Source organism: Pseudoalteromonas piscicida (genome assembly GCF_002208135.1).
GTDB lineage: Bacteria > Pseudomonadota > Gammaproteobacteria > Enterobacterales > Alteromonadaceae > Pseudoalteromonas > Pseudoalteromonas piscicida_A.
This window is the reverse complement of the sequence record NZ_CP021646.1, coordinates 3,087,097-3,144,767: the sequence shown is the minus strand read 5'-3', so window position 1 is coordinate 3,144,767 and position 57,671 is coordinate 3,087,097. Positions and strand designations below refer to the sequence as shown.

51 protein-coding genes (2 of these 51 only partly in view) are annotated in these 57,671 nt (G+C 41.9%); 47 read left to right on the top strand and 4 right to left on the bottom strand.

What is annotated here, in order from left to right:
* From B1L02_RS14585 to B1L02_RS14410, 36 genes are all read left to right on the top strand, one after another.
* On the top strand, window positions 1-883 hold the 3' portion of the coding sequence (locus tag B1L02_RS14585; RefSeq protein ID WP_088531607.1) for a DegT/DnrJ/EryC1/StrS family aminotransferase. The gene continues 200 nt to the left of window position 1, outside the view; 883 of the gene's 1,083 nt are visible here — the last part of the coding sequence; the start codon falls outside the window, past its left edge; it ends in the stop codon at window positions 881-883.
* Between the two features lie 24 nt (window positions 884-907).
* Window positions 908-1,837 (top strand): glycosyltransferase family 2 protein, encoded by a 930-nt coding sequence (locus tag B1L02_RS14580; protein ID WP_088531606.1) that lies wholly within the window; start codon window positions 908-910, stop codon window positions 1,835-1,837.
* Window positions 1,838-1,839: 2 nt separating this feature from the next.
* A complete protein-coding gene (locus B1L02_RS14575) occupies window positions 1,840-2,991 on the top strand; it encodes a hypothetical protein (RefSeq protein WP_088531605.1) in 1,152 nt (383 codons plus the stop codon).
* Window positions 2,992-3,043: 52 nt separating this feature from the next.
* Complete coding sequence (locus B1L02_RS14570) at window positions 3,044-4,210, top strand: nucleotide sugar dehydrogenase (RefSeq protein ID WP_088531604.1); 1,167 nt, start codon at window positions 3,044-3,046, stop codon at window positions 4,208-4,210.
* A gap of 71 nt (window positions 4,211-4,281) precedes the next feature.
* Window positions 4,282-4,761, top strand: coding sequence for a transcription/translation regulatory transformer protein RfaH (gene rfaH / locus B1L02_RS14565; RefSeq protein ID WP_088531603.1), 480 nt, complete (start codon window positions 4,282-4,284; stop codon window positions 4,759-4,761).
* Window positions 4,762-5,893: 1,132 nt separating this feature from the next.
* Window positions 5,894-7,009, top strand: coding sequence for a polysaccharide export protein (locus tag B1L02_RS14560; protein ID WP_088531602.1), 1,116 nt, complete (start codon window positions 5,894-5,896; stop codon window positions 7,007-7,009).
* 11 nt (window positions 7,010-7,020) lie between these two features.
* Window positions 7,021-7,455: a low molecular weight protein-tyrosine-phosphatase gene (locus B1L02_RS14555; RefSeq protein WP_088531601.1), complete on the top strand. Its 435-nt coding sequence runs from the start codon at window positions 7,021-7,023 to the stop codon at window positions 7,453-7,455.
* 14 nt (window positions 7,456-7,469) lie between these two features.
* Window positions 7,470-9,704 carry a polysaccharide biosynthesis tyrosine autokinase gene (locus B1L02_RS14550; RefSeq protein WP_088531600.1) on the top strand — a complete coding sequence of 745 codons (2,235 nt, stop codon included), beginning with the start codon at window positions 7,470-7,472 and terminating at the stop codon, window positions 9,702-9,704.
* 642 nt (window positions 9,705-10,346) lie between these two features.
* Window positions 10,347-11,462 carry a non-hydrolyzing UDP-N-acetylglucosamine 2-epimerase gene (gene wecB, locus B1L02_RS14545; protein ID WP_088531599.1) on the top strand — a complete coding sequence of 372 codons (1,116 nt, stop codon included), beginning with the start codon at window positions 10,347-10,349 and terminating at the stop codon, window positions 11,460-11,462.
* A 44-nt stretch (window positions 11,463-11,506) separates the two neighbouring features.
* The gene (gene wecC / locus B1L02_RS14540; protein ID WP_088531598.1) at window positions 11,507-12,775 is read left to right on the top strand and encodes a UDP-N-acetyl-D-mannosamine dehydrogenase; all 1,269 of its coding nucleotides are present in this window, start codon (window positions 11,507-11,509) and stop codon (window positions 12,773-12,775) included.
* 4 nt (window positions 12,776-12,779) lie between these two features.
* On the top strand, window positions 12,780-13,664 hold the full coding sequence (gene rfbA, locus B1L02_RS14535; RefSeq protein WP_088531597.1) for a glucose-1-phosphate thymidylyltransferase RfbA: 885 nt from the start codon (window positions 12,780-12,782) through the stop codon (window positions 13,662-13,664).
* Window positions 13,661-14,206 carry a dTDP-4-dehydrorhamnose 3,5-epimerase gene (rfbC, locus tag B1L02_RS14530; protein ID WP_088531596.1) on the top strand — a complete coding sequence of 182 codons (546 nt, stop codon included), beginning with the start codon at window positions 13,661-13,663 and terminating at the stop codon, window positions 14,204-14,206. Before rfbA ends, rfbC begins: the two co-directional genes overlap by 4 nt.
* Before the next feature lie 13 nt (window positions 14,207-14,219).
* Complete coding sequence (gene rfbB / locus B1L02_RS14525) at window positions 14,220-15,284, top strand: dTDP-glucose 4,6-dehydratase (RefSeq protein WP_088531595.1); 1,065 nt, start codon at window positions 14,220-14,222, stop codon at window positions 15,282-15,284.
* Window positions 15,285-16,139 carry a dTDP-4-dehydrorhamnose reductase gene (rfbD, locus tag B1L02_RS14520; RefSeq protein ID WP_088531594.1) on the top strand — a complete coding sequence of 285 codons (855 nt, stop codon included), beginning with the start codon at window positions 15,285-15,287 and terminating at the stop codon, window positions 16,137-16,139.
* Window positions 16,140-16,205: 66 nt separating this feature from the next.
* Window positions 16,206-17,402, top strand: coding sequence for a lipopolysaccharide biosynthesis protein (locus B1L02_RS14515; RefSeq protein WP_157757247.1), 1,197 nt, complete (start codon window positions 16,206-16,208; stop codon window positions 17,400-17,402).
* 6 nt (window positions 17,403-17,408) lie between these two features.
* Window positions 17,409-18,119: a glycosyltransferase gene (locus B1L02_RS14510; RefSeq protein ID WP_088531592.1), complete on the top strand. Its 711-nt coding sequence runs from the start codon at window positions 17,409-17,411 to the stop codon at window positions 18,117-18,119.
* Window positions 18,086-19,084: a hypothetical protein gene (locus B1L02_RS14505; RefSeq protein WP_151208239.1), complete on the top strand. Its 999-nt coding sequence runs from the start codon at window positions 18,086-18,088 to the stop codon at window positions 19,082-19,084. The genes B1L02_RS14510 and B1L02_RS14505 overlap by 34 nt, the downstream gene beginning before the upstream one ends.
* Before the next feature lie 2 nt (window positions 19,085-19,086).
* Complete coding sequence (locus B1L02_RS14500; protein WP_088531590.1) at window positions 19,087-20,118, top strand: CapA family protein; 1,032 nt, start codon at window positions 19,087-19,089, stop codon at window positions 20,116-20,118.
* Between the two features lie 2 nt (window positions 20,119-20,120).
* Entirely contained in the window at window positions 20,121-20,510 is a 390-nt protein-coding gene (locus tag B1L02_RS14495; RefSeq protein ID WP_088531589.1) for a hypothetical protein, read from the top strand.
* A 65-nt stretch (window positions 20,511-20,575) separates the two neighbouring features.
* Complete coding sequence (locus tag B1L02_RS14490; protein WP_088531588.1) at window positions 20,576-21,487, top strand: hypothetical protein; 912 nt, start codon at window positions 20,576-20,578, stop codon at window positions 21,485-21,487.
* Between the two features lie 54 nt (window positions 21,488-21,541).
* The gene (locus B1L02_RS14485; RefSeq protein ID WP_232003094.1) at window positions 21,542-23,599 is read left to right on the top strand and encodes a bi-domain-containing oxidoreductase; all 2,058 of its coding nucleotides are present in this window, start codon (window positions 21,542-21,544) and stop codon (window positions 23,597-23,599) included.
* A complete protein-coding gene (locus tag B1L02_RS14480; RefSeq protein ID WP_088531587.1) occupies window positions 23,596-25,410 on the top strand; it encodes a heparinase II/III domain-containing protein in 1,815 nt (604 codons plus the stop codon). Before B1L02_RS14485 ends, B1L02_RS14480 begins: the two co-directional genes overlap by 4 nt.
* 1 nt (window position 25,411) lies before the next feature.
* On the top strand, window positions 25,412-26,626 hold the full coding sequence (locus B1L02_RS14475) for a glycosyltransferase family 4 protein (protein ID WP_088531586.1): 1,215 nt from the start codon (window positions 25,412-25,414) through the stop codon (window positions 26,624-26,626).
* Window positions 26,626-27,186: a sugar transferase gene (locus B1L02_RS14470; protein WP_088531585.1), complete on the top strand. Its 561-nt coding sequence runs from the start codon at window positions 26,626-26,628 to the stop codon at window positions 27,184-27,186. The genes B1L02_RS14475 and B1L02_RS14470 overlap by 1 nt, the downstream gene beginning before the upstream one ends.
* On the top strand, window positions 27,183-28,142 hold the full coding sequence (locus B1L02_RS14465; RefSeq protein ID WP_088531584.1) for a methionyl-tRNA formyltransferase: 960 nt from the start codon (window positions 27,183-27,185) through the stop codon (window positions 28,140-28,142). The genes B1L02_RS14470 and B1L02_RS14465 overlap by 4 nt, the downstream gene beginning before the upstream one ends.
* The gene (locus B1L02_RS14460; protein WP_088531583.1) at window positions 28,139-28,819 is read left to right on the top strand and encodes a PIG-L deacetylase family protein; all 681 of its coding nucleotides are present in this window, start codon (window positions 28,139-28,141) and stop codon (window positions 28,817-28,819) included. Before B1L02_RS14465 ends, B1L02_RS14460 begins: the two co-directional genes overlap by 4 nt.
* Window positions 28,820-29,057: 238 nt before the next feature.
* Window positions 29,058-29,681, top strand: a complete 624-nt coding sequence (locus B1L02_RS14455; protein WP_088531582.1) for a NeuD/PglB/VioB family sugar acetyltransferase — start codon at window positions 29,058-29,060, stop codon at window positions 29,679-29,681.
* 6 nt (window positions 29,682-29,687) lie between these two features.
* Window positions 29,688-30,764 (top strand): 3-oxoacyl-[acyl-carrier-protein] synthase III C-terminal domain-containing protein, encoded by a 1,077-nt coding sequence (locus tag B1L02_RS14450; RefSeq protein ID WP_088531581.1) that lies wholly within the window; start codon window positions 29,688-29,690, stop codon window positions 30,762-30,764.
* Window positions 30,761-30,991 carry a hypothetical protein gene (locus tag B1L02_RS14445; RefSeq protein ID WP_232003093.1) on the top strand — a complete coding sequence of 77 codons (231 nt, stop codon included), beginning with the start codon at window positions 30,761-30,763 and terminating at the stop codon, window positions 30,989-30,991. Before B1L02_RS14450 ends, B1L02_RS14445 begins: the two co-directional genes overlap by 4 nt.
* A gap of 6 nt (window positions 30,992-30,997) precedes the next feature.
* On the top strand, window positions 30,998-31,747 hold the full coding sequence (locus B1L02_RS14440) for an SDR family NAD(P)-dependent oxidoreductase (protein WP_088531579.1): 750 nt from the start codon (window positions 30,998-31,000) through the stop codon (window positions 31,745-31,747).
* A gap of 20 nt (window positions 31,748-31,767) precedes the next feature.
* Window positions 31,768-32,055, top strand: a complete 288-nt coding sequence (locus B1L02_RS14435) for a hypothetical protein (RefSeq protein WP_088531578.1) — start codon at window positions 31,768-31,770, stop codon at window positions 32,053-32,055.
* Between the two features lie 8 nt (window positions 32,056-32,063).
* Window positions 32,064-32,765, top strand: coding sequence for an SDR family NAD(P)-dependent oxidoreductase (locus tag B1L02_RS14430; RefSeq protein ID WP_088531577.1), 702 nt, complete (start codon window positions 32,064-32,066; stop codon window positions 32,763-32,765).
* Entirely contained in the window at window positions 32,765-34,111 is a 1,347-nt protein-coding gene (locus B1L02_RS14425; protein WP_223192069.1) for an ANL family adenylate-forming protein, read from the top strand. Before B1L02_RS14430 ends, B1L02_RS14425 begins: the two co-directional genes overlap by 1 nt.
* A gap of 190 nt (window positions 34,112-34,301) precedes the next feature.
* Complete coding sequence (locus B1L02_RS14420; RefSeq protein WP_088531575.1) at window positions 34,302-35,477, top strand: DegT/DnrJ/EryC1/StrS family aminotransferase; 1,176 nt, start codon at window positions 34,302-34,304, stop codon at window positions 35,475-35,477.
* A gap of 130 nt (window positions 35,478-35,607) precedes the next feature.
* Window positions 35,608-37,569 carry a polysaccharide biosynthesis protein gene (locus tag B1L02_RS14415; RefSeq protein WP_045963010.1) on the top strand — a complete coding sequence of 654 codons (1,962 nt, stop codon included), beginning with the start codon at window positions 35,608-35,610 and terminating at the stop codon, window positions 37,567-37,569.
* A gap of 267 nt (window positions 37,570-37,836) precedes the next feature.
* Window positions 37,837-39,957, top strand: coding sequence for a YjbH domain-containing protein (locus B1L02_RS14410; protein WP_174694560.1), 2,121 nt, complete (start codon window positions 37,837-37,839; stop codon window positions 39,955-39,957).
* 521 nt (window positions 39,958-40,478) lie between these two features.
* On the opposite strand, the gene B1L02_RS14405 is transcribed toward B1L02_RS14410, so the two are convergent.
* Window positions 40,479-40,718, bottom strand: a complete 240-nt coding sequence (locus tag B1L02_RS14405; protein ID WP_088531574.1) for a hypothetical protein — start codon at window positions 40,716-40,718, stop codon at window positions 40,479-40,481.
* A gap of 375 nt (window positions 40,719-41,093) precedes the next feature.
* Between B1L02_RS14405 and B1L02_RS14400 the strand changes: the two genes are divergently transcribed.
* The 4 genes from B1L02_RS14400 to B1L02_RS14390 all read left to right on the top strand — a co-directional run bounded on the left by B1L02_RS14400 (window position 41,094) and on the right by B1L02_RS14390 (window position 46,279).
* A complete protein-coding gene (locus B1L02_RS14400) occupies window positions 41,094-42,707 on the top strand; it encodes a hypothetical protein (RefSeq protein WP_088531573.1) in 1,614 nt (537 codons plus the stop codon).
* Window positions 42,708-43,005: 298 nt separating this feature from the next.
* Entirely contained in the window at window positions 43,006-44,622 is a 1,617-nt protein-coding gene (locus B1L02_RS14395; protein WP_088531572.1) for a hypothetical protein, read from the top strand.
* Between the two features lie 429 nt (window positions 44,623-45,051).
* Window positions 45,052-45,363 carry a hypothetical protein gene (locus B1L02_RS23795; protein WP_151208240.1) on the top strand — a complete coding sequence of 104 codons (312 nt, stop codon included), beginning with the start codon at window positions 45,052-45,054 and terminating at the stop codon, window positions 45,361-45,363.
* A gap of 238 nt (window positions 45,364-45,601) precedes the next feature.
* A complete protein-coding gene (locus B1L02_RS14390) occupies window positions 45,602-46,279 on the top strand; it encodes a hypothetical protein (RefSeq protein ID WP_174694559.1) in 678 nt (225 codons plus the stop codon).
* 10 nt (window positions 46,280-46,289) lie between these two features.
* Here the strand turns inward: B1L02_RS14390 and B1L02_RS14385 are convergent, their stop codons facing one another.
* Complete coding sequence (locus B1L02_RS14385) at window positions 46,290-46,580, bottom strand: ribbon-helix-helix domain-containing protein (RefSeq protein WP_017217090.1); 291 nt, start codon at window positions 46,578-46,580, stop codon at window positions 46,290-46,292.
* Window positions 46,581-46,601: 21 nt separating this feature from the next.
* Here B1L02_RS14385 and B1L02_RS14380 point away from each other — a divergent pair, with 21 nt between their 5' ends.
* Together B1L02_RS14380 and B1L02_RS14375 are read left to right on the top strand one after the other, a co-directional pair.
* The gene (locus B1L02_RS14380; protein WP_088531570.1) at window positions 46,602-46,997 is read left to right on the top strand and encodes a VOC family protein; all 396 of its coding nucleotides are present in this window, start codon (window positions 46,602-46,604) and stop codon (window positions 46,995-46,997) included.
* Between the two features lie 773 nt (window positions 46,998-47,770).
* On the top strand, window positions 47,771-48,217 hold the full coding sequence (locus tag B1L02_RS14375) for an REP-associated tyrosine transposase (RefSeq protein WP_088531569.1): 447 nt from the start codon (window positions 47,771-47,773) through the stop codon (window positions 48,215-48,217).
* Window positions 48,218-49,035: 818 nt separating this feature from the next.
* Here the strand turns inward: B1L02_RS14375 and galU are convergent.
* Window positions 49,036-49,932: a UTP--glucose-1-phosphate uridylyltransferase GalU gene (gene galU / locus B1L02_RS14370; RefSeq protein WP_088531568.1), complete on the bottom strand. Its 897-nt coding sequence runs from the start codon at window positions 49,930-49,932 to the stop codon at window positions 49,036-49,038.
* A gap of 588 nt (window positions 49,933-50,520) precedes the next feature.
* A complete protein-coding gene (locus B1L02_RS14365; RefSeq protein WP_316828969.1) occupies window positions 50,521-53,019 on the bottom strand; it encodes a S8 family serine peptidase in 2,499 nt (832 codons plus the stop codon).
* Window positions 53,020-53,646: 627 nt separating this feature from the next.
* Here B1L02_RS14365 and B1L02_RS14360 point away from each other — a divergent pair.
* The 5 genes from B1L02_RS14360 to mpl all read left to right on the top strand — a co-directional run.
* Entirely contained in the window at window positions 53,647-55,170 is a 1,524-nt protein-coding gene (locus B1L02_RS14360; protein ID WP_088531566.1) for a curlin, read from the top strand.
* A gap of 126 nt (window positions 55,171-55,296) precedes the next feature.
* On the top strand, window positions 55,297-55,686 hold the full coding sequence (locus B1L02_RS14355; protein WP_259772294.1) for a curli production assembly/transport protein CsgE: 390 nt from the start codon (window positions 55,297-55,299) through the stop codon (window positions 55,684-55,686).
* A gap of 1 nt (window position 55,687) precedes the next feature.
* A complete protein-coding gene (locus tag B1L02_RS14350; RefSeq protein WP_088531565.1) occupies window positions 55,688-56,137 on the top strand; it encodes a curli assembly protein CsgF in 450 nt (149 codons plus the stop codon).
* The gene (locus B1L02_RS14345) at window positions 56,138-56,911 is read left to right on the top strand and encodes a CsgG/HfaB family protein (protein ID WP_010368506.1); all 774 of its coding nucleotides are present in this window, start codon (window positions 56,138-56,140) and stop codon (window positions 56,909-56,911) included. It abuts the gene before it with no gap.
* A gap of 386 nt (window positions 56,912-57,297) precedes the next feature.
* Window positions 57,298-57,671, top strand: partial view of a UDP-N-acetylmuramate:L-alanyl-gamma-D-glutamyl-meso-diaminopimelate ligase gene (gene mpl, locus B1L02_RS14340; protein ID WP_088531564.1) — the 5' end (the start) only. It continues 970 nt past the right edge of the window; 374 of the gene's 1,344 nt are visible here — the first part of the coding sequence; it begins with the start codon at window positions 57,298-57,300; its stop codon lies off the right edge, out of view.

Below are 57,671 nucleotides of genomic sequence, written 5' to 3'. Positions count from 1 at the left end.
GGCATTAGATGTGAAAGCCGGAGACGCCGTCTTTTGTCCTACTTTTACATTTTTCGCTTCCGCTGAGACTATCGCTTTTGCGGGAGCGACTCCTGTGTTTGTCGATTCTGACACAAAAACATTCAATATTTGTCCAATCGATCTTGAAAACCGAATTAAGCAGGTAATAGACGCTGGTGAATTGACACCTAAAGTGATTATGGCTGTGGATTTATTTGGCTTACCTGCTGATTATCCAGCGATTAAAGAAATTGCGGATAAATATCAACTAAAGATTATTGAAGATGCAGCGCAAGGGTTTGGTGGTGAGATTGATGGCAAACGTGCAGGCTCTTTTGCCGATATAGCTACAACCAGCTTTTTCCCTGCTAAGCCATTAGGGTGCTATGGTGATGGTGGGGCGCTATTTACCGATAACGATGAATATGCTGCATTATTACAATCTCTACGAGTGCATGGTAAAGGCAAAGACAAGTACGATAATGTTCGCATCGGCATGAATAGCCGATTAGATACAATTCAAGCCGCTATTTTATTGGAGAAGCTTGCTGCTTTTCCGACCGAGTTGGAGAATCGTAACCGCGCTGCCAAGAACTATACCAATGATCTTCAGCCGCAGTTTGTTGCGCCTTTTGTGCCTGAGGGATATCTAAGTTCATGGGCGCAATACACTATCCAAGTAGATAATCGTGAACAGGTAATGCAATCATATAAAGAACAAGGTATTCCGACCATGATTTACTATGGCACCTGTATGCATCAGCAAAGTGCTTTTGAGCATTTAGGTCATAAGGAAGGTGATTTTCCGATTGCTGAAAAACTGGCTAAGTCAGTACTGAGTCTGCCTATGCATGGATATTTATGCACCGACAGTACCGAATAATTTTGCTTGTGAGTGCTTAAAAGAATGAATATTTCTGTGGTTATTCCGCTTTTTAATAAAGCCGAATATATTGAACGAGCTGTTCATTCTGTACTATCTCAAAAACATCCAGCGAGTGAGATCATTGTCGTGGACGATGGGTCCACTGATGCTGGCGCGAGTGTAGTTGAAAAAATAAACAGTAGTAAGGTGAGATTATTACAGCAGGCTAACAAAGGCGTTTCTGCTGCAAGAAATGTTGGTGTTCGTGCTGCTAACGCTGAGTTTGTCGCATTCTTGGATGCTGATGATGTTTGGCATGATGACTTTTTGTCTAATATTCAATCTCTTTATCAAACCTTTCCTGATGCACGTATTTTTTGTACTGGCTATGAGTTCAACACAGTGGAAGGGAAGCGAGCGGCCAAAAACCAACACTTACTAGAAAATAGAGGGTTGCTGCAAGATTATTTTTTAGCGTGTTGTAATGCTGATTTACCAATAACTTCGTCATCTGTTTGCATTGCAAAAGAGAGCTTGCTAAAAGTCGGTGGGTTTAAAGAAGGATTAAGCCTTGGTGAAGATCAGGCCGTATGGGGTAGCGTTGCTTGTCAGTGGCCAATTGCTTACGATAAGTCAGTGTCTGTGATGTATGATTTAACGGCTTCTAGTGTTGGGCAGTCGCCGTCGGATTTTGAGCAGCCATCTCCACATATTTTTGAATTTCAGCGTTTGCTGGATGATGGTATTGTGCCTACTGAGCTTATTGGAAGTGTTAAATACCTACAACATCTTACCGTGATGAGCAGTGTAAAAAGTAATTTACTCATTGGTAATCGCATGAAAGCATTAAAGCTTCTGCTAACCCACCCTTTATTACAATGGGATAGGTATCGCGTAGCGGCTTTTTTCTTACTAATAATGCCAAAGAGCTGGATCGCTCGTAGCTATATGGCTTTAAAGCATCGGAGATAAGCATGGTTAGAAAGCAGTTTCTGTTTTTCTTTCTAACATTAGCAATCATGAGTATTGGTATTATTGGTCAATACCATGTGCTGCCAACTAATGCTATTTTCGAATTGCTGGTTCTATGTACTTTTTTGTTTGTTGCTAAGCGCATGTGCCCAAGCGCATGGCTAGTGTTCAGCTGTAGTCTGCTGTATTTGATTATTACGTTAGCCTTAGCTAAGGTTCGCGGTATCCATCCTGTAGATTACTTTATTGCCTATAAAACTTTTTTTTATCTCGCTTTATTGTCATTTTTTTCTTCTAAAGTGTTATTCGAAGAAAAGCTACTGCGACGTTTTTGGCATATTCTTCTGCTACTATTTTTCATCAAATATGTCATTTGGATTGGCCTTGGGCAAGAAGGTCGGCCAGGTATTTTTACCGAAAATAACTATGAAATTATGTTTGTATTGCTATTAGGGTGTGCAATATGGGGCTTTAATCGCTCTTTGTCATTATTCGACTGGATGGCATTAGGTGTGGTTACTTTTCTTTCAGGTTCTCGTTCTGGTGTGATTTGCTTTCTTGCAATGTTCACCATTTTCTATATTAAAGACTTTGGCTGGAAGACCATAATTAAGTTGCTTGTTGTTGCTATAATCGCAGCTGGTGTCGCTGCAACCTTTATTAGTCGTTTGTCGGGCGGTGATATTGAAGCAATCGATAGGGTGGTTTTTTTCCAAGGCTTTTTGAAAGCGATTTCAGGTTGGGGATGGCAGGAATATTTGATTGGTTCGCAAACACTTACAGCAATGCCCGAAAGTGTGTGCACAAGGCTTCAGTATTACCAATCACTATTTAGTGCAGGCAAGCCAGGAGTGTGTTACTCGGTTATATTGCACACTTACCTCACTAGGGCAGTATTTGACCATGGCTTTTTAGGATTATTATTTATCTTTTTGGCAGTGAATCAGCTGCTCAAATTGAGCGATGTTTCACCGCGAGCAAGACTTGCCTGCATCAGTATTTTATTTTTAAATGGAGCATCAGTCAGCTCGATGAATAGTGTGTATGCTATTGTTGGACTGATTATTGTAATGACCGCGTTGTATCCACAGCGGTTGAAATATTATGGTTCTTCAAGTGCAAAGTCAGCTAGAGAGCTAAATGCGTCCACTTAACTGTCATCTTCTTTACTTATAGTAAGCTGAGAGTTGAAAAGAGGCTAAAACTATGAAGATAACAGTTGTTGGTGCAGGTTATGTTGGGCTTTCCAACGCAATTCTTCTCGCGCAGCATAATCAAGTTACATTGCTAGATGTTAACGAGTCCAAGGTTCGCTTGGTGAATGATAAAATTTCGCCTTTCTATGACCCTGAGATTTCAGAGTATCTGCTTTCGAAAAAGCTCGAATTAGTAGCCACAACATGTGCAAAGAGTGCTTTTGGTAACGCCGAGCTTGTTATAATTGCTACACCAACTGATTATGATCCTAAGACGAACTTTTTTAATACAAGTAGTGTAGAAAATGTAATTGGTGAATTGCTGTCTATCAATTCTCAGGCGAAGATCGTAATAAAGTCTACAGTTCCTGTGGGTTTCACTCGTAAAGCTAGGGAGCAGTTTAGCTATGAGAGCATTATATTTTCTCCTGAATTCTTAAGAGAAGGTAAAGCGCTCCACGATAATTTATATCCATCACGGATCATAATTGGTGCTAAATCAGAACATGCACAAATTATAGCTAACCTTTTTCAACAGGGGGCATTAAAAGCGGATATAGATGTGCTTTTTAGTGGGTCAACAGAAGCCGAAGCGATCAAGTTATTCTCGAATACTTATTTGGCGATGCGCGTAGCCTACTTTAATGAGTTAGACAGCTATGCTGAATCTCATGGTTTAAACGCTAAGCAGATAATTGAGGGGGTGTGTTTAGACCCTCGAATTGGCAGTCATTACAATAACCCCTCATTTGGCTATGGTGGCTATTGTTTACCAAAAGACACGAAGCAGCTTTTAGCCAACTATAAAGACGTCCCTAATAATATAATTCAAGCAATTGTTGATGCAAACACAACAAGAAAGGACTTTATTGCCGAGTCAATTTTGCAAAAAGAACCTAAGGTGGTGGGGATCTACCGATTAATAATGAAAGCGGGATCAGACAACTTTAGAGCTTCTGCTATTCAAGGTGTGATGAAAAGAATAAAAGCAAAGGGAGTCGAGGTAGTGGTTTATGAGCCAGTACTGAAAGAGGCAGCTTTCTTTAATTCGAGAGTAGAAAACAACCTAGATGTATTCAAACGTAGTTGTGATGTAATCATCTCTAATCGTATGGTTGAAGAGTTACAAGACGTTACCGAAAAAGTCTACACAAGAGACCTTTTTGGCAGTGACTAGGCTAGACCTAATTGAGAATATGCGTATAATAGAAGGCTTAATTCGTTAGGCTTTTTTAGGGAACGCAACGCATGGAATGCTGGTATTTGCTCTACTGTAAACCAAAACAAGAACACAGAGCACAGTCAAATCTTCAAAATCAAGGGATAGAGTCTTGTTTCCCAACTTTCGTAAAAAGAAAAACCTCTGGCTCAAAAGCGGTGGAGCAACCGCTGTTTCCACGATATTTATTTGTTAAGCTAGATCCACATTCTTCACACTTTTCTGCTGTAAAAAACACTCGCGGTGTTTCTGACTTTATTCGTTATGGTACCGATCTACAAATGGTGCCAGATGAACTCGTTGCTCAACTAATGAATAAAAATGAAATAGCAGACGAGCTCGACCTTCAAGAAGGCGACTTGGTTCAGTTAACAGACGGCTGTTACAAAGACATTCACGCCATATATCAACAACCTGATGGAGAGCTACGTAGCATTTTATTAATTAAACTGCTTAATCATTATGCACAAATCGTTGTTGATAACAGTACAATAAAAAAGGTACAATAAAAACTTCATCCTTTATTCTTATTTATTTGTTATAAAAAGGGTGTACTCTGGTTTGACTGTAAACTTCTTCACGTTGTTAGAAAGATTACATTCTCATAGCGGAACGTTTGCAATTTTGTAGCTGTAATTTAAAAGCCCAAACCATTTTGTAGCAGCGACTTTATGTCGCAAAAACATAATCACCTGGGGTTAACGTGGTAGGAGCGAGTTCACCTCGCGATCTTTTACTTAAACTAAAACCAGCATTTAGGAGCTGCAACCTAAGGGCGGAAGCGTGCCTGAATGCCGTAGCAGCGGCTTTACGCCGCGACAGAATGGTTCAGGCGCGGCTTTACACCGCAAAGACATAAACACCTTAGGTCAACGTGGTAGGAGCGAGTTTACCTCGCGATCTTTCACGTAAACCGAAACCAGCATTTAGGAGCTGCAACCTAAGGGCGGAAGCGTGCTTAAATGCCGTAGCAGCGACTTTATGTCGCGACAGATTGATTCAGGCGCGGCTTTACACCGCAAAGACATAAACACCTTAGGTCAACGTGGTAGGAGCGAGTTTACCTTGCGATCTCTTACGAAAACTAAAACCAGCATTTAGGAGCTACAACCTAAGGGCGGAAGCGTGCCTGAATGCCGTAGCAGCGGCTTTACACCGCAAAGACATAAACACCTTAGGTCAACGTGGTAGGAGCGAGTTTACCTCGCGATCTTTTACTCAAACCGAAACCAGCATTTAGGAGCTCAACCTGAGGGTGGAAGCGTGCCTGAATGCCGTAGCAGCGACTTTACGCCGCGACAGAATAGTTCAGACTTAGTCGTAGCAGCGACTTTATGTCGCGACAAAATGGTTCAAACTCAGACGCCGCGACCAAGCACCAAAGATTAAATTGCAAATTAAGAAATAACAAAAACAATAATCTAAAAAATGAACTCAAACTTGGTAAAGGCTTTTATTCATACCTTCAAGTAAAAACATAGAATATAGAGTGAGATCTTGCGCAAAACCTAGTACTCACTTGCGATTAACAATCGTGCATGCTTTAATTAGCCCACGAAATTTTTATTGCATCTCTACTATTTAATAAAGGGCAATAAAAGTAATGAAAAGAAAAGATTACAACACTTTTGGGAAGAAACAATGGCGCTACGCTGTAAAACTATCATTGCTTCAGCCGTTCTGATGACAATGAGCGGCTGTACACTTGTTCCTGGTGGCCATTTTGAAGGGATCGGCTCTGGTGAACAAACAGCAAATCTAGAACGCGACTTAGAAAAAGTAAATATTCACATCATCGACTCTCAGTTAGTTCAAGAGCACAAAATCAAACAAGCCAAAAAAATTGACCGTTCGTCACTTGCTGGTATCGATGTCTCAAACTATGAATATCGTTTAGGTGTTGGGGATGTCATTACAATTGGCGTTTGGGATCACCCTGAACTTACAATCCCGGCTGCGGTACAAAGAACAGCCGAGTTTGATGGTTTCCGTGTTCAAGCCGACGGCACTATTAATTTTGCCTACGCCCCAAAAGTTCCGGCAGCAGGTAGAACAGTAAATGAGTTACGTGAAGATCTTACTAAACGCTTAAGCCGTGTTATTGAAGAACCACAAATAGACGTAAAAGTGGTTGGTTTTAGAAGTCAAAAAACATACGTAACCGGCGAGGTAACAAAACCGGGTGTATACCCAATCACGGAAACGCCAGTCACGCTAATTGATGCAATAAACCAAGCCGGCGGCTTAACAGAAAGTGCTGATTGGGAAACCGTAACTTTTACTCGCGGTGAGAAAACAGAGGTTATTCAACTCGATGATTTCTATGCTGAGGGTGATATTTCACAAAACCGTTTGTTGCAGCATGGTGATATCATTCATATCAGCCGCAACGACAAACGTAATGTTTATGTTTTAGGTGATGTAATTAAAGCAGGCAAAGTAGACGTAAACCGCTATGGTTTGAGTCTAGCCGAAGCACTTACGGAAGTAGGTGGCTTTAATGAGCGCACAGCTGATGCTAATGGTGTTTTTGTACTGCGTAAACGCGACCTACAAAAAGACGGCGTGCTTGCAGATGTATATCAACTGCACGCAAAAAATGTTGCCTCATTGGTACTTGCAGAGCAATTTGAACTGCAGCCTCAAGATATTGTGTACGTTACCAGCGCACCACTTGCTCGCTGGAACAAAGTTATAAGCTTACTATTGCCTTCGCTATCAACTGTGGATGCAATTCAAGATATTGAAAATCAATAGTGTGATTGCTCATGTTTGATAGTGTATTAATGGTTTGCGCTGGCAATATTTGCCGTAGTCCAACCGCAGAATATGTTTTAAAAAGCAAATTGGCGGGTAAGAATATTCAAGTGTCATCGGCGGGCTTAACCGCGTTAGAGGGTAAATCTGCCGATGCAATGGCACAAGAACTTACTAAGGCGCAAGGTATCAACATGAGTGAGCATCAAGGTCGCCAGCTCAGTGGTACGCTTGTTGCGCAAAACAGTCTCATTTTAGTAATGGAACATAGGCACCTTGATGACTTATGTAGCCGTTACCCTCAAGCTCGCGGTAAAACCTTTTTACTTGGTAAGTGGATTGGCGATAAAGAAATCCCCGATCCTTACCGCCAATCTAAAGAAGCGTTTGAACACGTGTATGAGCTTATCGATAGCGCCTGCAGCGCTTGGCAACAGTATTTATAAGGAATTGCGAGTATATGAATGCTCAGCCAAATCTAATTTCTCCGCAAAAATCTAAACAAGAAGATACGCAAGAGATCGACTTAATGGCACTATTTGGTGCCTTATTAGACGCTAAATGGTTTATTGCCGGTATTACATCTTTATTTATGCTGCTAGGTGTAGCTTACGCCATATTTAGCACGCCAATCTACCAAGCAACCGCAATGGTACAGGTAGAAGAAAAAGGTGGTTCAGTGCCTGGCTTTGACGACATGTCTGGCATGTTTGAAAGTACTTCCGCTGCGGTAACCGAAATCGAGTTACTCAAATCAAGAAGTATTATAGGTGAGGCGGTAGATACGCTTAATCTAGATATAGTAGTAGAACCAAAATTGTTTCCTTTATTAGGGGGGCGAAGCTTTCGTAAGTTCGTACCACAAACTGAAGGTGAAGTTGCGGAAGCAAGCTTTGGCGCAATCTCTTATGCGTGGGGCGGTGAAAAAGTAGAGATCCACCGGTTTAGAGTGCCTAAAAGCGCTGAGGGAACAGAGTTCACTTTATTGGCGCAAACTGATGACAGTTTTGTTCTACTAAATGCAGATGATGAAGAAATGCTTTCTGGTAAAGTTGGGCAAGAGATTAAAGCAGGGCAGTTTGAATTAACCATCAAAACACTTATTGCACGACCTGGTACTGAATTCTCAATTGTAAAACGAAACAGATTACAAACGATATTAGACTTACAAAGTGCTATATCTGCATCTGAAAAAGGCAAAGACTCAGGTATCATCAATCTTGCGCTTCAAGATAAAACCCCAGCCTACGCAGAAAAAGTATTAGACAAAGTTGCCAGTATTTATGTTCGCCGTAACGTCGAACGTAACAGCGCAGAGGCACAGCAGTCTCTTGAGTTTTTAGAGGTGCAGCTTCCAGAAGTTAAGCGTAACTTAGAGCGCGCTGAAAAGGCCTTTAACGATTACCAAATTCGCCAAGAATCCATTGATATTAGCCTAGAAACACAAGGCGTTTTAGAGCAAATAGTTGCATTAGAAACAAAACTACAAGAACTAGAATTAAAACGCTTAGAGCTTGGTCGTAAATTTAAACGCGAACACCCCTCATACCGTGGTGTGGTAGAGCAAATTGATACCGTAAAGCGCCAACGAAACGAATTGGCTGGTGAAGTTCAAGGCTTGCCAGAAACCCAGCGTGAGCTACTACGTTTAAAACGTGATGTAGAAGTAAACAATGAAATTTATACTCTACTTTTAGGAAAAACTCAGGAATTAGATATTGTACGTGCAGGTACGGTGGGTAATGTTCGCATCGTAGATTACGCAGAGGTAAATACAACCCAACCAGTTAAGCCTAAAAAAGCACTAATCGTTGTGATGGCTACCATGTTAGGTGGTATGTTAGCGGTTGCAATCGTACTTATTCAAAAAGCACTGCATAAAGGGATTGAAGACCCAAGTGAAATTGAAGCGTTGGGCTTACCTGTATACGCCAGTGTACCCTTCTCAGATTATCAAGTGAAGCTTACAGGTTTTGCCAAAGCGCGTAAGGGCAAGACAGCAAAAGCAAAATCAATATTGGCAATTGATAATCCAGCAGACCTATCGATAGAAGCTCTACGAAGCCTACGTACAAGCCTACACTTTGCTATGCTAGAAGCAAAAAACAATGTTATCGCTATCTCAGGCCCAAGTCCTGGCGTGGGTAAATCCTTTATTACCGTAAACCTTGCAACCGTTCTGGCGCAAAGTGGCAAACGCATTCTTGTTATTGACGCTGATATGCGTAAAGGCTACCTGCAAACTCAGTTTGGCATGAAATGGGATGACGGTTTAAGTGATTACCTCTCTGGCCGATTGAATTTAGCGCAGGTGATTAAGCCAAGCCAAGTTGAAGATTTGCAAGTAATGACCCGAGGCCAAATACCTCCTAACCCTTCAGAGCTACTAATGCATGAAAACTTTAGCAAGTTGATTGGTGAAGTGAGCAAAATGTACGACTTAGTTATTGTTGATACTCCTCCAATCTTAGCGGTGACAGACCCTGCTATTGTGAGTGCGCATGCAGGCACAACATTACTAGTAACCCGTTTTGGTCAAAACCATGCAAAAGAGCTAGAAATTACACGAAATCGTTTTGAGCAAAATGGTATTGATGTAAAAGGGGTGGTATTCAACGGTGTTGTTCGTAAATCAACTAATGCCTATGGTTACTACGGCTACTACAACTACGAGTACAAGTCAGATAAAGCATAGCAGGTTATGTCGCTGCAACCCGTAGCAACGACTTTATGTTACGACCGTAGCAGCGGCTTTACGTTACGACTCGTAGCAGCGACTTTATGTCGCGACTCGTAGCAGCGACTTTATGTCGCGACTCGTAGAATGGCTTTATGTCGCGACCCGTAGAACGACTTTACGTTACGACTCGTAGCAACGACTTTACGTTACGACCCGTAACAGCGACTTTATGTCGCGACCCGTAGAACGGCTTTACGTTACGACTCGTAGCAGCGACTTTATGTCGCGACCCGTAGCAGCGAGTTTACGTTACGACTTGTAGCAGCGACTTTATGTCGCGACCCGTAGGACGGCTTTACGTTACGACTCGTAGCAACGACTTTATGTTATGATCAATAAGATGAGTTGTTATTGTGAGACATAGGGCAAGCCGAAGTTGGTGCAACATAACAACTCAATGTGTATAAAGTGGCATTATGTTGAGATTGAAAGATAACCAATCAAGGTTACTCAACTGCGGATTTAATTCGTAGAATAATAGCTCTGCATGAAGATATAGGGCGTTATGAATAGAGAGACTGAATAAGACAAGTAAAGCCTCCTAACATCCAATCGGCATTTCTAAATAAACCAGCAGAAAAAATAAAGGGACACTCTGTGAAAGTACTTACAGTATTCGGAACAAGACCAGAAGCAATTAAAATGGCACCTTTAGTATACGCTCTAAAGCAAGATGTACGCTTCGATGCCAAAGTATGTGTTACAGCACAGCACAGAGAGATGTTAGATCAGGTTTTAGAGTTATTCAAAATTACACCTGACTATGATTTAAACCTAATGAAAGCCGGGCAGACGCTACCAGAAGTGACAAGCCGAATTTTATTAGAGCTTACTCCAGTACTTAAAGAGTTTAAGCCAGATGTGGTCTTAGTACATGGCGATACTGCAACCACATTTGCAGCAAGCTTAGCCGCTTATTATGAACAAATTTCAGTTGGTCATGTCGAGGCAGGCTTACGTACAGGCAATATATACTCTCCATGGCCAGAAGAGGCAAACCGTAAGCTTACAGGGGCGCTTACCAGATACCACTTTGCTCCCACTGAGACCTCTAAACAAAACTTGCTAGTTGAAAATTACCATGATGAAAATATATTTGTTACGGGTAACACAGTGATCGATGCTTTGCTAATGGTTAAGCATCAAATAGAAACAGACTCCGAGCTAAGCAATACTCTAGCTGCACAATTCCCCATGTTGGATGAGAGCAAAAAGCTTATCTTAGTTACAGGTCACCGAAGAGAAAGCTTTGGTGGTGGATTTGAGCGTATTTGTGAAGCTCTGGCTAAGACTGCAAAAGCGCATCCAAACTGTCAAATCCTATATCCAGTGCATTTAAATCCAAATGTGCAAGAGCCAGTTAATCGCATTTTAAGCGATATTGACAATGTTCACTTAATAGAACCTCAGCAATATTTGCCTTTTGTTTATTTAATGAATAGAGCACATGTTATTTTAACAGATTCTGGTGGTATCCAAGAAGAGGCGCCCAGCCTCGGCAAGCCAGTTCTAGTTATGCGCGATACCACTGAGCGTCCTGAAGCTGTAAAAGCTGGGACAGTAAAGTTAGTCGGGACTGATGTAGCAGCAATCACCACGTCTTTAGAACAACTGCTAATTAATGAGAAAAGCTACGAGCAAATGAGCAGATCCCATAACCCTTATGGTGATGGAAATGCATGCAAAAGAATCTGCGATATTTTAGCTAAATAAACAATAGTAAGCAGTTTTAAACTTCAAGATATCAAAGGGAAAGTATGTCATTTAATACAATTTCGGTCGTTGGCTTGGGTTACATTGGATTGCCAACAGCAGCGATGTTTGCCTCTCGCAAAAAGAAAGTAATTGGTGTGGATGTTAATCAGCATGCCGTAGACACAATCAATAGAGGTGAAATCCACATCATTGAACCTGAGCTAGATATGATAGTGCATGCAGCGGTTACTGAGGGTTATCTAAAAGCGACAACAAAACCTGAACCTGCAGATGCTTTTTTAATAGCAGTACCTACCCCTTTTAAAAATAATGGCTCAGAAATTCCAGAGCCTGATTTGACTTATATTAAGTCGGCTGCTGATGCGATTGCGCCGGTTCTGAAAAAAGGTGACTTGGTTATCCTTGAGTCAACATCACCCGTTGGCGCGACTGAGAAAGTGGCTGAGTGGTTAGCTGAGGCAAGAGCTGATCTAAGTTTCCCGCAAGACTGTGGAGAGGACTCTGACATCCGGATTGCTCATTGCCCTGAACGGGTTCTGCCAGGACATGTAGTCCGTGAACTGGTTGAAAACGATCGCGTTATTGGTGGAATGACTGCTAAATGTTCTCAAGCCTCTATCGACCTTTATAAAATCTTCGTTAACGGGGAGTGTGTCGTTACGAATGCAAGAACAGCCGAGATGGCCAAATTGACCGAGAACTCTTGTCGAGATGTTCAAATTGCATTTGCAAATGAGCTTTCTGTGCTTTGCGACCAGTTAGATATCGATGTCTGGGAGTTAATCTCTTTAGCTAATCGTCACCCCCGAATAAATATTCTTCAGCCAGGGCCTGGTGTCGGTGGGCATTGTATCGCTGTAGACCCTTGGTTTATTGTAAGCAAAACTCCGGAGCTGTCCAAAATAATTCATACTGCAAGACTTGTGAATGACGCTAAGCCTCAATGGGTAATTGATAAAGTGAAAGGTGAATTATTTAAGATATTACAAAATTCACCAAATACATCGATGGAGTCTATCACCGTTGCTTGCTACGGTTTGTCTTTTAAACCTGACATAGACGATTTACGTGAAAGCCCTGCGTTAACGGTTGCTGGAGAAATACGAAGGCTGCATAAAGGAGAGGTATTGGTCGTTGAACCTAATATCAACCAGTTACCAAGCTCTTTGACGGATTGTAAGTTGACGAGCCTTGAAAGTGCAGCAAAGGATGCGGATCTTCATGTGATTTTGGTTAATCATAAGGAGTTTTCTAAGGTAGCTTTTGAAAACTGCAATCACGTTTTAGATACTGTTGGAGCTTTGAGGTAATACCATGGTAAATAAAGGGATCATCCTTGCTGGGGGAAGTGGTACACGATTATATCCATTAACGAAGGTTATCAGTAAGCAGTTGATGCCAGTCTATGATAAGCCAATGGTGTATTACCCAATCGCAACATTAATGAATGCCGGTATTCAGGACATTTTAATTATCACTACGCCGGCAGAGCAGATTAGATTTCACGAGCTCTTAGGAGATGGAAAAGATTGGGGCATCAATATTGAATATGTTGTACAGCCTTCTCCTGATGGTTTAGCACAAGCTTTTTTACTAGGCGAGTCATTTATTGGAGACTCAAATGTTGCCTTAATTTTGGGTGACAACCTGTTTTATGGTCATGATTTAGTAAAATCTCTACAAGCTGCGGCTAATCGGACTGAAGGTGGAACTGTATTTGGTTACCATGTAGCCAACCCTAAAGCATATGGTGTGGTTGAATTTGATGAATCAGGTAAAGCGATTTCAGTAGAAGAAAAACCGCTGCAACCGAAATCAAATTATGCGGTTCCTGGTTTATATTTCTTTGATAATAAAGTAATTGAATACGCGAAGAATGTTAAGCCTTCTGCGCGAGGTGAATTGGAGATTACTGATGTCATTGAGCAGTACCTCCACGCAGGTACGTTAAATGTCGAAATTATGGGTCGTGGGACAGCTTGGTTAGATACTGGTACTCACGATAGCTTACTGCAAGCTGCGCAATTTATCGAAACACTTGAAAAGCGTCAGGGCTTAAAAGTTAATTGTCCGGAAGAGGTGGCGTATCGTATGGGTTACATTAGTGAACAGCAGTTGCGCGATTTGGCTGAGCCATTACGAAAAAGTGGCTACGGCGAATACCTTCTCAGTTTACTGACTCATAAGGTGTTTTCATGAATATAATTGATACAAAAATTCCTGAAGTAAAAATTCTCGAGCCGAAAGTGTTTGGTGATGAACGAGGATTCTTCATGGAAACCTTCAGAGAAGAGTGGTTTAAAGAACATGTAGCAAATGTCACGTTCGTTCAGGATAATCATAGCAAGTCTGCTCAGGGGATCTTACGTGGACTCCATTATCAAACTGAACAAACACAAGGCAAGTTAGTACGAGTAACTCAAGGTGAAGTCTATGATGTCGCAGTAGATATGCGTAAAAGCAGCCCGACATTTGGACAGCATGTCGGTGTCTTTTTAAGCGCAGAAAATAAGCGCCAGCTTTGGGTACCAGAAGGTTTTGCACATGGTTTTTACGTAACGAGTGAGTCGGCAGAGTTTGTTTATAAATGCACAGATTATTACGCGCCGCAGTTTGAGCAAAGCGTACTCTGGAATGATCCAGCATTGGAAATTCAGTGGCCTTTAGCAAATGGGCAAAAGCCGCTTCTTTCTCCTAAAGATGAGGCTGGCCTGCTAATTACGAATGCACCAACGTTTTAAGAGAAGAGAAGTAATGAGGAAAACTATTTTTGTAACCGGTGGTGCAGGCTTTATTGGTTCAGCCCTGGTACGCTTTTTGATAAACGAAACAGAGCACAATGTTGTTAATTACGACAAATTAACCTATGCAGGAAACTTAGAATCTTTGCGCTCCATCGAAAGTAATGAGCGTTATCATTTTATCCAGGGTGACATCTGTGATCGCGCTAAGGTACTTGAAGTGTTTAATGAGTACCGGCCAGATTTCATTATGCACTTAGCTGCTGAGAGTCATGTGGATCGTTCAATTGACGGTCCGGGTGAATTTATTCAAACAAATGTTGTTGGCACCTATGAGCTGTTAGAAGCTGCGCGAAGCTACTACAGCACTTTAACGGAAGAAAATAAAGAGCTCTTTCGTTTTCATCATATTTCTACTGATGAAGTTTATGGTGACTTGGGTGAGACAGGGCTGTTCACTGAAGAAACTCCATATGAGCCGAGTTCACCATACTCAGCATCAAAAGCTGCTTCAGACCATCTAGTCAGAGCATGGCAACGTACATATAACTTACCAGTAGTACTAACTAACTGTTCGAATAATTACGGCCCTTATCATTTTCCCGAAAAGTTGATTCCTTTGATTATTTTAAATGCTTTAGAGGGAAAACAACTTCCGGTGTATGGCGATGGTAAACAAGTTCGCGATTGGCTATTCGTAGAAGACCATGCCCGTGCACTATACAAGGTCGTAACCAACGGAAAGCTGGGTGAAACTTACAATATTGGCGGCTTTAACGAAAAGCAGAATATCGAAGTTGTCACGACGATTTGCAACCATTTAAATGATCTGATTGAAGATAAGCCTAATAATTTGTCAGACTTCAAAGAACTAATCACATTTGTAGCTGATAGGCCTGGGCACGATGTCCGTTACGCAATAGATGCGACAAAGATCAACAGAGAGTTAGGCTGGCAGCCAGAAGAAACATTTGAAACTGGCATCTTAAAAGCCATTAAGTGGTATTTAGATAACCAGGAATGGTGTAGGAATGTGCAAGATGGCTCTTATCAGAGAGAGCGTTTAGGAACAAGTTAAATGGATGTTTTAATAATAGGAAAAAGCGGGCAGGTTGCATGGGAGTTAATGCAAACCTGCCCAGATCATATCACTGCAATGGCTCTAGGCCGCAATGACATTGACATTACATCAGCAAAGAGTATTGAGAATGCAATTGTTGAATATAACCCTACAGCCATTATAAATGCCTCAGCTTATACTGCAGTAGATAAAGCAGAATCTGATACAGAAAATGCGTATCTTATTAATGCAACTGCAGTTGAGTTATTGGCTAAATCAGCACATACGCATGGAATACGCTTACTGCATATCTCGACTGATTTCGTATTTGATGGCAACCAGAACAGGGCTTATCAGGTAGATGACCAAACTAATCCAATAAATGTATATGGGGCATCTAAGCTAGCTGGTGAAGAAGCAATAAAGAAATATCATACTCACAATTCAACAGTTGTAAGAACATCCTGGGTCTACTCAAGTCATGGTAATAATTTTGTAAAGACGATGCTGCGTTTAATGTCGGAGAAAGAGGAACTCAACATTGTTAGTGACCAAATTGGCTGTCCGACTAACGCGAAGGGTTTGGCAAAGTACCTTTGGACATTGGCAGAGCATAATAACCTTTCTGCAGTATATCATTACAGCGATCTCGGTATTGCCAGTTGGTATGACTTTGCAGTTGCAATTCAGGAGCTCTCATTTGAGTTGGGCTTATTAGAGAAGAAAATCTCAATCAATCCAATCCCTAGTAGCGCTTACCCGACTCCCGCTAAAAGGCCGTCTTTTGGTCTTTTAAAAGTCGAGAAAAGTGAGCAACATTGGCAATTAGGGTTACGCGAAACCTTAAAGCTCATTAATTTGAACAAGAACTAGCTATTGTATGGAGGGGAAGTGAAGAGGTTTTGTATCCTATTTGCAGTACGAGGTGGGGCAGCAATCATGTCCATACTCTCTTCTATACTGGTCGCAAGGACTGCGCCAATTGAGGATGCTGGTGTTTACTTTCTTTTTTTAAACTATGTAATCCTTTTTGGTGTTGTTTTTTCTTTAGGTTTTCATATTTTACTTGTAAAAAGGTTTGCTAACACTCTAAGTAATATAACTCAATTGGACTATTTGAAAAAAGCGATTTTCCTCATCAGTCTTGGACCATTGTTTTTGATATATACTAATGAGCTGCTCTCATTCCCTGCAAATATATTACCTAGTTTGCAAAATACGCGCATGATGAGCTTAGCGATTTTTACAGGCTTCATTTGGGCAATTGTTTCATCCCTGTCAGGTGCAGCGTTGGGACTTGGGAAACCGAATTTCTCCACAATTTGCCAGAATATGATTCCATATACAGGTGTGTGTTTAATATCTGTTCTATTTATGCTTAGAGGAGAGATGCTTGTATTAAATGAACTGATAGCGTTACTTGTTATTGGTGGTATAGCATCTGTATTAGTTCTTGGTATATTTCATTTTAAGAATACCAGAAAAGCCAAAATGGAAGAGAATAGAGCACCAGTGGATTTTACTGGAAGTGGCTTTTTTTGGTTAAGCTCATTATTGCAAGCATTTCTTTTCTCAGGCACAATTATCTATTGCTCTAATTTTTTAGATGCAAAGGATATAGCCGGCTTGTATACTGCTCAGCGCATAACGGCAGCCGTATCATTTGTAATGATAGTTATAAATTTGATTGCACAACCTGTTTTCTCAAGGTTATACCATGAAGGTAAAGTTGAAGATTTAAAGGCCGCAGTTAAGAAGTTTACCTTGTATCCTGCATTAATTTCATTTCCATTTATAGTTTTAATTTATACTTTTAATGTCGAGATTATGGGGGTGATTAATGCTTCATATTCTGAGTATAGTAACTTGCTTTCAGTATTGCTTTTAGGTTATTTTTTGGCGTTAATATGCGGACCAGTAATTCCACTGCTGCAAATGACTGGAAATGAGAAAAAGCAAACCATTGTTAATGTTGCATTGCTTTTCCCTGTGTTTTTGAATTCTACACTTTTGACCAAAAATTTTGGTGTTACAGGTTTAGCTTGGGGCTTGACATTATTGTTGCTTTTTCAAAACGTACCTCTAGTTATTTTAATTAAAAAAAGGCTGGGCTTTATCCCGATTATAGGAAGGTAATTTACATTGAACAGTATTTGTATAGCTACGTACAATGGTAGCAGGTTTATTCATGAGCAACTAACTTCAATCCTAGGTCAGCTTGATAGCCAAGACGAAGTAATAATTTGTGATGATGGATCCACCGATAATACAATAGCAATAATCGAGGAGCTTCAAGACCCACGGGTTAAGATCTTTAAAAACCCAAAAAACTTGGGTTATGTTCTTAACTTTAAAAAGTCTGTCTCGCATGCAAGTGGTGATTATATATTCTTATCAGATCAAGATGATGTTTGGCCTGAGAATAGATTGGCTTTAATGAAAGAGCATCTTAGAGCTTCAGAAAAGGATATCCTTTTTGGTAATTACGAGGTATTCGAAGATGATATTCGCATTCTTAAGAAGCATGATGCAAGACTAGGAAACCACAGTAATGTCTCGCGGTTTAAGAATATCTTTAAGACATTCAAAGGGGGAATCCCTTATTTTGGATGTTGCTGTGTTTTTAAGAAGAATGTAAAGAGTGAGTTTGAAAGGATAATTGATGGAGGAACAAGCCATGATATAGCATTAAGCTTATATGGCAACTTGTCTGGCCGTATCCATCATATTCCAGATACTGTGGTTTACAGACGAGTTCATGATTCTAATGTTACAAGCTCTGATAGAACGTTAAAAGATAAGCTGTTGACGAGATTCTTGTGGCTGAAATTACTAGTAAGGATGAGCAGTTGAATAATCTGACGCTGCCCAAAGACAAGCTGTGCTTTTTTGTTTGCTCAGTTATTGTCTTCTTTGTAAGTTATATATCTTATGGATATTATGTATTGGGCGATCAATATTTCTATATAAAAGCTTATGAGGGTATGGCAGGAAAATCAGTATCCGAAGCTTGGGCTTACTATCGAAGTCAGTTAAACTCTATGGAGTTTGGTCATTTTTCCATTTCTTACATCTTTTCAGGGCTGGTTGATAAAAAAATAGTATTTTCCATTTTAAATAGCATATTGGTTTATCAGGCTGGGATTTATCTAAGATATTTGGGATATGGCTTGCTTCTTATATCTTTCATAGTGTTGACTAACTTTTACTTTTGGGTTTTGTATATACCAGCCGAAAGATTAAAGGTTGCTGCTATTTTCTTTTTCCTTTTCTTAAATTGTAAAGGGAGTTCAAAACTCAAAACTAGCTATGGTGTTTTGACAGTATTGAGTCATGTTTCAACAACGCTATTCTTTACTTCTCACGCAATAATTGATTTTTTAAGGTATTCTTTAAAATTGAAAGTAAGCAGGTCTTTCTTTGTCTATCTTGCTATATTTTTGATTACGGGGTTTGTTGTCTTTGAACATTTGTCCAGAAAAATATTTGGATATTTTGACAATTTTGGTGGTGACTATTCTTCAATTATAAAAACTATCATAATTCTTTTTCCGTTAGTTTTTTTTATAAAGCAAAAGCTAGATCTAATGGTTGTTATATTTGTTCTCTCTATAGCTGCTTTCGTATTAGGTGATGGGCGAGTTAATATGTTTAGTTATCTGTATTTTGTGTACTTTGCTAGCTATTCGAAGGTTTATGGTAAGTACTTGGTTTTTATATTGTCCTTATATTTTGTTTATCCGACAATCTACTTCTTTATAAAGATGTTTATGTACGGTACGACAGAGAATTTATATAATCTAGAGAGGGCTGTCTAGGTATGATTTTTCTTGGAGACGTGGCTTCTCCGCATAACGAGCTTCCAAAAGTAAATTATTCTTTTGGTAAAAAACCTGTAGTTCTTAATTTGGAAGGACCACTTGTGGAGTCTTCAGACGTAGCTTCTGAACTTCTCAAGGAACCAGTGTTGTTCAATCATTGTTCAATACTGGATTATATGAGCAGTGAAAATGTTGTTGCCGTAAATCTAGCTAATAATCATATTAATGATATACCTAAGGGTTTTAGCAAAACGGTAGAGTTGATTGAAGAAAGCAATGTGGGCTGGTTTGGTTTAAGGCATCACGACTCGATCAGTTTGTCGGAGCACTTGTTTGAAGGTGTGAAATATATACTCATAGGGTTTGGGTGGGATGTGATTCAATGTGATTACAATCGCAGCGGCGAGTATGGTGTAGCACCCTTGTCTAAAAGTATAATTTTGCGCGAAGTTGAGAAGCTTAAAACTAACAACCCTGATGCTAAAATTATCGTGAATTTTCACTGGAATTATGAAATGGAGTTGTATCCGCAACCTGGCCACAGAAGTTTAGCCCAAGATGCCATCGATACAGGTGCTGACGCTATTATTGGGCATCATCCACATGTTGTCTCAGGAATTGAAATATACAATGGTAAACCCATCGTTTACAGCCTGGGTAATTGGTGGCTCCCGCAGGGAGTTTTTATCAACGGACAATTAAAGTATAACGATATGACTCATAGGCAGCTAGCTTTTCGTTTTGATGCTGCCGGTGAACATGAGCTTTATTGGTTCACTTATGATCCTTCTCGGAAAGATGTAAACTTTGATTTTAAGGAAAGTCTCTCTGGTTCAGAGTTAGTGAAAAAACTGACGCCTTTTGACGGTATGAGCAAGGATGATTACCAAGCTTGGTTCAAGAAAAATAGATTGAAGAAAGCGCTTTTACCTATTTTCAAAAATGAAGATCATAAATTTAGGAATAAGGTTAAATCAAAGTTTGTGAAGTACAGACACCCATTAGTGCTTCTAATTAGAAGGTTTGTATAAAAATGATTGAAAAAATATATCTCGCTTTACCTTATCCATTGCAAAATATAGCCCTGTCTATTTTTGGTTTTTTCAATGATAAAAGACGTTATGGGAAAGAATTCTTTTCTGTACTTGAACAATCTACCAAACGTTTTGATATGACTGAGGAAAACCTTAGAGGCTATCAACGTGAAATGTTATCTAATAGTCTTAAAAATGCCGAGAAAAGTGAATTCTGGAAGAAGCGGTTTAATGAATTTTCGGTTGATTTAAATGGTGACCCATATGAGGAGCTGCAGAAGCTACCGGTCTTATCTAAAAAAGAAGTACAAACACATAGCTCTGAAATTGCCATTGAGGAGTTTAAAGAATGTAAGGTACATACGAGTGGGACAACCGGTGGGGGCTAATTTTCTGGGAAACTGTTGATTCAGAACAAGCTCGTTGGGCTGTTTGGTGGAGATATCGAAACCGGTTGGGTATCAATGAAGGTGATTGGTGTGGTCTGTTTGGGGGAAGGAATATTATTTCACCAGCTTACCGTGGTACAGTTTTTCATCGAATTAACTATGCCTCAAGTCAGGTGCTGTTTAGTTGTTACCACCTGAGTAGAGAGACGGTAAAATACTACGTCGATGCATTAAACAACAAGCGCTTGATGTGGCTGCATGGGTACCCGTCCTTTCTTTCTGAATTGGCTGGCTTGGCATTAACTGAAGGATTAAAACTCAAATATACGCCTACAGTTATTACGATCGGTGCTGAAAATCTGTCTAGTCACCAAAGTGATTTAATATTTAGATTCTTTGGCGTAACGCCAAGGCAGCACTACGGACTAGCAGAGTCAGTTTCAAATATTTCTGAGTCAAAGGATGGCAGGTTTGTAGTCGACGAAGATTTTTCCTATACCGAGTTTATCGAGTCAAACGTGCAAGGGTGTTATAGAATAGTAGGCTCAAACTTTACAAACAAAGCCTTTCCACTGTTTAGATATGATAGCGGCGATTTAGCTTATGGGGTCAATGAGACGGTATTCCCCAGAGAGGTAAGTGCTATTGATGGCAGAAAGGAAGACGTTATTGTTTTGAAGTCTGGCGCAGTTGTGGGACGTTTAGACCATATTTTTAAAGATGCAATTTATGTTAGTGAAGCGCAAATAATTCAAAAAAGAAATTTAAGTTTGATTATTAAAGTAGTGTGCTCTGACCTCTGGGAAGAAAGCAAGCACTATTCTGAGTTATTAAGGGAGTTTAGATCACGGCTAGGTGATGATTTGGATATAAGCATTGAATGTGTGGATAGAATTCAGCGCACTAAATCAGGAAAATTACGTTTTGTTATTTCAGAGGTAAATAAAGTTGAAACAAATACTTCAGGACATGAGTAAAGGCGGCACCTCACTAGTCGAAGCCCTGCACCTCATGCGACAAAAAATCATGTTGTGATCAACACAGAAACTACGCTTATCTCTGCAGGTACAGAGCGCATGTTAGTTGACTTTGGCAAGGCTAACTTAATAGACAAGGCTCGCACTCAACCAGATAAAGTAAAAATGGTGTTAGAAAAGGTACAGGTGGATGGATTGATGACCACTGTTGAGGCAGTTAAGTCTAAACTTGCTCAGCCACTACCATTAGGGTATTGCAATGTGGGAGTAGTCGACTCAGTTGGTAATGGCGCTGAGCAGTTTAAAGCGGGCGAGCGTGTTGTGTCTAACGGGTGTCATGCCGATGTTGTTAGAGTACCTAAGAATCTTGTCGCTAAAATACCAGCTAATGTCTCCGATGAAGAAGCTGCATTCACTGTAGTAGCAAGTATCGGCCTGCAGGGTATTCGCCTGGCAATGCCGACAATGGGTGAGTGTTTTGTTGTGACGGGTGTTGGTCTTATCGGCTTACTTACCGTGCAGATGCTCAAAGCGCAGGGATGTCGAGTCCTAGCAATCGATTATGATGACAGTAAGTTGGCATTAGCAAAACAATTTGGTGCCGAAATCTGTAATCCCGGCAAAGGTGAAGACCCTGTGGCCGCTGGTTTGGCGTTTAGTCGCGGAGTGGGTATCGATGGTGTGATTATTACTGCATCTACAAAGTCGAATGATCCGGTAACTCAGGCTGCACGAATGAGTCGTAAAAGAGGGCGAATCATTCTTGTAGGTGTTACGGGGTTAGAACTCAACCGAGCTGACTTTTATGAAAAAGAACTGACTTTCCAGGTATCTTGTTCATATGGGCCAGGTCGTTATGACCCTGATTATGAAGAGCAAGGTAATGACTACCCACTCGCGTTTGTACGTTGGACCGAGCAGCGTAACTTTGAAGCGATTTTGGATATGATGTCTAGTGGTCAGCTCAATGTCAAACCTTTAATTAGCCACCGGTTTAAGTTTGAAGACGCCAGTTCTGCGTATGATTTGCTGACTTCAGATAAAAGTGCGTTGGGAATATTACTCCAATTTGAATCTGCCACTGAGAGCCGCCATAACAAGATAGTTAAATTGAACTCTGTTGTCAGTTATAAAGCTGATGAACCAATCGTTGCATTTGTTGGTGCGGGAAATTATGCCTCACGTATGCTAATCCCTGCTTTCAAGAAAGCTGGGGCTCAGTTCCAGAGTATTGCAACCTCCGGTGGTGTTAGCGGTGTAATTCACGGAGAAAAAGCCGGTTTTGCGGAGGCAACGACTGACACGCTAAACATGATTAAAAGTGATGACAACAATACAATCGCGATTGTTACTCGTCACAATAGTCACGCCTACTTTGTAAAAGAAGCATTGAACGCTGGCAAGAATGTGTTTGTCGAGAAGCCTCTTGCGATTACTTATGAGGAGCTGAACGAAGTGCAGGCTGCTTATGATGACGCGAGTAAGGTAGAGCAAGCACCCAAGTTGATGGTGGGCTTTAATCGTCGGTTTTCTCCGCAAGTACAAAGAATAAAACAGTTACTGGCGCCTATCAAAGAGCCTAAGTCATTCATTATGACAATGAACGCGGGCAGTATTCCAGCTGAACACTGGACTCAGGACCCGACTGTAGGCGGCGGAAGAATCATAGGCGAAGCATGTCACTTTATTGATTTAATGCGATATCTTGCTGACAGTGAAATTGTATCCGTACAAGCTCGTAAAATGGGAGATACAGATGCGGTGGCAGTGACAGAAGACAAGGCTGCTATCATATTAGGCTTTGCCGATGGTTCATTTGGTACCATTCATTACTTGGCAAATGGTGCTGCCAGTTTCCCTAAAGAGCGTGTAGAAGTGTTTGCTGCGGGTGCTACGTTACAACTAGATAATTTTATCAAGCTAAAAGGGTTTGGTTGGAAGAGTTTCACAAAGCTTAATTTATGGAAACAAGATAAAGGGCAGTCTGCATGTGCAGAAGCTTTTGTTGAGTCGATTAAGCAAGGGGCGAATGCACCTATTCCTGCAAGCGAGCTATTTGAAGTCGCGAAAGTCACAATCGACGTTGCAGAGCAGTTACGAAATCAAGAATGATGATATTAAAGGCTAAAACTGCGCTGGCGCTGGGTGTTCACAACTTGGCTCGTGTTTTCGTTTATCAGTTGGGTGTCAAGCTGGGCCTCAACCCAGTAAAACGGATTACTGGTGAACTTAAGCAAGGCGATTTTTTTGCTAAGGATATTAGCACCCAATCGGATCTACCGGAGAACACGCTTTGGCTCAATAAGCACTGCTACTTTGGTGTCACTTCTACTAGAAGTGGACTTCCTAACTGGCATGAGAGTTGTCTTACTCAGTCATTGGCCTCCTCAGATCTGCCTTGGTTTAGCTTGGGTGATTTTGATAATGAGCTTGGCGATATCAAAGGCGTATGGGAAGCATCTCGCTTTGACTGGGCGATAAGTTTGGCTCAAAGTGCTAAACGTGGGGATGCTGATGCGTTGACTCGGCTGAACTTTTGGCTAAACGACTGGGTACAAAATAATCCTGCGTTTATGGGAACGAATTGGAAGTGTGGGCAAGAAGCCTCTATTCGTGTCATGCATTTAGCTTTAGCCTCGTTAATTTTGGGGCAGGTAGACAAAGCGCAACCTGCTCTTTTAAGTTTTGTTAGAACACACTTGAGGCGAATTTCTCCGACTATCATGTATGCAGTCGCGCAGGACAATAACCATGGCACATCAGAGGCCGCAGCACTGTACATTGGTGGTTCATGGTTAGCAGTAAATGGCGACGCTGATGGCATAAAATGGCAAAAGCAGGGGGTCAAATGGCTTGAAAACAGAGCTAAGCGCTTGATTGAACGAGATGGTAGTTTTAGTCAATACTCGGTGAATTACCACCGAGTAATGCTTGATACCTATTGTCTGTTAGAGCTTTGGCGCAGGCACTTGAAGCTTAGTCAGTTTTCGTCATTACTGTATGATAGACTTCAAGCGGCAAGTAAATGGCTTTATTACTTCACCATTCATAGCTCCGGAGATGCACCTAACCTAGGTGCAAACGATGGCGCGCGCCTTCTTCCTATGACTAACTCTGGCTACAGGGATTTCAGACCGAGTGTCCAGTTGGCAAATGCGTTGTTTAATAATGCAATTGCTTATCCCGGAGAAGGGGAGTTTAACGCGCCGTTAAAATGGATGAACTTATCGCTTCCAGACAAACGGCTCGATGTGAAAAAACCAACTGACTTCACGGATGGTGGATATTGTTTTTTAGGCAATGAGCGTGCCGAGGTTTTTTTTAACTATCCATGCTTTAAGTTCAGACCGAGTCAATGCGATGCACTGCATCTCGATTTTTGGATTGATGGCATTAATGTCATCAGAGATGGCGGTACATACAGTTATAATGCAGGCCAATCATTTATTGATTACTATGCTGGTACTGAGAGCCATTCTACAGTCGCGTTTGATAGGCATGAGCAAATGCCAAGGCTAAGCCGCTTTTTGTTAGGTAATTGGCTAAAGACGATTAATAAAAAAGCATTGCGAGTATCAGGTGGTATCCAAAGCGTTGCTGCGGGTTATCGAGATGCACACCAATGTGTGCATGATCGCAGCATTGAATTAAGGGCGTCCAGTCTCTTAGTTAAAGATGTTGTATCGGGATTCAACGAGCGCGCTATCTCAAGACTTCGTTTAGCACCGCTTGCCTGGCAGCTCAATGGGAATGAATTGGTCAGTGATGTATGCACCATTAAGATAAGCGCGGATATTCACATTGAAAGGCTTGAATTAGTTAATGGAAAAGAATCTCGATTTTATTATCAAGAATCAGATATCCCTGTGCTAGAACTAGAAGTTCACGAAGCAGGTGTAATAACAATGGAAATACACTATTAATATGAAGGTTTTATATTTTCACCAACACTTTTCAACGCCTAAAGGCGCGGCAGGTATACGCTCATATGAGATGGCTAGTCGACTAGTAAAGCATGGCCATCAGGTCACTATGGTGTGTGGCAGCTATGGAGGTGGGGAAACAGGGCTTACAGGGCCTTTTTCTGCTGGTCGGCGGGAAGGGAAAGTGGATGGTATTGATATTATTGAATTTGATCTGGCATACTCAAATAGTGATGGTTTTATAAAAAGAACGGGGACTTTTCTGGTCTTTGCTTTAAAAAGTATAGGTATTGCTTTAACCCACAAATACGATGTGGTATTTGCCACCACTACGCCACTTACAGCGGGTATTCCTGGTATTATCGCTCGATGGTTTCGTCGGAAAACATTTGTGTTTGAGGTTAGAGATTTGTGGCCAGAAATTCCCAGAGAAATGGGAGTCATCAAAAGCCCGGTTATCTTGGCTGCAATGTCGGTGCTTGAGTGGTGCTCATACCGTTCGGCTCATAGAGCTATTGGGTTATCTCCAGGTATCGTTGATGGAATTATCAGACAAGGAGTCTCCCCCAGTAAAGTTGCGCTGGTGCCTAATGGGTGTGATTTGGGGATTTTTTCAGCAGAATTAGAAGCTTGGAGGCCAGAGGGGGTTACTGATAGTGACTTGATGGCTATTTTTACCGGGACGCATGGTATGGCAAACGGTCTAGATGCGGCCCTTGATGCAGCTGTTGAACTAAAAAAACGAGGCAGAGACGATATAAAACTTGTTTTTGTGGGACAGGGTAAGCTCAAAGCTGAACTACAGAAGAGGGCAGAAACCGAAAAATTGGATAATGTAATTTTTCACCCACCAGTGAGCAAAACTAAACTAGCTGGACTGATGCGCTCTGCGGATATTGGAATGCAATTATTAGCCAATGTTCCTGCGTTTTATTATGGTACATCACCTAACAAATTCTTCGATTATATTTCAGCAGGATTGCCTGTTTTGAACAACTACCCGGGGTGGCTGGCTGAGATGATCACCCGTGAGGAATGTGGTTATACAATACCTCCTAATGATGCTACAGCATTCGCTGATGCACTAGAGCACGTATCAGCCAATAGGGATAAATTGCCGGAAGTGGGAGGCAAATCTTTGGCGTTGGCCAAAAAGCAATTTAATAGGAATGACTTGGCAGATAAATGGATAAACTGGGTGCTTGAGGGTAAGTGATGAAAAGAATATTCGATTTTGTAATCTGCGGGGTTGTGTTAACTCTACTGTCACCTCTACTGCTTCTTTCAGTGATTATGATAAAGCTAACAAGTAAGGGACCTGTTTTCTTTCTGCAAGAGAGGCTTGGTAAAAATGGACAATTATTCCAAGTGTATAAGTTTAGAACTATGACGGATGAAGTCAGAAGGTTTGATGTGCAAGTTTATAACTCTGATAGTGAAGTTACGTTATTCGGCAAGTTTGCCAGACGTTTAAAAATTGATGAGTTACCACAGTTATTAAATGTACTGAAAGGCGATATGTCTATCGTAGGACCAAGACCTTGCCTACCTTCACTGCAGAAAGAGTTTAATGAAGACGGGCAAGCTCGTTTACTTGTCCGGCCAGGATTAACTGGTTTAGCTCAAGTGAATGGCAATATTTATCTTTCCTGGGAAGAGCGTTGGAAGCTGGATAGGCAATATGTTGAAAATCAATCTCTACTGCTTGATTTGAAGATTATTCTAAGGACGGTAGCCGTGGTTTTCCTGGGTGAAAAATGGGGTAAAAAGGCATGAGAGTTGTGTTTATTGGCGGAGTTAAGTCTAGTGCGGTGACGTTGAAAAAACTCATAGAGCATAACGTGGACATTGCAATGGTTTACGGTTTTGAGCCAAACACGACTCAGTTAGTGAGCGGCTATGAGAACTTCGCTACAATATGTGCCAACAGTGGTCTAAATTATACGCCGTTTAAAAAGATTAACGACCATACCAATGAAATAGAGAGCTTAGATTTTGATGTACTGTTTGTGGTAGGTGTTTCTCAATTGGTATCGCAGAGAATCATCGACGCAGCGCAAGCTGGTGCGATAGGCTTTCATCCAACACAACTGCCCAAGGGGCGGGGGCGTGCGCCTCTTGCTTGGTTAGTTGATGAAATTCAAGATGGCGCCGCAACATTTTTTGTTTTAGAAGAAGAAGCTGATGCGGGTGCTATTTTCGAGCAAGAGTGCTTTTCAGTCGTCGAATCTGACACCGCAAAGTCTGTAGAGCTTAAAGTACTAGATGCAATGGATGTTGCATTGGACCGCTTACTGCCTAAAATTAAGCGCGGCGAGTGGAACCCGATACCTCAAGATGACGCTTTGGCTACAGAGTATGCGATAAGAAAACCAGACGATGGGCTAATTTCCTGGTCTTTACCAGCGCATAGAATAGACCGCCTAATCAAAGCTGCTTCTGAGCCTCACCCTGGTGCGTTCACATTTCACGATGAAACTAAAATTAAAGTACTCTCATCACGGGTTGAGAATACGATAAAAATTACAGGGGTGACTGGTCGTGTGCTTAAAGTACGTGATCAGGAAGTACTAGTGCAAACTGGCTCAGGCTTGATTTGGATTGCACCAGAACAACAGCATATGACACGGCTTAAAGTTGGCCAGTTGTTGGGTTACAGGGTTGAACTTGAAATTTTTAAACTGAGACAAGAATTGCAGCACTTAAAGTCTTGTATGGGAGATAAAGTATGAAGAATGTGTTAGTTGTAGCCCCTCACGCTGATGATGAGATATTGGGGTGTGGTGGTGCAATTGTCAAACACCTGGAAGCTGGAGAGCAGGTTTTTATCGCCATTATGACAAATGCTGCTTTAGGTGCCCCTGAAATGTTTGACGTCGCAGCTATTGAAAAGACCAGAGCTGAAGCTAAACGTTCTCATGAATTACTTGGGGTTACGGAAACTATTTTTTATGATTTTCCAGCTCCTCAGCTGGAGCAATATCCACAATATAAAATAGCATCTGCGCTGAACCAGTTAATTAAAGAGAAGCAAATAGATACATTGTATATTCCGCATAAAGGTGATTTACACTTGGATCATGGGGCAATATACAATGCATGTCTTGTTGCGGCAAGGCCCGTTCCAGGACAATGTGTGAAACACATCTATTCATACGAAACTTTGTCTGAAACAGAGTGGGGCCATCCTACAACTGAAGCTGTTTTTATTCCCAGAAAGTTTGTTGCACTCAGTGAACATCACTTTGAAAAGAAGCTTGCGGCTATGGAGTGTTTTGCCAGTCAGCTAAAAGAGTTTCCAAATACGCGCTCATTGGAAGCAATTCGGAATCTAGCGGCTGTGCGTGGTGCTACCATTGGGACCCACTACGCTGAGTCATTTGATATTATCAGAAGTATCGCAGATTGAGAGTCTTATACTTCTAGTTGGCAAGGGGAATTGTAACTTTACTGGCTCGAAGAGCATGGAGATTTTGCTAAAGTAGAACGTTTATTTAGTAAATAGCCTTATCAAAAGGGCAATAAATATCGCTTGTGAAATTTTAAGTTTATATGTGGAAATAAATGCAGTGTTCGTGTACACAGATGCTGGTTAGTTTCTTTGCCTGATTTATATAAGTCTTAATATCTATTAACTGGAATACTTAATGAAAAAAAAGATACTGATAGTGGGCGGAGGAGGCCTTGGCAGGGAGCTCTATTCTTGGGTTAACATGTCGAATTCCCAATATGATGTAGTGGGCTTTCTTGATGATAATACAAGCATTCTCGATGGCTTCGACTATCCTGTTGGAGTCGTGTCTACCATACAAGACTACCAACCTGATCCCGGTGTTTTTCTTGTCATGGGGATCATGTCCCCATCTGCAAAGAAAAAAGTAGCGACTATTCTTACTGTTCGTGGCGCTGAGTTCATGACTTTTATTCATGATAGCGCTGTAATTGGATATAATAATAAAATAGGATATGGTTGTGTCATCACGCCTGGCTGCATCCTTACGAGTGACACAGAGCTGGGAGATATGGTGTTTCTCAATACCAACTCAACAATTGGACATGACGCAAAAGTTGGTGCTTATAGCTCGATTAACGGCAAGGTAGAGTTATGCGGAGGTGTGCAACTAGAAGACGAGTGTCTGGTGGGATCTCATGTGTTAGTCATACCAGGTAAGCGGATTGGTGCCAATGCTGTTTTGGGGGCTGGTAGTGTGGTAGTTGGAAATGTTAAAGCTGGTACAACTGTCTTTGGCAATCCAGCCAAAAGGATATAAGAACAAATGGCTAAAAGTAAATTTAATCACGTTAAAGTCTCTGGTATTTCTACGGTAGTTCCCGAAAATGTTAAATGTATCGACGATGAAGTTGACTTATACGGTGGTAATGAAAAGCAAATAGCTCGTATAAAAAAAGCGGTAGGGCTAAATAAGAGACATGTTGTTGATGAGCATACGACTACGCTTGATCTGTGTATTGATGCCACAAAAAGGCTGTTTGAAGAGCTGAAAGTTGATAAGGAACAGATTGACGGCCTTATCTTTGTAACTCAGACTCCGGATCATTTTCAACCAGCTAACGCTGCGATTGCCCACGGTAAATTGGAATTAAATACATCAGCAGCCTCTTTCGATGTGTCTTTGGGATGCTCGGGTTATGTATACGGACTTTGGCTAGCACATATGATGGTTGAGACTGGGGCGTGTAGTAATGTATTGTTGTTGGCTGGCGACACACTCAGTCGTTGCGTCAATGAAAGAGACCGCTCTACAGCTCCGTTGTTTGGAGACGCTGGTACAGCAACGTTGGTGCAACGAAGCGATGTCAAGATGCCAAGTTATTTTAGTTTGCATACAGATGGCTCTGGTTCACAACATATTATGCAACCAGCTGGAGCATTTAGAACACCTTTTTCCGAAGTGACTCGCAACAGCACCGTAGTAGATGAAGATGGTAACCATAAGAGCCAGGAAGATCTACTAATGAATGGCGCTGAGGTATTCAATTTCTCTATTAAGGTTGAGCCGCCTTCTGTGCAGGACATTCTTGAATTCAGCCAAAAATCCATTGATGATATTAACTATGTTTTCTTCCATCAAGCGAACCAGTATATCATCTCGAATATCGCCAGAAGATTGAAACTACCGAAAGAAAAGGCACCTAGCGATATTGTTTCACACTATGGCAATCAAAGTAGCGCCTCAATCCCCTGTGCGATATGCCATGTCATTCCAAATAGCGATAAGCCAGTGGAACAAGAAAGTGTTCTATCAGGCTTTGGTGTTGGCTTATCTTGGGCGAGTGCGGTGTTGTCTTTACAAGAAGCGAAAGTTCTAAACGTTAATATATATAACAAGTGAGTAGAGTAATGGATAAACAAAAGTTTCTAGAAGAGTTGACAGAAGTGTTAGAACTTGAAGAAGTGATTGGCGAAGATGTGATTTTAGAATCCCTAGAAGAGTGGGACTCTATGGCACACTTGGGTGTAATATCACTTTTTGATATGGAGTTCTCTAAATCTATCACAAACACTGATTTGAAAGCAGTTAAAACGGTGCAAGAGTTGTACGAACTGGCGATTAAATAAAATTCAATGAATAATTCTAAATTGTTCTTAATAACGGGAGCAAGTTCAGGGATTGGACTCGCGACTTGTAAGAAATTACTTCACGAAGGTCATAGGGTATTGGCTGTGTCTCGCACTAAGAAAGAGCAAATTAGTACCCTAAATGAACAGTACCCTGAGCAGCTTTATTTTGAGTCGAGAGATCTGTCGAGCGACATTGATCAGATCCCTAAATGGATGATTGCGTTGGCTGGTAAATATGGCAAGTTGTCTGGGCTTGTCCATGCTGCAGGACTATCGATTGTAATGCCAAATCGGTTCAATGGTCATGATAAAATGCTTGAGATTTTCAATCTGAATCTCTTTTCAGCATTAGCCTTGGCAAAAGGATTTGGGGCTAAAAAAGTAAGCTATGGAGAAGGAGCTTCCATTGTATTTGTCGCCTCTGTTGCAGCCTCGATTGGTACTACAGGCCTCGTAAACTACGGGTCATCAAAAGCAGCGTTAATAGGTGCAGTGAGGTCACTTGCGAAAGAGCTGGCGCCCGTAAAGACAAGAGTTAATAGTGTTTCTCCCGGGCTGATAAAAACAGAGCTAACTGCAAACATCTATGATGAAGATTACTTTGAAAAGTTAGAAAAGCTATATCCCCTTGGGCTCGGAAAAGAGACTTACGTTGCTGATGCCATAGGTTTTCTTCTTTCTGATAGCGCTGAGTGGATCACCGGAACAGATATAGTTGTCGATGGCGGTGTAAGTTTGGGAATTAACGAATAATTATATCTACGGAATAACACATGGAAAAATATATAGATCTTATTCTTTCTACACTGAAAGAAATTGGTGAAGACGATGATAACGCTGCGCTTCTTGAAGCCCATGCTAAAACTAAGCTATTTGGCTCTGCTGGTGTATTAGATAGCGTTGGTGTTGTGTTTTTGATTTCTGAGCTTGAAGACAAAGTCCAGGATGAATTCGATATGGACATCACACTGGCTGATGAGAAAGCGATGAGCCAAGTAACGTCACCATTTAGGAGTGTTGAAACACTTGCTAAATATCTTTGTCAGCTGGTAGAAGGTTAAAACTTGCTATGTCGTTGAATATTGTTATCACAGGTACGCGTAAGGGTTTGGGGAAAGCTCTTGCAGAGTATTATTTAGCGAAGGGTCACACTGTCTTAGGTTGTAGCAGACAAGATGGCACAATAGAGCATGAAAAGTATGCACATTACTCGGTAGATGTGGCAGACGAATCAGCTGTAATTAATATGGTTCGATCTATTCGCAAAGAGTACAAGCGCGTTGATGTTTTAATAAATAATGCTGGTATGGCGGCTATGAATCACTTATTGACAACTCCGCTCAGTAGTGCTGAAAAAGTAGTTAAAACAAACTTGTTTGGTACTTTTTTATTTACTCGTGAAGTGGCTAAGTTAATGATGAAGCAAAAGTCGGGTTCGATAGTAAATTATTCAACGGTTGCAGTTCCTTTGGATCTAGAGGGCGAAGCGATATATGCAGCGAGTAAAGCCGCGGTTGAGTCTTTAACGCGTATTTCTGCGAAAGAACTAGCCCCTTATGGTATTCGGGTAAATGCAGTTGGGCCTACACCGGTACCAACTGATCTAATTAAAGCAATACCAAAAAACAAAATTGATGAGCTATTGGAATCACAAGCAATCAAGCGCCTCGGAGAAGAGCAGGATGTGATCAACGTCGTTGATTTCTTCATATCACCTCAGAGTGATTTTATTACGGGCCAAGTATTATACTTAGGAGGAGTATTTAAGTGATGGACTATATTAGTAAGCTTGACTCGTTTTCGGATTCCGTGGCCTTGTGCTTTGAAGATAACGCTTATACTTACTCTGCGTTACTTGAACGTATTGCACAGTTTGAAAGTGAGTTGGCAGAAGTTTCAAGTGGCAGTGTGGTGAATATCATCAGTGACTATTCATTTGAGGCAATTTCGTTATTTTTCGCTCTAGCCAAAAAGAAATGTATTGTTGTTCCTATTGTCACTGAAAACCCTGAAGAGATAGAAAAAAGGCAAGGCGCTGTCGCAGCCAATTTAACGATCAATCTCAGGGCCTCAGTTGAAGGCAAATATACTTACCACAACAATGATGAGCAGCCTCACGAGTTAGTTTGTCAGATCATCGAGCAGCAGCATGCTGGCTTGATTTTGTTTAGTAGTGGAAGTACCGGCACGCCAAAAGCGATGATACACGATCTTGATGTACTGATGTCTACGTATCTTGAGAAGCGCAAGAAAGCGCTCTCTATCATGGTATTTTTGATGTTTGATCACATCGGAGGATTAAACACGTTACTTAACTCTCTTGCTATGGGCGCTAAAATTGTCATTCCAAACCAGCGTGAGCCGGAGCATGTGGCTTCATTAATTGAAAGAGAAAAAGTTAATTTGTTGCCAGCATCACCGACGTTCTTAAATATGATGCTAATCGCAAATGTACACAAAACTTTCGATTTACGTAGCTTAAGAATGGTAACTTATGGTACGGAAGCTATGCCGGAAAGTTTGTTACTTAAACTCAAAGCTGAACTACCAAAGGTTAAGCTGTTGCAGACTTTTGGAACAAGCGAAACCGGAATTGCACAAACATCTAGTCGCTCATCTGCCAGCTTGGAGATAAGAATTGACGATCCTAACCAAGAATACAAAATCGTCAATGGTGAGTTGTGGTTAAAGAGTAAAACTCAAATTCTGGGCTATTTAAATCATGATATGTCGAGCTTTTCTGACGGCTGGTTCCAAACGGGCGATCTTGTAGAAGAGTCTGACGGCGGGTATTTAAAGATTATTGGCCGAATTAAAGAAGTTATTAACGTAGGCGGTGAAAAAGTTCTTCCCAGTGAAGTAGAGTCTGTTGTTATGGAAGTAGATGGTGTTGAGGATTGTGTTGTTTACGCTAGACCAAATGCCATTACCGGACAGACAGTCGCAGTGAATATTGTGCTGACAGGTGGTTGTACAGCAAAGAATATAAAATCTAGTATTCGAAAGCATTGTAAATCCAAGTTGGATGCTTACAAAGTACCTACAAAGTATGTATTTAACCAAGACGCAGGGATTGGAGAGAGGTTCAAAAAAATCCGATTAGATAAATATCTGTAAGCTGTTAACAACACAGGCTCCTTTAACGGGAGGGGTTGGTGGCTTGCATCTTATTCTATCCAGCAGAGTGTACTTTGATGTTAGTCACTAATAAATCACTATATTTTTCCACCTAGAATGTAGCTTTGTGATTTTTCAAAGCTACAAAACTTAGCCTAGTTCAACACTTAAATAAGAACAAGAGATTGTTATGATAAACACTTCGTTTTCCCCTTGGCCTAGCTTTACTCAGCAAGAAGCAGACGCAGTAAGTAAAGTTGTACTTTCTAACAAGGTAAATTACTGGACAGGTACAGAAGGGCGTGAATTTGAAAAAGAGTTTGCAGCTTGGACTGGTGCTGAATATGCGATTGCACTTGGTAATGGCACATTAGCGTTAGATATTGCGTTGAAAGCATTGAACGTTGGTGAAGGTGATGAGGTTATTACTACTCCTCGTACTTTCTTAGCTTCTGCAAGTAGTATTGTTACAGCGGGAGCAGCACCTGTATTTGCCGACGTTGACTTAAATAGCCAAGCTATTACTGCTGAGTCTATTAAAGCGGTTTTAACACCTCAAACAAAAGCAGTTATTGTGGTGCATTTAGCTGGAATGCCTGCTGAAATGGATGCGATCATGGCCCTCAGTAAAGAGCATGGCTTCTATGTCATAGAAGACTGTGCTCAGGCACATGGTGCTAAGTATAAGGGTCGTTCAGTTGGTACTATAGGCCATATAGGTGCTTGGTCATTTTGCCAAGATAAAATTATGACCACTGGTGGTGAAGGTGGAATGGTTACTACAAACTCCAAAGACCTATGGTCAAAAATGTGGAGCTATAAAGACCACGGTAAAAGCTTTGATGCTATTTACAATCGTGAACACCCTCCTGGATTTCGTTGGTTGCATGAGAGTTTTGGCACTAATTGGCGTATGACAGAAATGCAAGCAGTGATTGGGCGTATTCAACTTACTCGTATGTCAGACTGGACGGCTAAAAGGCAAAGCAATGCTCAGGCGATAGATCAAGTTGCAAAAGCATTCAATGTGGTACGTACAGTGCGCGTGCCGGATTATATTGAGCATGCAGAGTATAAACATTATTTGTTTGTAAACTCTGCGGCGCTTAGGGAAGGTTGGACAAGAGATCGCATAGTCGACGAAATCAACACGCTTGGCGTGCCTTGTTTTCAAGGTAGCTGCTCAGAAGTTTACCTAGAAAAAGCCTTTGATAGTACGCCTTGGCGACCAAAAGAGCGTTTAACGAATGCAGTAGAGTTAGGTGAAACATCTTTAATGTTTTTGGTACATCCAACGCTTACTACTGAAGAAATCAGCAAAACTTGTGAGGTAGTAAAGCAAGTACTTCACAAAGCATCACTATAAATAGGAAGGGTGCGCACGCATCCTCCATATTTTCCTCATACATTTTTGCTACTTTTGTGTATACTGCAACATGTACTATGCTTTAGTTCGTCTGCGGTTTTAATTCGGATTGGAATAAAAAGGGAACACAATGGATAGTTGGTTTCGCGCTTTACTTGGCGCTTCTCGTAGCCAAAAACGACTTCTCACGCTCGTATTAGATTCAGTTTTTATAGTCTCAGCCTTTTGGTTAGCGCTTATTGTTCGCCTCGATAGCTTTGCACCACTGGCTAATTTTAATAATTGGCTAATCCTCGCCTTGTTACTCCCCATTAGCTTGGTCATTTTTGTAAAACTTGGTTTATATCGCGCTGTGCTTCGTTACGTTGGGGCAAATGCCGTAGGTGCTGTTGTACTTGGTACAGTTATTAGTACTGTGATTTTAGTGTTGTCTTCATTTTTTACGCAAACCGCAATCCCTCGTACTATGCCCTTTATTTATGCGTGGTTGATGATACTTTCAGTGGGGGGATCGCGTATTTTGGTAAGAGCACTTATTTGGCGCTTAACCTCATTTACTAAAACCCCAGTGGTTATTTATGGCGCTGGAGATGCAGGCCGGCAGTTAGCTACTGCGCTAGCAACAGGGCCTGACTATTATGTTACGGCGTACTTAGACGATGACGCTACCAAACATAATGCTATTATCCAAGGGATCCCCGTTGTCGCCTTTGACGAAATCTATAATTTGATAGATAAAAAGCGAGTGAATAAGGTTTTGCTTGCTTTACCAAGCGTATCGCGTTCTCGTCGTAAAGAAATACTCACTAAGTTAGAAAAACTGCCGCTTGAGGTGATGACAGTGCCAGGTATGGCAGATGTTATCGACGGTAAAGCGCAGCTTAATGAGATAAAAGAAGTTGAAATTGAAGACTTATTGGGCAGAGACCCAGTAGCCCCACAAGCAGAGCTGATGGCTGCAAATATAAAAGATAAAGTCATTATGGTAACCGGTGCAGGCGGCTCTATAGGCTCTGAACTATGCAGGCAAATTATATTAAATGGACCTAAAAAGCTGGTGCTTTTTGAGGTGTCTGAGTTTGGTTTATATAGCATTGAAAAGGAGCTGAATCAGCTTGCATTGAATAAAGGCGTATCATTGGAAATAGTACCAGTGATGGGATCGGTGCAACGTATCAACCGTATTGAAACTTGCATGAAAGCCTTTGGGGTGCAAACTGTCTACCATGCCGCAGCCTACAAGCATGTACCGCTTGTAGAGCAAAATGTTGTTGAGGGTGTTCGTAATAATGTATTTGGTACTTATTACACGGCTAAAGCCGCTATTAACGCAGGAGTAGAGACCTTTGTATTAATCTCTACAGATAAAGCGGTGCGCCCTACCAATGTAATGGGTGCAACCAAGCGTATGGCAGAGTTAGTGTTACAAGCCTTGGCTGAAAGTAAAGTAACGTCTAAAAATACCCGTTTTTGCATGGTACGTTTTGGTAATGTGCTTGGTTCTAGTGGTTCAGTTGTGCCTCTATTCCGTAAGCAGATTAAAGAAGGTGGACCAATTACCTTAACGCATAAAGATATCACCCGGTTTTTTATGACTATACCGGAAGCTGCGCAGTTAGTTATTCAGGCGGGTGCCATGGGTAAGGGTGGTGACGTATTTGTGTTAGATATGGGTGAATCTGTTAAGATCAAAGACTTAGCGACCAAAATGGTGCATCTTTCTGGCTTAGAGGTAAAATCAGAGTCAAACCCTCATGGTGATATTGAAATTGAATGCACAGGATTGCGCCCAGGTGAAAAGTTATATGAAGAGTTATTGATTGGTGACAATGTAGAAGAAACCTCTCATCCACGGATCATGACGGCCAACGAGGTAAAACTACCAATGGCAGAGTTAGAAGACTTTATGAGTGCAATGGATACAGCTTGTCATAACTTTGATCATGAGCTTATTCGTAAATTGTTGTTAGAGGCGCCTACAGGCTTTAATCCTACAGACGGTATTTGTGATTTGGTGTGGAATGAAAAACGCCAAGTGCTTGAAGCGCAACGTGAGTCCGAGCAGAAAGTGGTTAATTTAAGAAACGTGTAACGATCTTATCGCGGGGCTATATGTATTCGTAGCAGCGACTTTATGTCGCGACGCTTTTATCTCGGGGTAAACTTGTTGCTACGGGGTTGGTGTTTCGGTGCTGTCGTCGCGATGCGCTTATCTCGGGGTAAACCCGCTGCTACGAGGTTGGGTTTTTCTATACTTCATTGTACGATGTCTACATAATACTTATAACGGTGGCTGAGCTGGTTAATTTGCTCTGCCACATTTAATTCAAGAATTGAAAATAAAAATCGGTCTGCGCACATGTCAAAAATAAATACGATTCTTGCAGGTAGCATTGCACTTGCAAGCATACCTGTTTTAGCTGATACCCAAATAAATAACTACACTGCATTTGCGGGGTACACTGGTATTTTTAATACCCCTACTGCTGAGGTACTTGAAAAGGGAAGTATAGATATTGGTTACAATAACCAACTTGATCACAGTGGCAATGGCTACTTCGATGGTCACAACTATATTTTCTCAGCGGGTGTGTTTGACGGTTTAGAGGTAAGCGGTATGATTGCTTCTAATACAATGCACGACAATCTTTTTACTGCTAAAGCTAATGGTGAAAATCAAACTCGCGACCTTTCATTTAACTTAAAATACCAACTCCCTTTTGTGCCTAAAGAGTGGTTTAACTTAGCTGTAGGTGGTAAAGACCTTGGCGGTGCCGCTAATAAATATGAAACCTATTATTTGGCAGGTTCTCGTGAATGGAATGACTTTAGGTTTTCTGCTGGCTTTGCAGTAAGCGATCGCGCAACAGGGCAAATGGATGGTGCTTTTGCTGGTATTGAATGGCAGCCGTTGGATTGGTTTGCATTGCAGGTTGAGCATGATGCGGAGGCAGTGAATGCGGGCTTACGTTTAACTGTACCTAAAGAGTGGATTTACGATGTAGGTACACTCACGTTAACCAGCAAGTTTTATAGTAATACTGATCATGCCGAAAAGGATACCTTTTGGGGAGTTAACTTTTCGATGCCGCTTTTTGAGCAGGCAAAGCTAAATGACCCTACGGAAGTAGCACCAGCGCCGATTTTAGATAATCATAAAAAGCGTGAAGCTGCATTTGAAGCGCACTATCAACAGCAACGAGAATTGGCTCAAAAGCCGCTAGAAGAAGCTAAGCAAGAAGTAACTGAGCGTGATGAATACAGAAAGTCACTAACACTGCAAACTCGGGAGCTTAAAAATGCATTAATCGACGATGGCTTAGAGGCGATTAGTGTGGGCTTTAATCGAGACCCACATATTGTTGTAAGCTTTGAAAACTATGTTTTTAATCGTAATGATATAGACGCTATTGGTCTTGTGCTAGGTCGTATTGCCGAACATATAGATGAGCCTGAGGCTAAATATACGATTCAGTTATTAAACCGTGGTATTCCAATGCTTTCTGTGCGTGGTGATATTGATAATTACCGTGAGTTTATTAATACCAGTAGTACGCCAGATATGGATATTCGTCGCGGTGAAATGGATCCGATTGGCAGTGTGTCTTGGGTGGGAATGCCTAAAGCCAACAGTCCTTACTTTAGGCCACGCGTAACAGTAGGGCCTTCGCTCGATTCACACTTTGCGACAGAGATAGGAGTTTATGACTTTTCACTCGCAATTAAAGCCGATGTGGATGTGCCGATGTGGTATGGCGGTGGTATAAGCGTTAGTGCTGAAACCGAAGTTGCCAAAACTGATGACTACGAAACAGGCAAAGCATTTGGTCGCTTTGCAAAAGACAGTGGTGTTACGCAAGCGACAATTTACCAAACGTTAGATTTACCGTATGGAATTTATAACCAAACCCATATTGGTTTCTTTAAAGAGTTTAACGACTATACAGGTATCAAAAACGAAACGACGTGGCTTAGTGAAAATGGTCGTCACCAGCTTAATGCTGAAATTGGTTATTTAGAATATGATGACTATGACTTAGACAGAGACTATCAAACTTTGTCTTATCGTTATAACTGGGTTGAGCAGGATGTGAGTTTTCACGCAACAGCAGGTCGATTCTTTTATGAAGATAGCGGTGTAAAACTAGAAACTCGCTTCTGGTTTGGCGATAGCTATATTTCGGTGTTTGCACAAGATACCGATGTACAAGTCGCAGGTATTGCGTTTAGCATCCCGCTTACTCCACGTAAAGATATGGCACCGATCCGTTATGGCCAGATAAAAGGGAATGAAGCTTGGCGCCATGAAGTGAGTACACGTATTGGTGAGTCAACAAATGCCTTGGTGATTGGCCGCGGACATACAGTTAAAACACCTGTGAATTTGGATAAGACATTCCTTAATCAAGGACGCTTGTCGAGTAGTTATATTTACAGCAATTTGGCAAGATTACGAGAAGCATATCTAACTTACAGATAACAGTAGCAGCGGCTTTGTGTTTCGATGCTCTGTTGCGGGGTTATGCATTTGTAGCAGCGACTTTACGTCGCGATGTGCTTGTCGTACGGTAAAACCGCAGCTACGGGAGCGGTGTTTCGATGTACTTGTCGTGGAGTTATCGATTTGTATCCGCGACTTCACGTTGCGAAGCTCTCGTCGCGGGATAAACCCGCTGCTACGGGAGCGGTGTTTCGATGCTTTTGTCGCGGGGTTATGTATTTGCAGCAGCGATTTTACGTCGCGATTCACTTGTCGCGGGATAAACCCGCTGCTACGGGAGAGATACTTCGGTGCTCTGTCGTGAGGTTATGTTTTGTCGCGGATTATGGATTCGTAGCAGCGACTTTACGTCGCGATTCTCTTGTCGCGATGCTCGTCGCGGGATAAACCCGCAGCTACGGGAGAGATGCAACTGCCATAGGGTTATGCATTTGTAGCAGCGACTTTACGTCGCGATGCACGTGTCGCGGGATAAACCCGCTGCTACGAGAGTGGAGTTTCTATGCTTTTATCGCGGGGATATGGATTTGTAGCAGCGACTTACGTCGCGATGCTGTGTCGCGGGATAAACCCGCTGCTACGGGAGCTGTGTTTAGGTGCTCTGTCGTGAGGTTATGTTTTTGCCGAGGGTCATGTATTCGTAGCAGCGACTTTAGGTCGCGATGCGCTTGTCGCGATGCGCTTGTCGCGATGCGCTTGTCGCGGGGTAAACCCGCTACTACTAAACCTTCGGGAATCATAAACCACCTCACTCTTACTATTAAATTTATATACCTTGTTAATAAATAAGCACTATATTGCAACTTTTTGCTATAAATTTGACTTCATTCATTGTCTATTTAGTGTTCTAAAGGTATCCTACTTTCAACTTATTACAGGCGGTTGGAACTACCGCTTTTCTGTGATAAATTAAGGCAGCTAACTCCGACTATATGGTTGTTTTTCCGCTAGATTGGTAGAATAACTGAGTTGGCTTTAGTCAGGGAGCGACTTAGTCCCTGTCTGTCTTATTAAATGATTTAAAACTTAAGCTTATATTGTTCGCAATATGGCTTTTTTTATGAGTTAACGCGTCAAATCGACGTAAGTTAACAGAAGGAAAACAAGGACTAATCATGATTGCAAATAAAAAATCTCTTCTTGCGCTCTCTGTAGCGTCTGCGCTAACGCTTTCTGGCTGTTTTAGCGATGACGATAACAACGTAACTATCACGCCTCCACCAGAGCCTACTGATCCAGTAGTCGTTGCTCCGGATGCACCAGATGCACTTTCTCTAGTTGTAAATGGTAGTGTGGTTGATAAAAAATCAACTAACGTTGTTCCTGCGACAATCGCTTTCCTTGAAAACGGTGAAGCGTCTGCAAACATCGTAAACACTAAAGGCGAAGCAATCGCGACAGTAGAAACTGGTGAAGCAGGTAACTTTGTATTTTCTGTAAAAGAAGGTGCAGAGCTTTCTCAAATTACAGCTGTTGTAACAGCTGACGGTTACTTCTCAAAGAGCTTTAATATTGACCTAACAACAGAAGCAGATACCGCTGAGCTTGCAGTTCAGTTGGCCCTTGTTTCTAAAGATCTAGATACAGTTGTTGAAGAAGTTGTTGAAGTGGCAGTTGAAGGCGGTGCAGTAGCAGAAGCAATCACAGCTGAAGCTGCAAAAGGCAAAGCTGGTGCTGATGTAACAATCCCTGCAGGTGTTGTATTACGCGATGCAAGTGGTGCGGCTATCACTGGTACTGATATTTCTTTAAATGTTGGTTCTGCAGATCCAACTTCATCAGATGCAGGTGCTGTACTTCCTGAAGGTCTAAACGCTGATAGCGCTGCAACTTTAGCGGCTCCTGTAGGTGTTGCTAACGTAACAATGACTGACGAGAATGGCGTTAAGATCAAACAGTTCAGCAACCCAATCTCTATCTCTATCTCAATTCCAAAAGAAACAGTACTAGCATCTGAAGGCCGTGCTGTTCAAACTGGTGACGTACTAGGTCTGTCTTCTCATAACGAAGACACAGGCGTATGGACAAAAGAAGTAGACAATCAAGTAACGGTTGGCGCACTAAACGAAGCTGGCACTGCTTATAAAGCTTCTTTCATGACTGATCACCTTACATTCTTCACCGCAACTGATGAAGTTGCAGTATGTAATGCGGATGTATCAGTTAACATTAATGGTGACGTACCAGCTGGTGGCCTATTCGTAGATGTTCAATCTTCAGACATCAACGCAACACGTTCTATCGCTGCTGGTTCAACTTCTAAAGTGATTTACACAGCTGCAAATGCGGGTAAAAACAACGTAAGTGCTGATGCAACTGCACGCATCGTTTTACGTGACGCTGAAGGTACCGTTTGGTTCGACTCGGTAGACGAAGTAGCGGTATGTGGTGAGCCAGTAAGTGCAACTCTTGTGGCTCCTGAAGTTGAATACACAACTACGTCATTTGCACTGACTGGTGTGTGTTCGAACGAAGCTGACACAGCTGTTCCTGTAGAAAACTCGGTAGTAACTTACCGTCGTGCTGGTAAGGCAACTTACCAAGCTGCAAATGCTTCAGGTACATACACGCTAAACAACTTAGTTGTTGGTGAAACATACACTGTTAACATCGATACGCTAACACTTGAAGTAGCATCAGGACAAGCAACTTCATTTACATTTGAAGCGGGTACAGATGCAGCAGATCAGCAGTTACAAATGGTTTGTGAAACTGTAACTGGTGCATAATAGTCTCTAGCAAGACTTAATTTGCTTAAAAGCCGCACTTTGATGCGGCTTTTTTATACCTACCGTTTATCTGCCATTATTTGTTTCGTGGGGACGAGATCCTGTAGCTGCAACTTTATGTCGTGATTTTTTGTTGCAAAGAGCGTTAACAGATAAAGTAATTTACCAAAAAATCACCAAAAAATATTTTAGTTACTAGCTGGACAATCTTTGAACTTTCTCTATATTTAAGTTTCGATGTAATAAAACGCGCGTTAGTGCCGCTTGGCACTTTCAAAAAAGGGAACAAGGACCAATCATGATTTCGAACAAAAAATCTTTACTCGCTTTATCTGTAGCTTCAGCTTTAGCACTTTCGGGCTGTTTTAGCGATGACGATAACAATGTGGTAATCACTCCGCCACCTGAGCCAACAGACCCGGTGGTTGTTGCACCAGAAACGCCAGCAGCTTTAGCATTTGCTGTAAGTGGTAACGTAGTTGATGTTGATACTGTTGATATCGTTGCGCCGGCGACAATTACCTTTTTTGAAGATGGAGAACCAACCTCAAATTTGGTTAACGTTAATGGCGACGCAATCACTCAGATCACAACAGAAGATGGTAGCTACACCTTTACTGTAAAAGAAGGTGCGAATGTTGGGGTTGTAACTGCCGTAGTCGCTGCTGATGGCTATTTTTCAAAAAGCTTTGACATCGACTTAAGTAATGAAGATTCTGCAGCAACGCTAGAAGCAGAATTGGCACTTGTGTCAAAAGGCGGTGACGAAGTTGTTGAAGCAAGCGTTTCTGAAAGTGTGGCTAATGCAACAACAGCCTCTCCTGTTACAGCTGCGGCTACAAAAGGTAAAGCAGGTTCTGATGTAACAGTTCCAGCAGGCGTACAACTAAGAGATGCAAGTGGTAATGCAGTTACAGGTAGTTCTGTATCATTAACTGTTGGCTCCGCAGATCCTACGTCTAGCAAGATTTCAGCGGTTTTGCCTGCTGGGTTGAGTGCTGGTAGTACAACTAGCATTAAAAAACCAGTTGGTGTTAGTAATATCGTTATGCAAGATAACAACGGAACTAAGATCAAACAATTTAGCCAAGAGATCGATGTTTCTGTTTCACTTCCTGTCACAACCTTAGCACCATCTGGTGATAGAACAATTCAAACGGGAGACCAGTTTGATGTTTCTTCAAATAATGAAGATACTGGTCAATGGCAGTCAGAAACGAATAAAGCAACTGTTGGTGCGTTGAACGCTGAAGGTACGGCTTACAAAGCATCTTTTAAAACCGATCACCTTACGTTTTTTACACTGTCTCGTTCAGTTCCAATCTGTACGCAAGGTATTACTGTTAATGTGACTGGCGATACTGTGCCGAGTTCAGGTCTATATGTGAGTATGACCTCTGCTGATGCAAGTGTATCAAGTTATTTACGTGGTGGCAGTACATCAAAAACAGTTGTTTCAGCTAGCACTTCAGCGCGTTATGGTATTAGCTCAGCAGCAACAGCGCGTGTAGTTATCCGTGACGCAGCAGGTAACGTGTGGGGGAATGCTTCATCAACAAATGCTGAAGTTCAGGTATGTAATGGCCCAATTTCGATCACTCTAGCAAATCCAATTCAAACCACTGTTAACGAAAATGTAACTGTTAGAGCTGTGTGTTCTAACGATACAACGGTAACAGAAGTTATCCCAGGTGCGATTGTTAAGTATAGATCAAGTACGACTAAGCCATTCCGCACAGCAGCGAACAATGGTGACGGTACTTTTGCATTGTCAGCACTTAACGGTGATGTCGCGTCATATGCCGTTAGTGTAGACCCTCGAATTTCAGCACCATTTACAACGTCTATTACGCCAGATGGAACAGATGAAACTATCGATGTTTCAGTAGCGTGTGACACCGTAACGGGTAGCTAAGTAAAGAATGATTAGTCCAATCAGTTAAGCCGCGGAGACGCGGCTTTTTTCTTTCCTAAATCTTAAATATTTTTATTCATAAAATCATACTCCCAGAATTAACCTTTCTTTCGTGGCTGCGACTTTATGTCGCGACTGTTTTTATGCCGAGGGGCTTTTGTCACGGTCTTTTTATCGTGAAGACCTTGGCGGCACCATTATTGGTTTTCTATCACGGGATAAACCCGCTGCTACGAATTTGGCGTAGCAGCGACTTTAGGTCGCGACTCTTTTATGACTTTATATCGCGACGCTTTTATGAGTTTATGTCGGGATTCTTTCTATGAGCTTATGTCACGGTCTTATTTATTGTGAATAACCTGTCGCCGTTATTGGTTTTTATATCGCGGGATAAACCCGCTGCTACAAGTTTGGCGTAGCAGCGACTTTATGTCGCGACTGTTTTATGACTTTATGTTGCGACTCTTTTATGCCTTTATGTCGAGATTCTTTCTATGGGCTTATGTCACGGTCTTTTTTATTGTGAATAACCTGTCGCCATTATTGGTTTTCTATCGCGGGATAAACCCGCTGCTACAAGTTTGGCGTAGCAGCGACTTTAGGTCGCGACTGTTTTATGCCTTTATGTCGAGATTCTTTCTATGGGCTTATGTCACGGTCTTTTTTTATCGTGAAGACCTTGGCGGCGCTGTTGTTGGTTTGCTGTCGCGGGATAAACCCGCTGCTACGAGTTTGGTGTAGCAGCGACTTTAGGTCGCGACTGTTTTATGCCTTTATGTCGAGATTCTTTCTATGGGCTTATGTCGCGACGCTTTTATGAGTTTATGTCGCGACCATTTTTATATCGCAATCAGCTCTAAGTTAGCGGTGCTATATCGGTTACATATATAGAAAGGGGGATGACAATCACAAACTTCCGAAAAAGACTAAAAACCGTTAAACTTAAGATCTTTAGTATACTCAATACGTTGACTACAGTATGAAATCTCATTTAGGCCGAAGAGCATTTTCCACTATGGAGCTTCATACCTTGTTTAATGGTTATATCTACTCAGATGAAAAACTAAAGCGTGAACAGCCTAAACATTGGCATTTTTGGCTACCTTTACTGAGTTATTACACTGGTGCGTATAGTGATGAAATTGGCTCACTCACACTTGATGATGTTTACTACAAAGACCACGTTCATGTATTTAACTTTAACACCCATGGTAAAATTCAACCGCGAGTGGTGCCTATTCATCCTGCCTTATGGCAAGCAGGATTGGAACAATATCTAACATTGGTAAAACAGCTAGGACATCGACGTCTTATGTTTGATTTACCTGCTAAAACTGGTCGTTATAGCGAAAAAGTTAGAATATGGTTTTCTGGAGAGGGGGAAAGGCAGGGGTATCTGCAAAAATGTGGTTTACCTAATGTTGATCAGCAAGGAATGAAAACGGCGATCAGCAGTTTACGACTAAACTTCGAGCAACAAATCAGAATATCAGCTATTCAGCTCGGGACTAAAGACAGTTTTCAGTATTTATTGGGTTTAAAGCAAGATGGACATGAAGTTACGCGCCCACCTTTTCACTTGCTCAAGCAAGTTATTTCTCCAATCCGGGTTATTAATCCCAATATCACATGGCAACGCTTTTTGGAGCGGCACTAAAACGTAGTACTCAGTTACTACCACTTCTTACGTCAAGCGCATTATTATTTGCAAGATAAGTTAAGCAAGTAACACGCAGCATAGACGCCAAGTTTTTAATCTCACCATGACGTTCAATCACTTCTTGGTAAAGTAAAGAAATAAACTCGGCAAGGCCCAGATCTTCGCGTTGAGCTATGGTTTCTAATACTTGCCATATTTCATTTTCTAACGCGAGGCTGGTAACAGCTCCTTGAATACGAATAGAACGCTTGGCTACTTCGTAACGATGAGGTTCAGTTGATGCGTAGAGTTCACACATATAAGTTCCATAGGTAATGTAATGGCAAAAATGATCCACTCAATGATCAGAGTGAAAGACGCTGATCGCTCAATTAAATTTTATCATGATGTATTTGCGTTGACAGTGAAACGACGCATCGACTTTAATGATTTTTCTCTTATCTACCTTGGCAACGATGAAACTTCGTTTGAATTGGAGCTGACTTGGAACCATGACACTACGGTAGATTATACAATCGGTAATGGCTACGGGCATTTAGCATTCGCTACTAATAGCCTGCAGGCTATCTACAACAAGGCTCAAAAGAATAGTTATTGCCCTAAAGAAATCAAAGATTTTTATAATCAAAATGTATTAATAGCGAGATTCTTTTTTATTAAAGATCCTGATGGTTATGATATTGAAGTAATTGAAAAAAGCGATGTGTATCGGTAGTAACGGGTTTAGCTCGCGACTAAGATTGATGTTGCGACATAAAATCATTAGAGGTGCCGCGATGTTAAGGCATGAAAACAGTCGCGACCTAAAGTCGCTGCTACGCATGTACATAAAACTGTAGCAGCGGGTTTATCCCGCGACCAAAGTTGGTGAATTGTGACATAAAATCGTTAAAGCTGCCGCGAAGTGAAGGCATGAAAACAGTCGCGACGTAAAGTCGCTGCTACGCATGTGCATAAAACTGTAGCAGCGGGTTTATCCCGCGACCAAGGTTGGCAATTTCGACATAAAATCGTTGTTACGAATGTGCATAGACCAGTAGCAACGGGTTTACCCCGCGACTAGGGTTGATAGTTGCGACGATAAATTCGTTAAAGGTGCCGCGACGTGAAGGCGTGAAAACAATCGCGACCTAAAGTCGCTGCTACGAATTTAAACAAACCTGTAGCAGCCTGGCGATCGTGACATCAAAGCGTTAAAGGTGCCACGACGTCAAGGCGTGAAAACAATCGCGACCTAAAGTCGCTGTTACGAATGTACACAAATCTGTAGCAACGGGTTTATCCCGCGACTAGGGTTGATAGTTGCGACGATAAGTTCGTTAAAGGTGCCGCGACGTGAAGGCATGAAAACAGTCGCGACCTAAAGTCGCTGCTACGAATGTAAACAAACCTGTAGCAGCGGGTTTACCCCGCGACTAAGGTCTAATTAGCTTGCCCTTAGACAAACATACTCTATTCTTTATTTACGTAGAGTTATAAGGATATAGCATGTACAAAAGTCAAAACTTGAGGAATAAGCGAGTCTCACTCGTGAACCATTTCTACGCAATTACCTTAACGTGCAAAGGTAGAAAATCGCACTTTAACTCCTTTTCGGTTTGTGCTGAGACCGCTAAGACGATCATGGCTTGCGAACAGGGGCAGCTTTTTAAAGTCATTGCCTTCGTATTAATGCCAGATCATCTGCACTTAATCATACAATTAAATGGTTCTTTAAAGTTACCAGATTCTATTCGAGCGATAAAAGGTCGTATAGCAACCAGTTTACGTTCTTTCGGAGTATTTGGCTTATGGCAAAAAGGTTATTATGAACATTTAATTCGAAGTGAAGACGACTTAAAAGAACAAGCAAGGTATATAATTCAGAATCCGATTAGGGCTAAGCTTGTTACGCGGGTAGGTGAATATCCATATTGGTTTTGTATTTGGGTGTGATTTATTAAGGTGATTACAGTTAAACAATTGCGATGTAAAGTAAAAAGGTCGCGACCTAAAGTCGCTGCTACGAATGTACACAAACCTGTAGCAACGGGTTTACCCCGCGACCGAGATTGTCCATCGCGACATCAAAGCGTTAAAGGTGTCGTGAAGTAAAGATATGAAAATAATCGCGACCTAAAGTCGCTGCTACGAATGCACATAAACCTGTAGCAGCGGGTTTATCCCGCGACCGAGATTGTCCATCGCGACATCAAAGCGTTAAAGGTGCCGTGAAGTAAGGCGTGAAAACAATCGCGACCTAAAGTCGCTGCTACGAATGTAAACAAACCTGTAGCAGCCTGGCGATCGTGACATCAAAGCGTTAAAGGTGCCACGACGTCAAGGCGTGAAAACAGTCGCGACGTAAAGTCGCTGCTACGCATGTACATAAAACTGTAGCAGCGGGTTTATCCCGCGACCAAAGTTGGTGAGTTGTGACATAAAATAGTTAAAGGATGCGCGACCTAAAGTCGCTGCTACGAATTTACGCAAACCTGTAGCAGCGGGTTTATCCCGCGACCAAGGTTGGTAATTTCGATATAAAATCGTTAAAGATGCCGCGACGTAAAGGTATGAAAACAGTCGCGACCTAAAGTCGCTGCTACGAATGTGGATAAACCTGTAGCAGCGGGTTTATCCCGCGACCACGGTTGGTAATTTCGATATAAAATCGTTAAAGGATTCGTGACGCAAGGGCGTAAAAACAGTCGCGACATAAAGTCGCTGCTACGAATGTACACAAAGCTATAGCAGCGGGTTTACCCCGCGACAAATTAAGAAGCTAGGCTTAATTGATGAAAGCGTTTCAAAAATTGTGAAAACTCTTCACCTAATTGCTCATCACGAATAGCATATTCAACGATGGCTTTAAGGTAACCAAGCTTGTCGCCACAATCGTGCGAACGACCGCTCATATGAAAAGCCTCAACGGTTTCCTGTTCCATCAGCATATCGATAGCATCGGTTAACTGGATTTCTCCACCAGCACCGACTGGCGTTTTTCTTAGTAGTGGCCAAATATTTTTAGAAAGCACATAGCGACCAACAACTGCTAGATTAGAAGGAGCGTCTTCTATGGCTGGCTTTTCTACCATATGCTTTATTGCACTACTTTCACCTGGGCGTAGCGACACACCGTTGATATCAGCAATACCATACTTGCAGACATCCTGCTCTGGCACAGGCTCTAACATGATTTGGCTGGCTTTCGTTTGGTTAAAGCGAGATAGCATTGCGGCTAAATTTTCTTTTCCCTGATCGGCTGTGTATTCATCCAAAATGACATCGGGCAGGACAACAACAAAATCATTATCCCCAACGATAGGCTGCGCGCACAAAACAGCATGGGCAAGACCTTTAGCTTCACCCTGACGAACATGCATAATCGTAACGTCTTCTGGACAAATCGAGCGCACTTCATCCAAAAGTTTACGCTTAACACGTTTTTCGAGCGTTGCTTCCAATTCAAAGCTGGTATCAAAATGGTTTTCAATTGCATTTTTTGAAGAATGAGTCACTAACACAATTTCTTTAATACCTGCAGCGACACATTCTTTGACAATATACTGAATTAGCGGCTTATCTACCAAAGGCAACATTTCTTTAGGAATGGCTTTGGTCATTGGGAGCATGCGAGTACCAAGGCCCGCGACTGGAATAACTGCTTTCATAAAAAGTCCATATTTTGACTGGTTTCCAATTTTCACCTTGCATTGTAACGCGTCATACAAAAGTTGCAAACCAGATTAAGTTGCAATTTCTTCAATAGTATTTAGGAGTATACCCTAATACTTCATTTTTATGCCGTTGCTTCACTTCTTAGCTATCTTGGCGCTATTTTTCAAGTAATAAAATGAATGAAAACATCATGAACAACAAGAGCTGAATAAGCACTGATTTTTGAGATTACAGCTTTGATCTTTCCACGCTTTTCTTGTATCTCATTTGAGTGTTACTTTGCACTAAAAAGCTGTGCTGAATGTACCCTGCGCATTAGGGGCTCTATATCGTGAAACACAATAACTAGCTTAGTTTTTACTAATCTTACTTTACAGTAGGAATATGGGTTGAATGTGAATACGTAGTATATTTATCTCATCGAATAGGTGGTTGCGTTACGATTGCTTTTGTCGCGATCTTTAAGAAATATGATGTCGATTTTATTCGGCTGTTTTTTATCCGCATATTAAATCCAAAGTGGATATTAGGATCAAAAAAGCCCCTTCCGGGGCTTAAATTAACCTTTAGATATGGAACAATTAAAAGTTAACCGTGATTTCATTTGAGCAGATTTCACCAGATTGACACACTTTATATGTGTAGCTGGTGGCTTCTAAATCACGTGAAAAGTCTCTGAACTTACCTGTGTTTGCAACCGTTTCAAGTGCTTGACCATCACGGTAAATCGTTACTTCATCAGCACTGCTGCCTTGCCATGAAAGCTCAACGCGGATAAAACCTAAACGAGACTTATTAGCGCGAACCAGCGATAGCTCAACCTCATCAGTGCTAACAACGACAGGCTGAGTGGTTGTGTGGCTGTTGCCTTCACTGTCAGTCACCGTTAGAGAAACGCTGTACTCACCAGATGCTGCAAATTCATGAATTGGGCTGGCGTCAGTACTGATGCTGCCATCACCAAAGTCCCATGCCCAGCTAACGATATCATCATTCGGATCACGGCTTTCATCAGTGAATGTTACGGCAAGGCCGGAAGCTGCGAAGCTAAAGCCCGCAACCGGAGGTTGAGGTGATGCTTCACCTAGGCCTGTTAGGTTCAGAGTCCAGCTGTTCAATGTACCAGTATCGATACCTGCATTATCTGAGACCGACAATGTCCAATCACCCGTTGCAACTTCACCATTAAATGCCGCTGAGTTAAAGGTTTGGTTAATGTCGTCTGCGCCACCACCTTGACGGTTATGTAATGTTGCGACCGTACCTGCAGGAGAGGTCAGCGTAACAATTAAGTCGCCAATGTAGGTGTGTGTAATATCCACTAAAGTATTGCTATCAAATACAGTAACGGTGTCAGCAACTGTGATCACAGAAGTAATACCAGCAGCGTCGTTATCTGGAATGTCTACCGCTGTAGTATTTTCATAGCTGAAGTCGCTTAACCCTTGAGGTAATACATACAGCCCTACTTGCTCTTGATCGGCAAGCTCGCCAGATGTTGCGTTAAGCGTGAAGCTATATTCACCCCATTGGGTTGAAGCCGCAGTAGGTACTGAAAGCGTGACTGTATCGCCTGGCATTGCAGTAGTCGCAGACAGCGTTGCACCTGCAATTGGTGAAGTAACTGACAAGTCAATTGTGCCCTGCCAGTCAGCGACTGAAGCAAAAGTAAATTCGTATGTTGCAGTATCGCCCGCTGTGATTTCTTGATTAGCAGGACGAGCAGACACTCTAAAGCCTGGCTCTGGATCTGCATCAATTACAGCTTGGTTCACATTTAAGCGCTTACCGGAAACTGTCTTATCTGTAAGGTCAGCATTAACATCACCGCTTTGCATTAGTAGGTTTTTAAGCTCAATTGCAGTGAGTGTCGGGTTGATAGAAAGTACTAGAGCCGCAGCACCTGCAACGTGAGGTGTCGCCATTGAAGTACCTGAGAGACTTGAGTAACCACCACCAGGAACGGTAGATAAAATTGCGCTACCTGGTGCGCCCATGTCTACAGACGTTAAACCCCATTGAGAAAATGAGGACATCGCATCAGTGTGTGTCGTACTTGCGATAGAGAACACGCTGTCGTGTTCATAGCTTGAAGGGTAGTGAGGGTTTACATCGTTATCTACCGCACTGTTACCGGCTGCGGCAACAAATAAGATGTCGGCATTTTCACTGGCAGTGATCGCATCAGAAAGTGCTTGGCTAAAGCCGCCGCCACCCCAACTGTTATTCGTAACACGAACGTTGTGACCCGCGTTTTTAAGCGCAACCATATAATCGACACACTCAATCGCATCTGAGGTTGAGCCTGAGCCAGATGCATCTAGGAATTTACAGCCTACGATTGAGACCTCATGGTTTACACCAGCAACACCTGTCGCATCGTTACCCGACGCACCGATAGTACCCGAAACGTGCGTACCGTGGCCTTGGTCATCCATCGGATCGCCGCTACCAGTAATAGCGTTGATACCGTGAACGTCATCAATATAGCCGTTACCGTCGTTATCAATGCCATCCCCAGCGATTTCACCTGGGTTACGCCATGCGTTTGCTGCGAGATCTGGGTGAGTATAATCAACACCCGTATCGATCACTCCGACGATAACATCACGTGAGCCAACCGTAATATCCCACGCTTCAGGAGCGTCAATGTCGGCATCTGCTGTACCGCCGGTTTGACCTGTGTTATGCATGCCCCACAGTTCATCAAAACGACTATCGTCTGGAATTCCAAGTGCTTTTACTTGATAGTCTGGCTCGACATATTCGATGGCTGGATGGTTAGCTAGTTTTTCGATTGCTTGTTTTGCTGTAATGCTATCTAGCTTAAAGTTTGCAAGGCGGCCTTTTAAAACATGACGGTATTTGTCATCTACGCCATCAGCGTTTAAATCCGCCATCTTTGCTTTTACAAGATTTCTTGCATTTGCACGAAGTGCAGCAGAAGTATTTTCTTTAAACACAACTAAGATGCTGTCATCTGCGGTTGCAGTTGTAGTTTCTATTTGAACTGCTGCGTGAGAAGTGAAAGCAAGTACGGGAAGCAAAGCCAAAGACAATGCAGAAAGTTTAGATCTCATATTAATAACCTTTTTAATTTCAAGCGTATCCATCAATACACTATTTTTGAGTTGGTAGTTTTTCTGGTAGTGGCTGTGGTCTTTTTGGCAACGTCTTAAAACCTAGACCCAGATATTGAGCAGTGCAATGTAAAAAAAGGGTTAATTAACAAAATCAGGATTTTTTACTGATTTTTAATTTTTGGAATAGAATATTTAGTTCTTTTTTATGGATTAAGTGAATGTGGAGACGATTGAACTTTGGTCATACTTTTTTTGTATCTCCATATTTTGTTCGTAATTTTGTGTGACTTTATCTTTGTATTTTATTGAAAGTTAACAGTTATTTTTTTCATAAAATCTTCTTATTTATCTTCAGTTGTTCCCAACTTAGAGTTAAAGGTGACAAGACGTAATAAAATATATTATTTCAACATATCAAATTGCTGACTTTGATATAAATTACGTTTTTCACTAAAAATGTAACACTCTGGTAACTGGCGCAGGTGGGAGCGACTCAAGAGTAATGAGTCATAACAGGACGTTAGTTAAGTGAAAAGTTGCAGTTGGCTGAGTTCGGCAACAACTCAAGGCCTGCACTGAGCGCTTAATTGAAAAATAATATAATAAATCTCTAAGGAGAACAGTGTGAAGTTTTCAAAATCAATCGTGAGTTGCGCTATAGCGCTTGCGTTAACACATTCAGTTACAGCACATGCTGAGGCAAAATCAGATAATAAACCACTTTCAACTTCTGCACTTTCACAAGTGGAGCGTGTAAGTGGGACAAGTAATGAACTCAAACTTTCACAAACTTCAGGTAGCCAAGGTGGTAACGAGTTGGCTTCGGTGCAACTTGGTACTTCAAACCTGACAGATGTTACTACGGTAGGCGACAACAATATTACTGAGGCCGACCAGAATGGCACTGGTAACGTCGCTATTATAACAACAACCGGTAACAACAATAACCAAGTATATAGCCAAGATGGTGAATCTAACGGCGCACTAACGGAACTGACTGGCGACGATAACGCGATAGATATTCAGCAGTCAGGTAGCGGGATATTAGGGATTAATAACGAAGCCATTAACGTTATCAATGGCGATCAAAATACTATTACGGTATCTCAAGGTTCTGGTGGTCAATGGTTCTACAACCTTAATATGCAAGGTAGCCAAAACGAAGTGTCAGCGACACAATCAGGGACATGGAACGAAGCGACACTTGAGTCAGTACAAGGTGATATGAACCAAATCACCTTAGATCAAAACGGTGTGTACAACCAATATAAAATAGTTAGTCTACAAGGTAATGAAAACGAAATTGAATCGAGCCAAAGCGGTAACTTCAATGTTATCTCTGTAGAGACTGTGATTGGTGATGACAACCAAGTTGAGATCGAGCAATCGGAAGGTGATAGCAACACGGTTAACGTATTTGAAATTACCGGAGACAATAACGAGCTAAGCATCGATCAGGAAGGTTCAACTAATACCTTCGCATCAGATTTATTAGTTGGTAACGACAATGAAGTGATGACTGAGCAGCGTGGTGATGAGAATAAAGTCCAAGCAGACGTTGTTGGTGATAATAACGAATTTACTGCGATGCAAATCGGTAATGGTAACGAGATGTATCTTGGGGTTGCTGGCGAGAACAATGAATTCTCTGCAACTCAAGTAGGTGATGCGAACATCGCACACGTTGCGAACTTCAACGGTAGTGATAACGATGTTGATGTTACCCAAACGGGTGATGAAAACGAGGTGGTGGTGCAGTCATCTTACCCAGATGTTAGCCTTGCAAGCAATGACAACGCCGTTGATATTTCACAAAGTGGCACTGGCAATGGTGTGGTTGTAACAATGAGCAGTGTGTTTGATAGTAGCTCAAACCAAGTAGATATTGCGCAATCAGGCGAATTTAACGCGATTGATTTAATGCTTGAAGGCAGCCGTAATATGCTAGACATCACACAAAATGGTAGTAACAACTTTGTGATGGGGATGGGCTCAGAAGCATTCATTATCAACGGTGATGATAATGCGTTTACAGTAAGCCAAATTGGTGACGGCAACTTAGTCCAAGGTGGAATTACAGGTAGTGGTCAAAACATTACCGTAACTCAGGTTGGTGACAACAACGTTGCGACTATCACTCAGCAATAACTCAGTAATAGTTAAACAATCTAGATAGGGGGCAAACCAGCCCCCATATTTTGTACTATTCAGCCAACCAGAACACCAAAGTAAATCTCGTCAGTAAAGACATTCTACGCCGTGAGTAAACACATAATGATAAGAATAATAACACTCTTGAGCGCCATGCTCGTTTCTACATTTTCACTGAGTGCACAAGAAGATGTTGAAATTGATGGTTTGGTGATGGATCAGAGTATTAGCCGATTTGGTCACCAGTTTTACTTTCAGTTTTCACAGCTGTGGAGAGATGTTCCCAACACCTCGGGCATTAATATCACGGTTAAAGAAACGGTATTGCCAAGAGCCGGAACTCGGTTAGAAGTCTTAATGAATAACCGTGCAGTTTACGCAACAGCGATGGGAAGGAGAGGTGGCTCCGTCGATGAGCGAGTCGAGACCGCCATTTTCACCATTATGGATGCCATGGCGAGAGAACAATATCAACAGAATGGCTCAGAAGATTTAGCAGCAAGTGGGTGGTAACATGACAACAATAAAAACAACAATCGTGTTCGCTGGTTTAATACTACTTAGTAGTACTCATGTGGCAGCGACGGAGCTTGTGTATAAACCAATTAATCCTGCATTTGGTGGTAACCCGTTAAATGCCAATATGCTACTGAGTAAAGCGCAATCTCAAAATAAACACAGAGCGCCAATCATAGAAAAAACCTATGATGAAAAGTTTCAAGAGTCGTTAGAGCGTACGTATCTCAACCGCTTGGTAAGAGAAATCACGGATGTTGCGTTTGGTGAAGATATTCAAGACAGTATCTTTAACCAAGACGCGACGTTTATGAGCGGCGACTATCAAATCCAAGTGATCACCAGTACACCCGACACCATTACGGTTAGAATAACAAACACAGCATCGGGTGAAGAAACCATTCTAGAGGTACCCAGATTCGCCTCATCGGCTGGTGGAGGATATTAAATGCTCCGCGTAATTTTATTGGTATTTTTATTACTGCTCGGCGGTTGTTCTAGCATGTCTCGCGTGTTGCCTCCCTCGCAAAGTGTAGCAATTGAGCTGACTGACACCGAAACCTTTGCAGAACTAAAAAACTTACCTACACCGAAAGGGCGAATTCCCGTTTCTGTTTATTCATTTCGCGACCAAACTGGGCAATACAAACCACAAGATAATGTAAGTTCGTTTTCAACAGCGGTGACTCAAGGTGCTAACTCTATTTTAATGCAGGCACTACACGAAACGGATTGGTTTATTCCGGTAGAACGTGAAGGACTGCAAAATCTGCTGACTGAGCGCAAAATTATTCGTGCAGCAAGTGATGATAATGACACAAATGCTTTGCCACCTTTAATGACTGCAAAGATCATTTTAGAAGGCGGGATCATCAGCTATGACTCTAATATCCGGACAGGCGGTTTGGGTATGGAGTATTTCGGCATAGGTGCATCTGAGCTTTATCGTGAGGATGTTATTTCCATTTATATGCGCGCAGTTGATGTTCGTACCGGGCAAGTGCTGCTTTCTGTCGCGAGTAGCAAAAAGGTGCTATCCATGGAGGTTCGGGCTGGGTTTTTCCGCTATGTGAGTTATAAACGGTTGGCTGAAGCCGAAGCGGGGTTTAGCGATAACGAACCGATGCACATCTGTGTAACCCAAGCGATAGAAAAAGCACTGACTTTGATGGTACAACAAGGCATTGAAAAAGGCGTGTGGTCGGCCGCTACCGCATCGTAGGTCGCGCTTTAGCGCGACAAACCTTTACCACAACGCCCCTCTTTTTCATGGAGCGTACCACCAACGGTAGATCGTGCTTTAGCGCGACAAACCTTCACCACAACGCTTCCTTTTGAATGGCACGCACACACCAACCGTGTGTCGCGCTTTAGCGCGACACATCTTTACCACAACGCTCCATTTTACATGGCACGAACATACCAGCCGTAGGTCGCGCTTTAGCGCGACACATCGTTAAGCACGACACAACCTTGAGCACGTGCTCACACCACCCACTTTAAAATAAAGAATAATACTGGTGCATGAGATTCAACAATAAAGTCAGCCACCAATAAGCTGAGTATGTTAATCTAAATAGCAATGAAATAATAAAGAACGCTAACATCATGCACGTACATATTTTAGGGATTTGCGGTACCTTTATGGGCGGGATCGCAGCCATCGCTCAATCATTGGGGCACAAAGTCACAGGTTCAGATCTCAATGTTTACCCGCCGATGAGTACACAACTTGAATCACTCGGTATTGAACTAACTCAAGGGTACGACCCTAAGCAGCTCATCGATGTTGAGCCTGATGTGGTGATCATCGGCAATGCCATGAGTCGTGGTAATCCGTGCGTTGAATATGTTCTAGAAAAAGGAATGCGTTATACCTCAGGCCCTGAATGGTTAAAAGACCATGTTTTACGCCAGTCATGGGTGTTAGCTGTGGCCGGTACGCATGGCAAAACGACCACTGCAAGCATGTTAGCGTGGTT

What these genes read in the sequence shown, in the direction of transcription:
- rfaH (WP_088531603.1), top strand. Translation starts at nt 4,282, where the DNA reads ATGGAATGCTGGTATTTGCTCTACTGTAAACCAAAACAAGAACACAGA.
- B1L02_RS14480 (WP_088531587.1), top strand. Translation starts at nt 23,596, where the DNA reads ATGATGATATTAAAGGCTAAAACTGCGCTGGCGCTGGGTGTTCACAAC.
- B1L02_RS14465 (WP_088531584.1), top strand. Translation starts at nt 27,183, where the DNA reads ATGAGAGTTGTGTTTATTGGCGGAGTTAAGTCTAGTGCGGTGACGTTG.
- B1L02_RS14430 (WP_088531577.1), top strand. Translation starts at nt 32,064, where the DNA reads ATGTCGTTGAATATTGTTATCACAGGTACGCGTAAGGGTTTGGGGAAA.
- B1L02_RS14495 (WP_088531589.1), top strand. Translation starts at nt 20,121, where the DNA reads ATGATTGAAAAAATATATCTCGCTTTACCTTATCCATTGCAAAATATA.
- rfbA (WP_088531597.1), top strand. Translation starts at nt 12,780, where the DNA reads ATGGTAAATAAAGGGATCATCCTTGCTGGGGGAAGTGGTACACGATTA.
- B1L02_RS14345 (WP_010368506.1), top strand. Translation starts at nt 56,138, where the DNA reads ATGCTCCGCGTAATTTTATTGGTATTTTTATTACTGCTCGGCGGTTGT.
- B1L02_RS14500 (WP_088531590.1), top strand. Translation starts at nt 19,087, where the DNA reads ATGATTTTTCTTGGAGACGTGGCTTCTCCGCATAACGAGCTTCCAAAA.
- B1L02_RS14515 (WP_157757247.1), top strand. Translation starts at nt 16,206, where the DNA reads ATGTCCATACTCTCTTCTATACTGGTCGCAAGGACTGCGCCAATTGAG.
- rfbC (WP_088531596.1), top strand. Translation starts at nt 13,661, where the DNA reads ATGAATATAATTGATACAAAAATTCCTGAAGTAAAAATTCTCGAGCCG.
- B1L02_RS14440 (WP_088531579.1), top strand. Translation starts at nt 30,998, where the DNA reads ATGAATAATTCTAAATTGTTCTTAATAACGGGAGCAAGTTCAGGGATT.
- B1L02_RS14460 (WP_088531583.1), top strand. Translation starts at nt 28,139, where the DNA reads ATGAAGAATGTGTTAGTTGTAGCCCCTCACGCTGATGATGAGATATTG.
- B1L02_RS14410 (WP_174694560.1), top strand. Translation starts at nt 37,837, where the DNA reads ATGTCAAAAATAAATACGATTCTTGCAGGTAGCATTGCACTTGCAAGC.
- B1L02_RS14580 (WP_088531606.1), top strand. Translation starts at nt 908, where the DNA reads ATGAATATTTCTGTGGTTATTCCGCTTTTTAATAAAGCCGAATATATT.
- B1L02_RS14415 (WP_045963010.1), top strand. Translation starts at nt 35,608, where the DNA reads ATGGATAGTTGGTTTCGCGCTTTACTTGGCGCTTCTCGTAGCCAAAAA.
- B1L02_RS14455 (WP_088531582.1), top strand. Translation starts at nt 29,058, where the DNA reads ATGAAAAAAAAGATACTGATAGTGGGCGGAGGAGGCCTTGGCAGGGAG.
- B1L02_RS14380 (WP_088531570.1), top strand. Translation starts at nt 46,602, where the DNA reads ATGGCAAAAATGATCCACTCAATGATCAGAGTGAAAGACGCTGATCGC.
- rfbD (WP_088531594.1), top strand. Translation starts at nt 15,285, where the DNA reads ATGGATGTTTTAATAATAGGAAAAAGCGGGCAGGTTGCATGGGAGTTA.
- B1L02_RS14420 (WP_088531575.1), top strand. Translation starts at nt 34,302, where the DNA reads ATGATAAACACTTCGTTTTCCCCTTGGCCTAGCTTTACTCAGCAAGAA.
- B1L02_RS14575 (WP_088531605.1), top strand. Translation starts at nt 1,840, where the DNA reads ATGGTTAGAAAGCAGTTTCTGTTTTTCTTTCTAACATTAGCAATCATG.
- B1L02_RS14570 (WP_088531604.1), top strand. Translation starts at nt 3,044, where the DNA reads ATGAAGATAACAGTTGTTGGTGCAGGTTATGTTGGGCTTTCCAACGCA.
- galU (WP_088531568.1), bottom strand. Translation starts at nt 49,932, where the DNA reads ATGAAAGCAGTTATTCCAGTCGCGGGCCTTGGTACTCGCATGCTCCCA.
- rfbB (WP_088531595.1), top strand. Translation starts at nt 14,220, where the DNA reads ATGAGGAAAACTATTTTTGTAACCGGTGGTGCAGGCTTTATTGGTTCA.
- B1L02_RS14425 (WP_223192069.1), top strand. Translation starts at nt 32,765, where the DNA reads ATGGACTATATTAGTAAGCTTGACTCGTTTTCGGATTCCGTGGCCTTG.
- B1L02_RS14395 (WP_088531572.1), top strand. Translation starts at nt 43,006, where the DNA reads ATGATTTCGAACAAAAAATCTTTACTCGCTTTATCTGTAGCTTCAGCT.
- B1L02_RS14435 (WP_088531578.1), top strand. Translation starts at nt 31,768, where the DNA reads ATGGAAAAATATATAGATCTTATTCTTTCTACACTGAAAGAAATTGGT.
- B1L02_RS14475 (WP_088531586.1), top strand. Translation starts at nt 25,412, where the DNA reads ATGAAGGTTTTATATTTTCACCAACACTTTTCAACGCCTAAAGGCGCG.
- wecC (WP_088531598.1), top strand. Translation starts at nt 11,507, where the DNA reads ATGTCATTTAATACAATTTCGGTCGTTGGCTTGGGTTACATTGGATTG.
- B1L02_RS14400 (WP_088531573.1), top strand. Translation starts at nt 41,094, where the DNA reads ATGATTGCAAATAAAAAATCTCTTCTTGCGCTCTCTGTAGCGTCTGCG.
- B1L02_RS14355 (WP_259772294.1), top strand. Translation starts at nt 55,297, where the DNA reads ATGATAAGAATAATAACACTCTTGAGCGCCATGCTCGTTTCTACATTT.
- B1L02_RS14405 (WP_088531574.1), bottom strand. Translation starts at nt 40,718, where the DNA reads ATGATTCCCGAAGGTTTAGTAGTAGCGGGTTTACCCCGCGACAAGCGC.
- B1L02_RS14350 (WP_088531565.1), top strand. Translation starts at nt 55,688, where the DNA reads ATGACAACAATAAAAACAACAATCGTGTTCGCTGGTTTAATACTACTT.
- B1L02_RS14470 (WP_088531585.1), top strand. Translation starts at nt 26,626, where the DNA reads ATGAAAAGAATATTCGATTTTGTAATCTGCGGGGTTGTGTTAACTCTA.
- B1L02_RS14365 (WP_316828969.1), bottom strand. Translation starts at nt 53,019, where the DNA reads ATGAGATCTAAACTTTCTGCATTGTCTTTGGCTTTGCTTCCCGTACTT.
- B1L02_RS14375 (WP_088531569.1), top strand. Translation starts at nt 47,771, where the DNA reads ATGTACAAAAGTCAAAACTTGAGGAATAAGCGAGTCTCACTCGTGAAC.
- B1L02_RS14555 (WP_088531601.1), top strand. Translation starts at nt 7,021, where the DNA reads ATGTTTGATAGTGTATTAATGGTTTGCGCTGGCAATATTTGCCGTAGT.
- B1L02_RS23795 (WP_151208240.1), top strand. Translation starts at nt 45,052, where the DNA reads ATGTCGCGACTGTTTTATGACTTTATGTTGCGACTCTTTTATGCCTTT.
- B1L02_RS14550 (WP_088531600.1), top strand. Translation starts at nt 7,470, where the DNA reads ATGAATGCTCAGCCAAATCTAATTTCTCCGCAAAAATCTAAACAAGAA.
- B1L02_RS14560 (WP_088531602.1), top strand. Translation starts at nt 5,894, where the DNA reads ATGGCGCTACGCTGTAAAACTATCATTGCTTCAGCCGTTCTGATGACA.
- B1L02_RS14390 (WP_174694559.1), top strand. Translation starts at nt 45,602, where the DNA reads ATGAAATCTCATTTAGGCCGAAGAGCATTTTCCACTATGGAGCTTCAT.
- B1L02_RS14450 (WP_088531581.1), top strand. Translation starts at nt 29,688, where the DNA reads ATGGCTAAAAGTAAATTTAATCACGTTAAAGTCTCTGGTATTTCTACG.
- B1L02_RS14385 (WP_017217090.1), bottom strand. Translation starts at nt 46,580, where the DNA reads ATGTGTGAACTCTACGCATCAACTGAACCTCATCGTTACGAAGTAGCC.